Annotated in this window: 53 protein-coding genes and 1 rRNA gene (1 of these 54 cut by a window edge); 26 read left to right on the forward strand and 28 right to left on the reverse strand. The window is 64.9% G+C overall.

What is annotated here, in order from left to right:
* The first annotated feature begins 224 nt into the window (after window positions 1–224).
* Window positions 225–337, forward strand: a 5S ribosomal RNA gene (rrf, locus tag M2361_RS00005).
* A 192-nt stretch (window positions 338–529) separates the two neighbouring features.
* On the opposite strand, the gene M2361_RS00010 is transcribed toward rrf, so the two are convergent.
* Window positions 530–1,270: an aldolase gene (locus M2361_RS00010; RefSeq protein ID WP_259245641.1), complete on the reverse strand. Its 741-nt coding sequence runs from the start codon at window positions 1,268–1,270 to the stop codon at window positions 530–532.
* Window positions 1,271–1,340: 70 nt separating this feature from the next.
* Complete coding sequence (locus M2361_RS00015; protein WP_259245642.1) at window positions 1,341–2,054, reverse strand: haloacid dehalogenase type II; 714 nt, start codon at window positions 2,052–2,054, stop codon at window positions 1,341–1,343.
* Window positions 2,055–2,177: 123 nt separating this feature from the next.
* Between M2361_RS00015 and M2361_RS00020 the strand changes: the two genes are divergently transcribed.
* On the forward strand, window positions 2,178–3,050 hold the full coding sequence (locus tag M2361_RS00020) for a LysR substrate-binding domain-containing protein (protein ID WP_259245643.1): 873 nt from the start codon (window positions 2,178–2,180) through the stop codon (window positions 3,048–3,050).
* A gap of 13 nt (window positions 3,051–3,063) precedes the next feature.
* Here the strand turns inward: M2361_RS00020 and M2361_RS00025 are convergent, their stop codons facing one another.
* The 4 genes from M2361_RS00025 to M2361_RS00040 form a co-directional block, all read right to left on the reverse strand.
* Window positions 3,064–3,465, reverse strand: a complete 402-nt coding sequence (locus M2361_RS00025; RefSeq protein ID WP_259245644.1) for a YchJ family protein — start codon at window positions 3,463–3,465, stop codon at window positions 3,064–3,066.
* Between the two features lie 20 nt (window positions 3,466–3,485).
* On the reverse strand, window positions 3,486–3,758 hold the full coding sequence (locus M2361_RS00030; RefSeq protein ID WP_259245645.1) for a GNAT family N-acetyltransferase: 273 nt from the start codon (window positions 3,756–3,758) through the stop codon (window positions 3,486–3,488).
* A gap of 94 nt (window positions 3,759–3,852) precedes the next feature.
* Complete coding sequence (locus M2361_RS00035) at window positions 3,853–4,800, reverse strand: 3-hydroxyacyl-CoA dehydrogenase NAD-binding domain-containing protein (RefSeq protein WP_259245646.1); 948 nt, start codon at window positions 4,798–4,800, stop codon at window positions 3,853–3,855.
* A 67-nt stretch (window positions 4,801–4,867) separates the two neighbouring features.
* Window positions 4,868–6,295, reverse strand: coding sequence for an MFS transporter (locus M2361_RS00040; protein WP_259245647.1), 1,428 nt, complete (start codon window positions 6,293–6,295; stop codon window positions 4,868–4,870).
* A 134-nt stretch (window positions 6,296–6,429) separates the two neighbouring features.
* Between M2361_RS00040 and M2361_RS00045 the strand changes: the two genes are divergently transcribed.
* Both M2361_RS00045 and M2361_RS00050 read left to right on the forward strand, forming a co-directional pair.
* Window positions 6,430–7,299 (forward strand): LysR family transcriptional regulator, encoded by an 870-nt coding sequence (locus M2361_RS00045; RefSeq protein ID WP_259245648.1) that lies wholly within the window; start codon window positions 6,430–6,432, stop codon window positions 7,297–7,299.
* A gap of 92 nt (window positions 7,300–7,391) precedes the next feature.
* The gene (locus tag M2361_RS00050) at window positions 7,392–8,807 is read left to right on the forward strand and encodes an amidase family protein (RefSeq protein WP_259245649.1); all 1,416 of its coding nucleotides are present in this window, start codon (window positions 7,392–7,394) and stop codon (window positions 8,805–8,807) included.
* 73 nt (window positions 8,808–8,880) lie between these two features.
* Here the strand turns inward: M2361_RS00050 and M2361_RS00055 are convergent, their stop codons facing one another.
* Window positions 8,881–9,666: a 2-keto-4-pentenoate hydratase gene (locus M2361_RS00055; protein WP_259245650.1), complete on the reverse strand. Its 786-nt coding sequence runs from the start codon at window positions 9,664–9,666 to the stop codon at window positions 8,881–8,883.
* 4 nt (window positions 9,667–9,670) lie between these two features.
* On the reverse strand, window positions 9,671–10,036 hold the full coding sequence (locus M2361_RS00060) for a hypothetical protein (protein ID WP_259249198.1): 366 nt from the start codon (window positions 10,034–10,036) through the stop codon (window positions 9,671–9,673).
* On the opposite strand from M2361_RS00060, the gene M2361_RS00065 reads away from it, so the two are divergent.
* On the forward strand, window positions 9,978–10,121 hold the full coding sequence (locus tag M2361_RS00065; RefSeq protein ID WP_259249288.1) for a hypothetical protein: 144 nt from the start codon (window positions 9,978–9,980) through the stop codon (window positions 10,119–10,121). The two genes, M2361_RS00060 and M2361_RS00065, sit on opposite strands and share 59 nt — an antisense overlap.
* A 121-nt stretch (window positions 10,122–10,242) precedes the next feature.
* On the opposite strand, the gene M2361_RS00070 is transcribed toward M2361_RS00065, so the two are convergent.
* From M2361_RS00070 to M2361_RS00100, 7 genes are all read right to left on the reverse strand, one after another.
* Window positions 10,243–11,523 carry a glutamate-5-semialdehyde dehydrogenase gene (locus M2361_RS00070; protein WP_404976219.1) on the reverse strand — a complete coding sequence of 427 codons (1,281 nt, stop codon included), beginning with the start codon at window positions 11,521–11,523 and terminating at the stop codon, window positions 10,243–10,245.
* 186 nt (window positions 11,524–11,709) lie between these two features.
* The gene (holA, locus tag M2361_RS00075; RefSeq protein ID WP_259245652.1) at window positions 11,710–12,765 is read right to left on the reverse strand and encodes a DNA polymerase III subunit delta; all 1,056 of its coding nucleotides are present in this window, start codon (window positions 12,763–12,765) and stop codon (window positions 11,710–11,712) included.
* A 3-nt stretch (window positions 12,766–12,768) separates the two neighbouring features.
* A complete protein-coding gene (gene lptE, locus M2361_RS00080; RefSeq protein WP_259245653.1) occupies window positions 12,769–13,431 on the reverse strand; it encodes an LPS assembly lipoprotein LptE in 663 nt (220 codons plus the stop codon).
* 11 nt (window positions 13,432–13,442) lie between these two features.
* On the reverse strand, window positions 13,443–16,100 hold the full coding sequence (leuS, locus tag M2361_RS00085; protein WP_259245654.1) for a leucine--tRNA ligase: 2,658 nt from the start codon (window positions 16,098–16,100) through the stop codon (window positions 13,443–13,445).
* A 100-nt stretch (window positions 16,101–16,200) separates the two neighbouring features.
* The gene (locus M2361_RS00090) at window positions 16,201–17,442 is read right to left on the reverse strand and encodes an MFS transporter (protein WP_259245655.1); all 1,242 of its coding nucleotides are present in this window, start codon (window positions 17,440–17,442) and stop codon (window positions 16,201–16,203) included.
* A 3-nt stretch (window positions 17,443–17,445) separates the two neighbouring features.
* Window positions 17,446–17,964, reverse strand: a complete 519-nt coding sequence (locus tag M2361_RS00095; RefSeq protein ID WP_100856971.1) for a MarR family winged helix-turn-helix transcriptional regulator — start codon at window positions 17,962–17,964, stop codon at window positions 17,446–17,448.
* Between the two features lie 145 nt (window positions 17,965–18,109).
* On the reverse strand, window positions 18,110–18,568 hold the full coding sequence (locus tag M2361_RS00100; RefSeq protein WP_100856970.1) for an HU family DNA-binding protein: 459 nt from the start codon (window positions 18,566–18,568) through the stop codon (window positions 18,110–18,112).
* Between the two features lie 287 nt (window positions 18,569–18,855).
* Here M2361_RS00100 and M2361_RS00105 point away from each other — a divergent pair, with 287 nt between their 5' ends.
* The 3 genes from M2361_RS00105 (at window position 18,856) to M2361_RS00115 (ending at window position 22,622) form a co-directional block, all read left to right on the forward strand.
* On the forward strand, window positions 18,856–19,983 hold the full coding sequence (locus tag M2361_RS00105; protein ID WP_259245656.1) for a D-alanyl-D-alanine carboxypeptidase family protein: 1,128 nt from the start codon (window positions 18,856–18,858) through the stop codon (window positions 19,981–19,983).
* Window positions 19,984–20,130: 147 nt separating this feature from the next.
* Entirely contained in the window at window positions 20,131–20,679 is a 549-nt protein-coding gene (locus tag M2361_RS00110; protein WP_259245657.1) for a hemerythrin domain-containing protein, read from the forward strand.
* Between the two features lie 119 nt (window positions 20,680–20,798).
* Complete coding sequence (locus tag M2361_RS00115; protein WP_259245658.1) at window positions 20,799–22,622, forward strand: SulP family inorganic anion transporter; 1,824 nt, start codon at window positions 20,799–20,801, stop codon at window positions 22,620–22,622.
* Window positions 22,623–22,643: 21 nt separating this feature from the next.
* Here the strand turns inward: M2361_RS00115 and M2361_RS00120 are convergent, their stop codons facing one another.
* From M2361_RS00120 to M2361_RS00145, 6 genes are all read right to left on the reverse strand, one after another.
* Window positions 22,644–23,402 carry an ABC transporter ATP-binding protein gene (locus tag M2361_RS00120; protein ID WP_259245659.1) on the reverse strand — a complete coding sequence of 253 codons (759 nt, stop codon included), beginning with the start codon at window positions 23,400–23,402 and terminating at the stop codon, window positions 22,644–22,646.
* Window positions 23,399–25,276 carry an ABC transporter permease gene (locus tag M2361_RS00125; protein ID WP_259245660.1) on the reverse strand — a complete coding sequence of 626 codons (1,878 nt, stop codon included), beginning with the start codon at window positions 25,274–25,276 and terminating at the stop codon, window positions 23,399–23,401. Before M2361_RS00125 ends, M2361_RS00120 begins: the two co-directional genes overlap by 4 nt.
* Complete coding sequence (locus tag M2361_RS00130; RefSeq protein ID WP_100856964.1) at window positions 25,276–26,505, reverse strand: ABC transporter substrate-binding protein; 1,230 nt, start codon at window positions 26,503–26,505, stop codon at window positions 25,276–25,278. Before M2361_RS00130 ends, M2361_RS00125 begins: the two co-directional genes overlap by 1 nt.
* A gap of 152 nt (window positions 26,506–26,657) precedes the next feature.
* On the reverse strand, window positions 26,658–26,825 hold the full coding sequence (gene rpmG, locus M2361_RS00135; protein WP_003810296.1) for a 50S ribosomal protein L33: 168 nt from the start codon (window positions 26,823–26,825) through the stop codon (window positions 26,658–26,660).
* A 37-nt stretch (window positions 26,826–26,862) separates the two neighbouring features.
* The gene (rpmB, locus tag M2361_RS00140; protein ID WP_050447723.1) at window positions 26,863–27,099 is read right to left on the reverse strand and encodes a 50S ribosomal protein L28; all 237 of its coding nucleotides are present in this window, start codon (window positions 27,097–27,099) and stop codon (window positions 26,863–26,865) included.
* 339 nt (window positions 27,100–27,438) lie between these two features.
* Window positions 27,439–28,593, reverse strand: a complete 1,155-nt coding sequence (locus M2361_RS00145; protein ID WP_259249199.1) for a Bcr/CflA family multidrug efflux MFS transporter — start codon at window positions 28,591–28,593, stop codon at window positions 27,439–27,441.
* Window positions 28,594–28,800: 207 nt separating this feature from the next.
* Between M2361_RS00145 and M2361_RS00150 the strand changes: the two genes are divergently transcribed.
* From M2361_RS00150 to M2361_RS00170, 5 genes are all read left to right on the forward strand, one after another.
* Entirely contained in the window at window positions 28,801–30,087 is a 1,287-nt protein-coding gene (locus M2361_RS00150) for a class I SAM-dependent methyltransferase (RefSeq protein ID WP_259245663.1), read from the forward strand.
* 506 nt (window positions 30,088–30,593) lie between these two features.
* Window positions 30,594–31,595 (forward strand): ABC transporter substrate-binding protein, encoded by a 1,002-nt coding sequence (locus M2361_RS00155; RefSeq protein WP_259245664.1) that lies wholly within the window; start codon window positions 30,594–30,596, stop codon window positions 31,593–31,595.
* A gap of 369 nt (window positions 31,596–31,964) precedes the next feature.
* Window positions 31,965–32,822, forward strand: a complete 858-nt coding sequence (locus M2361_RS00160; RefSeq protein WP_259245665.1) for a proline/glycine betaine ABC transporter permease — start codon at window positions 31,965–31,967, stop codon at window positions 32,820–32,822.
* Window positions 32,819–34,069: a glycine betaine/L-proline ABC transporter ATP-binding protein gene (locus M2361_RS00165; RefSeq protein ID WP_259245667.1), complete on the forward strand. Its 1,251-nt coding sequence runs from the start codon at window positions 32,819–32,821 to the stop codon at window positions 34,067–34,069. The genes M2361_RS00160 and M2361_RS00165 overlap by 4 nt, the downstream gene beginning before the upstream one ends.
* A 169-nt stretch (window positions 34,070–34,238) precedes the next feature.
* Window positions 34,239–34,613 (forward strand): tautomerase family protein, encoded by a 375-nt coding sequence (locus M2361_RS00170; RefSeq protein ID WP_100856958.1) that lies wholly within the window; start codon window positions 34,239–34,241, stop codon window positions 34,611–34,613.
* 70 nt (window positions 34,614–34,683) lie between these two features.
* Here the strand turns inward: M2361_RS00170 and M2361_RS00175 are convergent, their stop codons facing one another.
* On the reverse strand, window positions 34,684–35,691 hold the full coding sequence (locus M2361_RS00175) for a tripartite tricarboxylate transporter substrate binding protein (protein ID WP_259245668.1): 1,008 nt from the start codon (window positions 35,689–35,691) through the stop codon (window positions 34,684–34,686).
* A 54-nt stretch (window positions 35,692–35,745) separates the two neighbouring features.
* A complete protein-coding gene (locus M2361_RS00180; RefSeq protein ID WP_259245669.1) occupies window positions 35,746–36,915 on the reverse strand; it encodes a CaiB/BaiF CoA-transferase family protein in 1,170 nt (389 codons plus the stop codon).
* 192 nt (window positions 36,916–37,107) lie between these two features.
* On the opposite strand from M2361_RS00180, the gene M2361_RS00185 reads away from it, so the two are divergent.
* From M2361_RS00185 to M2361_RS00205, 5 genes are all read left to right on the forward strand, one after another.
* Window positions 37,108–38,160 (forward strand): AraC family transcriptional regulator, encoded by a 1,053-nt coding sequence (locus tag M2361_RS00185; protein WP_259245670.1) that lies wholly within the window; start codon window positions 37,108–37,110, stop codon window positions 38,158–38,160.
* 122 nt (window positions 38,161–38,282) lie between these two features.
* Entirely contained in the window at window positions 38,283–39,467 is a 1,185-nt protein-coding gene (locus M2361_RS00190; RefSeq protein WP_259245671.1) for a lipid-transfer protein, read from the forward strand.
* A 17-nt stretch (window positions 39,468–39,484) separates the two neighbouring features.
* Window positions 39,485–40,309, forward strand: coding sequence for an SDR family NAD(P)-dependent oxidoreductase (locus M2361_RS00195; RefSeq protein WP_259245672.1), 825 nt, complete (start codon window positions 39,485–39,487; stop codon window positions 40,307–40,309).
* 26 nt (window positions 40,310–40,335) lie between these two features.
* Complete coding sequence (locus M2361_RS00200) at window positions 40,336–41,487, forward strand: acyl-CoA dehydrogenase family protein (protein ID WP_259245673.1); 1,152 nt, start codon at window positions 40,336–40,338, stop codon at window positions 41,485–41,487.
* Between the two features lie 37 nt (window positions 41,488–41,524).
* Complete coding sequence (locus tag M2361_RS00205) at window positions 41,525–43,270, forward strand: long-chain-fatty-acid--CoA ligase (protein WP_259245674.1); 1,746 nt, start codon at window positions 41,525–41,527, stop codon at window positions 43,268–43,270.
* Here M2361_RS00205 and M2361_RS00210 read toward each other — a convergent pair.
* On the reverse strand, window positions 43,267–44,178 hold the full coding sequence (locus tag M2361_RS00210; RefSeq protein ID WP_259245675.1) for a LysR family transcriptional regulator: 912 nt from the start codon (window positions 44,176–44,178) through the stop codon (window positions 43,267–43,269). The two genes, M2361_RS00205 and M2361_RS00210, sit on opposite strands and share 4 nt — an antisense overlap.
* A gap of 198 nt (window positions 44,179–44,376) precedes the next feature.
* Here M2361_RS00210 and mdlC point away from each other — a divergent pair, with 198 nt between their 5' ends.
* The 7 genes from mdlC to pcaG are packed head-to-tail and all read left to right on the forward strand — an operon-like array spanning window position 44,377 to window position 52,530.
* The gene (gene mdlC, locus M2361_RS00215) at window positions 44,377–46,023 is read left to right on the forward strand and encodes a benzoylformate decarboxylase (protein WP_259245676.1); all 1,647 of its coding nucleotides are present in this window, start codon (window positions 44,377–44,379) and stop codon (window positions 46,021–46,023) included.
* Window positions 46,024–46,059: 36 nt separating this feature from the next.
* The gene (locus M2361_RS00220) at window positions 46,060–47,523 is read left to right on the forward strand and encodes an aldehyde dehydrogenase family protein (RefSeq protein ID WP_259245677.1); all 1,464 of its coding nucleotides are present in this window, start codon (window positions 46,060–46,062) and stop codon (window positions 47,521–47,523) included.
* Window positions 47,524–47,563: 40 nt separating this feature from the next.
* Window positions 47,564–48,754 (forward strand): 4-hydroxybenzoate 3-monooxygenase, encoded by a 1,191-nt coding sequence (locus M2361_RS00225; protein ID WP_259245678.1) that lies wholly within the window; start codon window positions 47,564–47,566, stop codon window positions 48,752–48,754.
* Between the two features lie 28 nt (window positions 48,755–48,782).
* The gene (locus tag M2361_RS00230; RefSeq protein WP_259245679.1) at window positions 48,783–50,234 is read left to right on the forward strand and encodes an MFS transporter; all 1,452 of its coding nucleotides are present in this window, start codon (window positions 48,783–48,785) and stop codon (window positions 50,232–50,234) included.
* Window positions 50,231–51,175, forward strand: a complete 945-nt coding sequence (locus tag M2361_RS00235; RefSeq protein ID WP_259245680.1) for a ketopantoate reductase family protein — start codon at window positions 50,231–50,233, stop codon at window positions 51,173–51,175. Before M2361_RS00230 ends, M2361_RS00235 begins: the two co-directional genes overlap by 4 nt.
* Window positions 51,176–51,200: 25 nt before the next feature.
* The gene (gene pcaH, locus M2361_RS00240; RefSeq protein ID WP_259249200.1) at window positions 51,201–51,911 is read left to right on the forward strand and encodes a protocatechuate 3,4-dioxygenase subunit beta; all 711 of its coding nucleotides are present in this window, start codon (window positions 51,201–51,203) and stop codon (window positions 51,909–51,911) included.
* Between the two features lie 13 nt (window positions 51,912–51,924).
* Window positions 51,925–52,530 carry a protocatechuate 3,4-dioxygenase subunit alpha gene (gene pcaG, locus M2361_RS00245; RefSeq protein ID WP_259245681.1) on the forward strand — a complete coding sequence of 202 codons (606 nt, stop codon included), beginning with the start codon at window positions 51,925–51,927 and terminating at the stop codon, window positions 52,528–52,530.
* 117 nt (window positions 52,531–52,647) lie between these two features.
* On the opposite strand, the gene M2361_RS00250 is transcribed toward pcaG, so the two are convergent.
* The 3 genes from M2361_RS00250 to M2361_RS00260 all read right to left on the reverse strand — a co-directional run bounded on the left by M2361_RS00250 (window position 52,648) and on the right by M2361_RS00260 (window position 55,046).
* Window positions 52,648–53,070, reverse strand: a complete 423-nt coding sequence (locus M2361_RS00250) for a GreA/GreB family elongation factor (RefSeq protein WP_259245682.1) — start codon at window positions 53,068–53,070, stop codon at window positions 52,648–52,650.
* Window positions 53,071–53,465: 395 nt separating this feature from the next.
* Window positions 53,466–54,302, reverse strand: a complete 837-nt coding sequence (locus M2361_RS00255; protein WP_259245683.1) for an alpha/beta fold hydrolase — start codon at window positions 54,300–54,302, stop codon at window positions 53,466–53,468.
* Window positions 54,303–54,536: 234 nt separating this feature from the next.
* Complete coding sequence (locus tag M2361_RS00260; protein WP_259245684.1) at window positions 54,537–55,046, reverse strand: CinA family protein; 510 nt, start codon at window positions 55,044–55,046, stop codon at window positions 54,537–54,539.
* Window positions 55,047–55,180: 134 nt separating this feature from the next.
* Between M2361_RS00260 and M2361_RS00265 the strand changes: the two genes are divergently transcribed.
* Window positions 55,181–55,450, forward strand: a complete 270-nt coding sequence (locus M2361_RS00265; protein ID WP_259245685.1) for a hypothetical protein — start codon at window positions 55,181–55,183, stop codon at window positions 55,448–55,450.
* 62 nt (window positions 55,451–55,512) lie between these two features.
* Here the strand turns inward: M2361_RS00265 and M2361_RS00270 are convergent, their stop codons facing one another.
* Window positions 55,513–55,609, reverse strand: partial view of a response regulator gene (locus M2361_RS00270; RefSeq protein ID WP_259245686.1) — the 3' end only. Its footprint extends 281 nt past the window's final position; 97 of the gene's 378 nt are visible here — the last part of the coding sequence; its start codon lies beyond the right edge, outside the window; the stop codon is at window positions 55,513–55,515.

Below are 55,609 nucleotides of genomic sequence, written 5' to 3' on the forward strand. Positions count from 1 at the left end.
TTGCTCGTGAGGCTTGATCCTATAACACTGATGGTTATTGACCTGGTGATATAGCGTTCCAAGTGTCGTTCAATACAAAATCTGGCTGCACCGTCAGCAGCCAGCCAACACCAATTACATCCCCCTTGTGCGTGATCATCGAGCTTGCCTCTGGTCACCCACACGTTGTGTTTCTTCCAAGATTGGAGCCGTTGCGCTAACCCGCAGCCGCTCAACCCGTTACGCCTGACGACCATAGCAAGGTGGTACCACTCCTTCCCATCCCGAACAGGACAGTGAAACGCCTTCGCGCCGATGATAGTGGACGGACGTCTGTGAAAGTAGGTCATCGTCAGGCTTTTATTGCGCAAAACCCCACAGGTGATCCTGTGGGGTTTTGTTTTTGGGTTTTGTTTTTGGGTTTTGATATTAGGTTTGAGATTTTAGATTTGAGACCCAAGATTTGATCTTCGCGATACTGATTAATTGAAAACGCCTCGCGGCTCATGCCGCGAGGCGTTTTATTTTGCCAGGACCAGAATGTGCTGGGCTAGGGTAATTGGCGACGTAGCGCCTGGAAGAACAATTCGGACTGCAAGCGCTCGCTTTGAATCTGCGCTGCGACCTTGGCTGCAAGATCGGTATTGACCGGCTTGAGCGGGCGGCCAGTCGACTGTGCCAGCACCTGTGCAGCACAGGCGCGTTCTAGGAAAAAAAGATCGTCGTAGGCGTAGTCCAGCCGTTCCCCGCACACCACGACGCCGTGATTGCCAAGAAAAACGATGTCGGCGCCTTGCATGGCATGCGCGATGCGTTCCCCTTCGCTGACGTCCAGCGCGAGGCCGTTGTAGTTTTCGTCGATGGCCAGGCGACCATGGAAGCGCATGGCGTTCTGCGACAGGGTGGTGTCCAGACCGCGATCGCTAGTGAGCGTGAGTGCCGTGGCGTAGGGCATGTGCGTGTGCAGGACACAGGCTTTGCCCGCAACACGGTGAATGGCGGCGTGGATGAACATAGCCGTGGGCTCAACCGCGTGCCGGCCGGCAAGCTTGTTGCCATGGGCGTCGATCAATACGATGTCATCAGCCTGGACCTCGTTCCACATCAGGCCACGCGGATTCAGCAGGAAGTGGTCCGGGTCGCCTGGTAGCGCTACGCTGAAATGGTTGCAGACCCCTTCTCCCAAACCATGGGCAGCCGCTGCGCGCAGTGCTAGCGCCAAATCAGCGCGCAGCGCCGCCACGGGTTCCGCGTGAAAGAGAGCGTCGGCGAATTGGGGGTCTGGATTCATGTCTACCTTCGGGTTTATGGGTAAGAGGAAGCGGCTATCTGCATTGACCGGCCCTTGCCATGAAGCGCAGTCACAGCCAGCCAGCGGTCCGGAAAAGATCGGGTACGCGATCCAATGTCGGTACGGTAGCGTCAGGACGATAGTCCGGCAAGCATTGGCGACCTGTGCCGCGGTCAATCCAGATGCACCGAAACCCGATGTCGCGCGCGGCGGCATGATCCAGATGGGGACTGGCGCAAATATGCACGACTTCGCCAGGGGATACGCCCAGGCTGTTGTAGGCGTGGGCGAAGATCTTGCGGGAGGGCTTATAGGCACCCGCTTGTTCAGCCGTGATGACGCGGTCGATATGCCCGCCCAGTTGCGCGATGTTGCCCGCGATGATCTGGTCGTCGGTATTCGAGATGATGCACAGGCGGAAGCCCGCCTGTTTCAACACGGACAACGTGCCCACGACTTCGGGGAAAGGGGGCATGGCCGAGATGCTGTTGATCAGCATCTCGGCGTCTTTCGGGCGGTACGCAAGGCCCAGGTCCTGCATGCTCAAGCGCAGCGCTTCTCGAGAGATTTCGGCAAAGTTGCGGTGGGGCGGTGTGCGTTCCAGGCCATGTTCATGCTCGTCGTAAACATGCAGGAACTCTGAAGGGGTGGGCAATGCCCGCTCTTGCGGATTGTCGGCCAAGATGCGGGCCACCGCGGCCTGTAATCCTTCGTCCCATTGGATAAGGGTGCCGTAGCAGTCAAAGGTAAGCCATTGCGGGCGAGGGAGTTCGTTCAGCGGCATTGCGATGTCCTTGTCGATAGTGGGCAGGGGACTTGAACGGTCAGCTTAGAACCGAGCACACAAAGTTGTAAAATTAATAATTGAACTCTTCTTAGTTGATAGCTAACTATCACACCCCATCCCATGCTTGATCTGGAACTCTTGAAAACGCTGGTGTGCGTTGCCGACGAAGGCAGTTTTACGCGAGCTGCCAGCCGCGTGCATCGCACGCAATCCACGGTAAGCCAGCAAGTACGCAAACTTGAGCAGACCGTGGGCAAGACATTGCTGTTACGGGATCGCGCGGGCAGCAATGTGGTGGCGACTGAGGACGGCGAGCTGATGTTGGCGTACGCGCGCCGCTTGTTGGCGATGGCCGATGAGGCAGAACTGGCATTGACGGCGCCGCGCGCGACGCGCGTATTGCGCTTGGGCGTTCCGGAAGACTTCGATGTTGTCCGGCTGACGGTGCTGCTGGCGGGATTCGCCGCCAGCCATCCCGAGGTGCGCCTGGAAACGGCCAGTGGCATGAGCGCCGAATTGCGCGAGCGCTTGGCGTCAGGCGATCTGGATGTGGCGTTGATCAAGCGCGAGCCGGGGGATGGCCCTTGTCTGGCGGCGTGGCCGGAACGCTTGGTGTGGGTGGGTAGCAAAGATCGTTTGAAGGGGCTTGCAGCGGTGCCGCTGGTGATGTTTCCGCATGGATGCATCTATCGCAAGCGCATGATCTATGCCTTGGAAAGCGCGGGCCGATCCTGGCACGCGGCGTATCACAGCCATAGTTTGGCCGGCGTGCAAGCGGCCGTGGCCGCCGGTCTGGGTGTGAGCCTGCTGCCGGCGTTTGCCAAGTTGACGTCACACGAGGTGCTGGGTGCCGAGGATGGGTACGCGGCGGTGCCCCCGACCGAGCTGGCGATCGTCAGCAATCAGCGCGCGCCTGGTGATCTTGAGCGGCAATTGGTGGCGGCGGTGACCCAGGCCGTGGAAGCCGACACGCAGAGCCCGATAGCCGCATGAACGCGACTGGCGGTCAGCTCAGGTCGCCATCCACGTAATACCACTGCCCACCCTCGCGAACGAAACGGCTGACTTCGTGCAGGCGATGCGCACGCCCGGCTTGGCGGCTGCGCGCGACAAACTCCACGGTGGCGTGGTCAGCGTCCTTATCGCGCGCTTCTTTGATGGAGAGCCCAAGCCATTTCATGTCAGGCGGATTGGGTTCCAGCGTTGCTGGCCGGGTAGTGGGATGCCAACTGGCCAAAAGATAGGGCAGCTTGTCGAGCACGAAAGCGCTGTAGCGAGACCGCATGAGCGCTTCGGCAGTGGGAGCCTGCATGGCGAGCGGGCCATCATGCCAGCGGCCGCAGCAACTGGCATAGGCCGCGCCGCCACAGGGGCAGGGCGCGATTGAGGGTGCGGATTTCTTGGTCACGGCGTGCAAGGTGGCGGGGATCAGGCCCGAAGGTCGTTGTATTCGGGATGGCGGCGCATGTAGACCTCGGCATACGAGCACACCGGGCGCACTTTCCAACCCTGGGAGCGAGCGCTCTCAAGCGCGAATTTGGTCAATTCAGCGGCGATGCCGCGCCCGCCGACCGGGCTTGGGACGCCGGTGTGAACGATAACCATGGTGTTGCCTTGCAACTGGTAGTCCAGTACGCACAGCACGCCATCGACGGTGGCGGTGAAACGGGATTGTCCGGGGGCGTGGGTGACGGCGGTCATGCGAAGGCTCCTTGGATGTGCCGGGACGTGGCCCCGGCGTTCAAGTGAATAGATTAATCCCTGGGATGTCTAACGGTCGGCGTCTGGTCGGCGTCTATCGGCGCAAGGCCTTGATCAGCGCGGTGAGCTGGGCGTCGCGCGTTTCCACCAGATCGGCAATGCTGCGTTGGCCGGCCTCGGCGTTGACGCCGTCGATCAGCTTGCGCTGCAGGGCGGGCGTGACCTCGGGTGCGCCAAGGTCATCCCACCAGGTTTGCACGGGGCCCAGAAGATGGTCCATGAAGTTCGCCAGCCCGCCCGCGCCACCGCCCAGATTGAATGTCATATGCGGACCAAACAATGCCCATCGCAAGCCAGGGCCTTGTGAGACGGCCGCGTCGATATCCGCGACGCTGGCGACATTTTCCGCGGCAAGGTGGATGGCTTCACGCCAGATTGCCGCTTGCAGCCGGTTGGCGATGTGACCGGGCACTTCCTTGTTCAGCCGGATGGGATACTTGCCCATGGCTTTGTAGAACGCGATGCTCTGGTCGATGACCGCTGCCGAAGTCTTGTCGCCACCCACCACTTCCACCAGTGGAATCAGATGCGGCGGGTTGAAAGGGTGGCCGATGACAAAGCGCTCAGGATGCCTGCAACGGGATTGCAGGCGGCTCATGATGAGGCCCGACGAACTGGACGCGACGATGACATGGGCAGGCAGCATTGCATCCATGCGGGCAAAGAGGTCGATCTTGAAGTCTTCGCGTTCGGGCGCGTTTTCCTGCACGAAGTCCACGCCGGCCAACGCCCTGGCCAAGTCCGGTTCAAATCGCAGGGTATCTGGCGAGGCGCCTTCAGTGACGTGCCCCAATTCAGTCAGCACGGGCCACGCGGCTTGGACTCGGGCCCGTGTTTGCGCTTCGGCATCGCCAGCGGGGTCGCTGACCACCACATCCATCCCGCGAGCCAAAAACAGCGCCGCCCAACTGGCTCCGATGGTGCCGGCGCCAACGATGGCGATACGGCGGATGGACGGCTGGGGCTCGGCGGTGCGGGACATGCGGCTCTCCTGGTTATCGGGTTTGGCCACATTGTGAAGCAAACGCCGGCCCCATGCCTACCGCCGATCACACATTGCGCGCGCGGCGCAGATGCCGCCAGACCAACATCACCGCGCCCACGTAGCTGGCCGCGATCACGCCATAGGCCACGGGCAGGCTGGCGTTCCAGTCAGGCAGCGCATGCAGGATGGTGCCCATCAAGGCCACGCCCACCAACGCGCCGGACTGACGGTTAGCGTTCAACGCCGCCGCCGCGCTGTTGGCGTGGTGCTTGCCTGAAACCTGCATGACGACGCTGGTCATCGCGGGCACGGCGATACCCACGCCCAGATTGCCCAGCGCCACCATGATTGCGAAAGGCCAATAGGCCATGCCGGGCGAGAACGCAATGATGCCGGCAGCGCTCATGGCCGCAGCCAGCGACAAGCCACCCAACAGCGAGGCCGACACGTTCCAGCGGGCGGAAACACGCCCCGAAATCATATTGCCGATCGAGAACACCGCCAGCATCGGCACCAGTTGAATGCCGGTCTGAAGCGCGTCGGTTCCCCTTGCGTGCTGCAGGAACAGGCTAAGCAGAAAGAGTTGGCCGTAAGAGGCCAGATTGATCAGGAACCCCACGCCATTGGCGGCGGCGAAGTGGGCGGTGGTGAACAGGACGCGTGGCAGGATCGGTTCGGCGTGGCGGCGTTCGCGGAGCACCAGCAGCACGGCAGCCACGGCGCACAGCGCGGTGACGCCGGCAATGCGGCTGGACGTCCAGCCGTAAGCGTTGCCTTGGATCAGCACAAAGCACAGCGACGACAGTGCAATCACGCCTAGCAGGTGGCTCAAGGGGTTAAGCGAGCGAGGCCGGCGCGGCGCGCTCTGGATACGCCGACGGGCAAGCCACAGGCCGGCCAGGCCAAGCGGGATGTTGATGAGGAATATGCCGCGCCAGCCGAATTGATGGATGAGCACGCCGCCCATCAAGGGACCGGCCGCGCCCGCCACGGCCACGATGGCCGACCAGGCGGCCAGCATCCGGGTGCGGACCTGTTCGTCGTCATAGGCGTGCGTGAGCAAGCTCAAGGAACTGGGCATGAACAGGGCCGCGCCCAGGCCTTGAAGCATGCGGGCGGCGATCAGCGTGTTGGCGTCGGGCGCCAGGCCGCATAGCAATGAGGCCAGGGTGAATACGGCCAGCCCCGCCAGATAGATGGTCTTGGCGCCGTACCGGTCAGCCAGCGCGCCGGCCACCAACAACAAGGCGGCGAAGGTCAGCGTATAGCCGTCCACAATCCAGACCAGGTCAGTCAGCGGGACGACGAATTGCACGGCGATGCTGGGCAGCGCGACGTTGACGACCGTGACGTCCAGCATCGCCATGACAAAGCCGATGGCCAGAGTGACAAGCGGCAACCAGCCTGTAAGGGGCTTGTCGTCAGCGGCGGGGAGCTGGGTTGGTGGGGTGGGGATTTGCGGACTGGGGGCTTGCGGGCAGGCGGTGGTCATGGCGCGTAAGGAAGGCGGCTTTTCGAGGGATGAAGCTTAGGCGCTTTTCTTGCTGCAAAAAATCCGAGAAATTGCTTTGTCGTGATGCACAAATGCATCACTATTCATGGCTGTCGCTGAAATGGAAGGGCGCTATGGATTGGGACAACGCCAGAATATTCCTGGCTATTTATCGGGTTGGCACGCTACGCGGAGCTGCGGCGCTGTTGCAGATCGACCAGGCAACGGCGGGCCGGCGCCTGGCCGCGCTGGAGGCGTCGCTGGACGCGCGGCTGTTCCTGCGCACGCCGGGCGGATACGTCCCCACCGCAGCGGGGGAACTGGCTTTTGCCGCGGCGCAACGCATGGAGCAGGCTGCCGACCAACTGCAGCGGCAGATGCAGGGGATGGATCACCGCTTGTCCGGCGTGGTGCGCGTGGCGGCATCTGAAACCGTGGCTCGCTACTTCATCATGGAGGCCGTGCGGCGGGTGCAGGCCCAGCATCCGGACATCCGTGTGGTGCTGTCGGCATCGATCCAGATCAGCAACCTGACGCGGCGCGAGGCGGACCTGGCGATCCGCAACATCAAACCCGACAACCCCGAACTGATCCAGCGTCACCTGGCCCGCAAGGAAGTTGGCCTGTATGCGTCGCGCGCTTACCTTGCCGCGCATGGCGAGCCGCGGCCGGGCACCGCGTTCGCTGGTCATACGCTTGTGACGTATCAGCAGTCGGTGCTACCGGGATGGTCCGACACCTTCTGCGGCGAGCCCACGGGCAACGGCCGTATCGCCATCGAGCTGAATTCCGGGCTGATGATCCTCGAGGCCGTGGTGGCGGGGCTGGGAATCGGCGAATTGCCCACGCACATGGCGCCGGATTATCCAGACCTGGTGCGCATCTGGCCCAGCCGCAGCGAGCCTTACGATTTGTGGCTGGTCATGCATGGCGACCTGAACCGCACCGCGCGCGTGCGTGCGGTGGCGGATGCGATCGTCGAGGTGTTCGAAGCGGACAAATAGCGCACTCCTGCGGTGAACCGTGGCTTGTGGGCGGGCGCGACAGGCGCTAAGGTTTGCTTGGCCCGAAAAAACCACGACCTCAGGAGTGACGCGTGTCTGATCTATGGCGTTTGTCCGCAGTTGAACTTGCCTCCCGTATCCGTAACCGTGAAGTGTCCGCCGTCGAGGCCGCGCAAAGCGCGCTGGAGCGGCTCAACGCCGTGAATCCCGCGCTGAATGCGGTCGTGGACCATCGTCCTGACGAGGTCATGGCTCGGGCTGCCGTCGTGGACGCGCAGCTTGCGCGCGGCGAAGATCCCGGCGTCTTGGCCGGCGTACCCGTCACGGTCAAGGTCAACGTCGATCAGGCGGGCTACGCCACCACCAACGGGGTCAGGCTGCAAAAAGACCTGATCGCGGCAGCGAACAGCCCTGTGGTCGACAACCTCTTGCGGGCCGGTGCCGTTATTCTGGGCCGCACCAACACCCCGGCGTTTTCCTTGCGCTGGTTTACCGGCAATGCGCTGCATGGTGATACCCGCAATCCGCGCAATGCGGCACTGACCCCGGGTGGGTCGTCGGGCGGCGCGGCGTCAGCAGTGGCGGCGGGCATCGGCCACTTGGCGCATGGCACCGACATCGCCGGGTCTATCCGCTACCCCGCCTACGCCTGCGGCGTACACGGCTTGCGCCCATCGCTGGGCCGCGTGGCGGCTTATAACGCGGCCTTGCCCGAACGCTCTATTGGCGGACAACTCACGGCGGTGTCCGGGCCCTTGGGTCGCACCATTGCAGACGTACGCCTGGGGCTTGCCGTCTTGGCCGCCCCAGACCCGCGCGACCCCTGGTGGGTGCCCGCCCCGCTGGTGGGGCCGGATGTGCCGCGCCGTGCCGCGCTTTGCGTAAACCCCGATGGCATGGATACCGAGCCCGCGGTCGTCAAGGCATTGCAGGAAGCCGCGCGCCGCCTGACCGAAGCCGGATGGACGGTGGATACGCTGGATGCCGTGCCGCCCATGCAAGAGGCGGCCGATCTTCAGGTGCGGATGTGGATGGCCGACGGCTATGACGCCATGCTGGCGGCGGCGGAAAAAGAGGGCGATCAAGGCGCGCTGGTGGCGTTGCGCGGCCAGCGTGACAAGGCGGCCGAAGCCAACCTGAACAATTTTTCCGCCGTGCTGACGCGTCGGGCAACGTTGACCCGCATGTGGGAAATGTTCTTGGCCGATTACCCGATCCTGTTGCTGCCGGTATCGGCTGAACTGCCGTTCCCCGACAAGCTCGACCTGCAAGGTGATGCCGCTTATGCCCGTGTGTGGCGTGCGCAAATGACCCAGATCGGCGTGCCCTTCATGGGCTTGCCCGGCTTGTCGGTGGCGATGGGCCAGGCCATGAGCAGCGTGGGGCAAAGCCCGGTCGGCGTGCAGATCGTGGCGGGCCGTTATCGCGAGGACTTATGCCTGGCCGCTGGCGAAATCATTGAAGCTGGCGGCGACGCCGTCACCATCGCTGAACCCCAATCGCGTTGAGTCACCAAGAGCCTTGCCGCCCGCGTGGGCGCGGCAAGGTTCAATGGCAACGACGCGCTACGGCGCCAGTCAGCTAGTTTCCAAAGCGCACGCGCAGCACGCCGAGATCGCCATAGGCCAGCTCGATGTCCTGATGCGCGGGCACGTCCAGGAACCCGGCGTACGAACCGGTGATGACGTGCTGGCCGGCATGCAGGCCCAGCCCTTGTTCCCGCAGGAAGTTGGCCAACCAGTACAAACCGGCCTTGGGGTGTTCGTTGGGATGGAAGCCGGGATGTTGCTCCACCTCGTTTCCGCTCACCGACAAGGTCAGCGTCATGCTGGCCGGGGCGGCGTCGGGCGACGCAATGCGCGGGCCCAGGACCAGACCGTTGTTGAACATGTGGTCGGCAAGCAGCTCGGGCAGGCTGGCGTGTTCCGGCGCCGCGTAGCGGCAGCCCAGCACTTCAAGCGCCAAGCGGGCGCTGCCCACGGCCGCGTCTACCTCGGCTTCGGTGTAGGGCGTGTCGCGGGCGGGCAGGTCGTGGGCAAGCTCGAACGCAATTTCAGGTTCGATGCGCACGACGTCGGTGCGCGTCGCGACAGGCCCCGCGTCGGCGTAGGCGGTGCCTGATGCATAAATGGGCGCCACCACGGTCTTCTCGGGGGACGGCAACGCGCTCTTCCAGGCCGCGATGCGGTCCTGCCGCGTGTCTTGCAGTAATTGCGCGGTGCGCTGCTGAACGGCAAAGGCCTGTCCCAGCGATTGCGGACGGCAGTCAGCGGGCAAGCGTGGGCCCGCCACACCAGCGTCGCGCGCGGCGATCAGGATGCGGGCGGCGTCCTCGCTACCGGGATAGTCTTCGATGCGGATCTGCATGGGATCAGCGGCCCAGGAACAGCATGACCCACAGGACGATCATCGCGATCAGCCCCAACCAGCACGAACCCCAGAAGCCCACAATGGGCCACTTCAGCGACAGCGGCGTCTTTTTTGGGTCGACGTGGCCCAGCAGGTCGTTGGCGTTGCCAATCAGCCAGAATCGCGTGCCGGGAAACATCAGGCGGAAAAAATAGTCCAGCATGATGGCGGCCTGGATCGACAGCGGGTACTGGGTCCAAGGGCGATGCTGCAAATACGGATGCTTCATTCGGGCGTTGATCTCCTTGCACTTGAAGAAGAACAAAACGATGCCGCTGATCGTACAAGTGATGAAGCAAAGCACGAATAGGCTGAAGGCCATGGCCATGACAGGTGAATGCATGGGGGATCTCAAGATTGCGCGGCGCGCCGCGTTGGATGAAAAGAAAGCAGAACTAAGAAAGCAGAACTAAGAAAGCAGAACCAGTGAGCTGGCCCGGAATTTTCTGGCCGTATTGTAGAAGGCTTGGCGATGCTACGTGTTCAGGGCTGCGTCAGCCGTGGCGCGCGGCGCTGGCCGCGCGCCACGCGGGTTCAGCCGCGCACCTGGCCTTCGCCGCTCAATACCCACTTCAGGGTGGTCAAGCCTTCCAGGCCGACCGGGCCGCGCGCGTGCAAGCGGTTCGTGGAGATACCGATTTCGGCACCCAGCCCATATTCGAAGCCGTCCGCGAAGCAGGTTGGCAGGTTGACGTAGACCGAACTGGAATCGACTTCGCGCTGGAAGCGCTGCGCCGCCGACAGATCTTCGGTGACGATGGAATCCGTGTGGCCGGAGCCCCAGCGTGCAATGTGTTCGATGGCGTCATCCAGGGTGTCAACGATGCGCACCGCCAGGATGGGACCCAGGTATTCCGTGCCCCAATCTGCTTCGGTGGCCGGCGTAATGTGAGGCAGCAACGCCAGCGTGCGCGGGCAGCCGCGCAGCTCGACGCCGTGTTCGATAAAGGCCGCCGCCAGCGTGGGCAAAATGGAAACGGCCGCGACCGCGTCGACCAGCAACGTTTCCATGGCGCCGCAAATGCCATAGCGGTAGGTCTTGGCGTTGAACGCAATGGAATGCGCTTTGTCCGGGTCGGCCGCTGCGTCGATGTAGACGTGGCAATTGCCATCCAGATGCTTGATCAGGGGCACGCGCGCTTCCTGCGACAGGCGCGCGATCAGGCCCTTGCCGCCCCGGGGCACGATGACGTCGATATGCTCGGTCATGGTGATGAGCTTGCCCACGGCGGCGCGGTCGGCAGTGGCCACGACCTGCACGGCTTCCTGCGGCAAGCCGGCAGCAGCCAGGCCGGTCTGGACCACGCGGCCCAAGGCGATGTTCGAGTGGAGCGCTTCGCTGCCGCCGCGCAAGATGGCGGCATTGCCCGACTTCAGGCACAGCGCGGCTGCGTCGATCGTGACGTTGGGGCGCGATTCGTAAATGATGCCGATGACGCCCAGGGGCACGCGCATCTGGGCCACTCGCATGCCGTTGGGGCGCACGGTGGTGGCGGTGATGCTGCCGATAGGGTCGGGCAGGGCGGCGATCTGGCGCAAGCCTTCGGCCATGTGCGCCAGCGTTTTGTCGGACAGCGTCAGGCGGTCAAGCAGCGCCGGTTCCAGACCGTTGGCCCGGGCGGCGGAGACGTCTTTCTCGTTGGCGGCCTTCAGCTCGTCGTGGCTGGCGGCCAAGGCGTCGGCCATTGCCAGCAGCGCCTTGTTTTTCGCGGCACTATTGGCGCGCATCATGGCGCGCGAGGCGCGCCGGGCGTTTTCGCCCAAGGTCAGCATGGCGTGTTCGATGGAGGACGAGGACATGGCGGCGTCAATCATGGAGGTTTTGGGGGCGGCTTCAGGCGGCGGTTTATCGGCCGCCTGAAGGTCTGGGGCCTGGGCGCTAGAGTCTAGGGTCTAGGTCTATTGCCTGGGGCCAGTGGATTCAGTGTATCTCCGGCGGCAAGGCCGGAGGCGTCGGGAAGACAAGGGGACAGCAAGGCGAAGGCGGCGGCAGTGCCGCCTTCACGGTCGTCCGCCGGCGGCGGCAACACGCAGGGCCAGGCGGGTCATTTCTTCCCAGGGGTCCGACAGCCGGCCGGCGACGGACAAGCCCTTGATCAGGCGGTCGACGTCATGGGCGTGCTGCACCGCAGCCGGCCAGACGCCGGGCTGCACCCGGTTCAACGCCTGTAGCGCCAGGCGCTCATGTGCGCCGAAAATGCGCAGCCGGCGCATCAGGCCGTTGACGTCCTGGCCCAGCGCGCGCGCTTCGGCCACGCGGGCAAGCAGGCGGATTTCTTCGCCAACGGCCCACAACACCAGCGGCAGGGCTTCGCCTTCGGCGCGCAGGCCATCGATCATGCGGATGGTGCGCGCGATGTCGCCGGCAAGCATGGCGTCACGCAGGCCGAAGACGTCGTAGCGCGCCACGTTCAGCACCGCGCGTTCCACGTCTTCCGCCGCCAATTGGCCTTCCGGATACAGCAGGCCCAGCTTCTGGATTTCCTGGTGCGCGGCCAGCAGGTTGCCTTCGACCTTGTCGGCCATCCATTGCAGGGTCGCGCCGTCGGCACGCTGGTTTTGGCGCGCCAGCCGCATGCCGACCCAGGCGGGCAGCCGGCCGCGTTCGATATTGGCGATGTCGACCATCATGCCGGCGCGGGCAAGCGCCTGGACCCAGCGGCTTTCGCGGGTGGCTTTGTCCAACCTCGGCAGGGCGATCAGGATCAGCGTGTCGGCATCGGCCTGTTTTTCGGCTTGCTCGGCCAGCTTGCTCAGTGTGTCTGCGCCTGACTTGCCGGGTTTGCCAGTGGGAATCTTGATTTCAAGGATGCGGCGGTCGCCGAACAGCGACACGCTTTGGGTGGCGGCAAGGACGCTGCTCCAATCGCTGCGCGCGTCCATCACCATGGAAAGCCGCTCGGTATAGCCCGCGTTGCGCGCCGAGGCGCGCAACGTGTCGACGGCTTCCGTCACCAGCAAAGGTTCGTCGCCCGACACCGTGTACAGCGGGGCAAGCCGGTTGTCGGGCCGCTGCAGGTGCTCGGCAAGCCGGTCCGCGTCCAAAGACTGTGCCATGGCCTAGCGCAGGATCGCCGGGTCCGTGGTGGACGGCGTTTGCCAAGGCGTGGGCGTTCTCCTTTGCTGAGGTGCGTTCGGGTCGAACAGCGGGATCTCGCCGTTTTCGCCACGTTCGGCGGCCTCTTCATAGGCGCGACGCACGTCAGGCGCGGTCAGGCGGCGCAGCACGCGCGACACCAGGTCGCGCTGCATGGATTTGTACAAGGTGTCGATCTGGCCTTGCTTGGCCTGCACGACCTGGTCGTCATACGGCATTTCGCGGTAGATGGACAAGGTGGTGTCCGGGATCAGCGCGCGGCCCTTGTTGTCGATCAGGCGGAACGTGTAGTTGATGCCCAGTTCGTATTCCTCGACCCGGCCTTGTGCGTTCAAGGACACTTCACGCAGCGTGCGGGTGTCGCCCACTTGCTGCAGGATGGCCTGTGCTTCCTTGGGCGAGTCCACCAGCTTGGTATTGGGCGAGGCCGCGCGCAGCGCGCGGCGCACGTCGGCGCCGAATTGCGTGTTGTCCGGCATGCCGATGTACATCGTGTCGAACGGCATCGGGGTGACGCCGCGCAGCGCGAAGCCGCAGGCGGAGAGCAGCATGAACAGCGCCACGCAGGCGCCGCGCAGCAGCCAGGATTGGCGGGGGGAGTGCGGGAGTTGCCCGGCGATGTACATGCTTGACCTCATCAGCCTACGACGTTGACCAGTTTGCCCGGCACCACGATGACGCGCTTGGGCGGGCGGCCTTCCAGGAAGCGGGCGACCTCTTCCTGGCTGGCGGCGAGCTTTTCGATGTCTTCCTTGGCAGCGCCGGCGGCCACGCGGATCGAACCGCGCAGCTTGCCGTTGACCTGGAGCATCAGCTCGATTTCGTCCGCGATCAGCGCGGCTTCGTCCACATGCGGCCACGGCGCGTCCAGCAGGTCGCCCAGTTCTTTGGCGTAGCCCAGGTCTTGCCACAGGTGCCAGGTGATGTGCGGCACCACCGGGTACAGCACGCGCAGCAGCACGCCCAGCGTTTCGGCATAGGCGGCGTCGGCGGCGGCGTCTTCAGGCAGCTTGGCGTCGTCGATCGCGTTCAGCATTTTCATGCAGGCGGACACGACGGTGTTGTACTGGATGCGCTGGTAGTCGTAGTCGGCTTGCTTGAGCAGCGTGTAGACCTCGCGGCGCAGGTCCTTGACGGCGGCGGTGGCTTGCGACCAGTCGGCGCCATTGGCCAGGCCACGTGCGACGGCGTCGCGGCGCGCGTAGCTGATGGACCACAGGCGGCGCAGGAAGCGGTTGGAGCCTTCGACGCCGGAGTCGGACCATTCCAGGGTCTGCTCGGGCGGGCTGGCGAACATGACGAACAGGCGTGCCGTGTCGGCGCCCAGCGTGTCGATCAGCGATTGCGGATCGACGCCGTTGTTCTTGGACTTGGACATCGTGCCCACGCCGCCATAGTTGATGGCCGAGCCGTCCGACTTCAGCTTGGCGCCGGTGATGGCGCCGCGGTCGTCGTAGACGTTTTCGACGTCTTCGGGCCAGAAGTATTCGATGCCGCCCTGGGGCGTCTTGCGCGAATAGATGTGGTTCAGCACCATGCCCTGGCAAAGCAGCTTGGTGAAGGGCTCGTCAAAATTGAGCAGGCCCATGTCGCGCATGACCTTGGTCCAGAAGCGCGCGTAGAGCAAGTGCAACACGGCGTGTTCGATGCCACCGATGTACTGGTCCATCGGCATCCAGTAATCATTGCGCGAGTCGACCATGGCGTTGTCGTTGCCCGGCGAGGTGTAGCGCATGAAGTACCAGGACGAGTCCACGAACGTGTCCATCGTGTCCGTTTCGCGGCGCGCGGGCTTGCCGCAGCTGGGGCAGGCGCAGGACAGGAAGGCTTCGTTCTTGGCCAGCGGGTTGCCGCTGCCATCGGGGATCAGGTCGTCGGGCAGGACGACGGGCAAGTCTTTTTCGGGAACCGGCACCGGGCCGCAGTCGGCGCAGTGGATGATCGGGATCGGCGTGCCCCAGTAGCGCTGGCGCGAGATGCCCCAGTCGCGCAGGCGCCAGGTGGTCTGCTTTTCGCCCAGGCCTTGCGCGCCCAGGTCAACCGCGATGGCGTCCACGGCTTCTTTGTGCGACAGGCCGTCGTATTTGCCCGAATTGATGGTGCGGCCCGACTGCTTGTCGCCATACCATTCCTGCCAGGCGGCGGTGGAGTATTCCTTGCCGGCCACGTCCACGACCTGCACGATGGGCAGGTCGTATTTCTTGGCGAAGGCGAAATCGCGTTCGTCGTGCGCGGGCACGCCCATGACGGCGCCGTCGCCGTAGGTCATCAGCACGTAGTTGCCGACCCAGACCTCGACGTCAGCGCCCGTGATCGGGTGCGTGACGGTAAGACCCGTGCGCATGCCTTCCTTTTCGCGCGTGGCCATTTCGGCCTCGGTCGTGCCGCCCAGCTTGCACTGTTCAATGAAGGCGGACAATTGCGGGTTGTTGCGCGCGGCGTGCGTGGCCAGCGGGTGTTCAGGCGCCACGGCGCAGAACGTCACGCCCATGATCGTGTCGGCGCGGGTGGTGAAGACGTACAGCTTGCCGTCCTGGATCAACTGGCCGTCCTGGCCGGCGATCTTGTGCGGGAACGCGAAACGCAGGCCTTCGGACTTGCCGATCCAGTTTTCCTGCATCAGGCGCACGCGCTCGGGCCAGCCGGGCAGGTCGTTCTGGACGGCGCCCAGCAGTTCGTCGGCGTAGTCGGTGATGCGCAGGTAGTAGCCGGGGATTTCGCGCTTTTCAACCAGCGCGCCCGACCGCCAACCGCGGCCGTCGATGACTTGTTCGTTGGCCAGCACGGTCTGGTCGACCGGATCCCAATTGACGACCTGGGTCTTGCGATAGGCCACGCCCTTTTCCAGCATCTTCAGGAACAGCCACTGGTTCCACTTGTAGTACTGGGGGTCGCAGGCGCACATTTCGCGCGTCCAGTCGATTGCCAGACCCATCGCCTTCATCTGCTTCTTCATGTAGGCGATGTTGTCGTAGGTCCATTTGGCCGGCGGCACCTTGGACTTGATGGCGGCGTTTTCCGCCGGCATGCCGAAGGCGTCCCAGCCCATGGGCATCAGGACGTTATAGCCACGCATGCGCAACTGGCGCGCCATCATGTCGTTGATGGTGTAGTTGCGCACGTGGCCCATGTGCAGCTTGCCGCTGGGGTAGGGCAGCATCGAGCAGGCGTAGAACTTCGGCTTTTCGGAGCCGTCGGCGTTCTTCGCGTGTTCATGGACCAGATAGGCGTCGCGGGCCTGCCAGTCTTGGTGGGCGGCCGCTTCGACGGTAGTGGGGAGGTAACGTTCCTGCATGGGCTCGGGCACGGTGGCAAAAAAGGGTGAGCCGCCCCGCCGCGTGGACGCGGGGGCGGCCTGACGCGGTGGCGGTCAAAACCCCTGATTATAGGAGGTGCTAGACGCGGCGAGGGGGCGGGGCTGTTTCGGGGATGCGCGCACTTGGCGCCAATGTGCCATAGGCCAATGTAACCACGCCCAGAACAGCGCCCGCGATGACCACGCCGGGCCAGCCGAAATGGGCGTAAAGCCAGGACGATACCAGTGAACCGGAGGCGCCGCCGAGGAAGTAGCTGGTCATGTAGCCGGCGGTCAGGCGGCTGCGCGCTTCGGGGCGCAGCCGATAGAGCGAACTGGTATTGGTGACATGCACGCCCTGGATGGCCAGGTCCTGCACCAGAATGCCCGCCAGCAGGGCAATCACCGAGGCCTGGCCGAAGGCCATCAGCCCCCACGACCCCAGCAACAGCAGCAGGCCCACACGGGTGGCCAGGTTGCCCAGGCCCCGGTCGGCCAGGCGGCCGAAGCGGTTGGCGGCGTAGGCGCCCGCCGCCCCGGCCAGGCCGAACAGCCCGATAGTGGTGTTGCTGTATTCATAGGGCGGGCTGGCCAACAGGAAGGTCAACGGCGTCCACAGCATGCTGAAGGCGGCGAACAGCAGAAAGCCCAGCAGCGACCGCGCGCGAAATAGCGGCTCTTCCATAAACATGCGCAAGATGGAGCCCAGCAGACGCGGGTAGCTCATCGTGGTGGGGCTTTGATAGCGGGGCAGCACGCGCCACAAGGCGGCGGACATGCCCAGCATCAGCAGGGCGGCCACCCAGTACACCGTGCGCCAACTGCCCACGTCCGCCAGCGCGCCGGCCACGGTGCGGGCCAGCAGGATGCCCAGCAACAGCCCGCTCATGACCGTGCCGACCGCCTTGCCGCGTTCATGTGGCGCGGCAAGGGTGGCGGCGAACGGCACCAGGATCTGGGCCACCACCGACAGCATCCCCGTGAGCGCGGTGCCCAGCAGCAGCAGGACGATGTTGTGGGCGAACGAGGAAATCAACAGTCCGCCGGCCGACAGCAGCGTCATCAGCACGATCAGGCGGCGGCGTTCGAACAGGTCGCCCAGCGGAACCAGCAGCATCAGCCCTAGCGCGTAGCTCAGTTGCGCGGTGGTGACGATGGCGCCCGCCATGGCGTTGGACAGCGCGAACTGCTGGCCGATGGTGTGCAGCAGGGGCTGCGCGTAGTAATTGCTGGCAACGGCCAAGCCGGTGGCCACGGACATCAGCAAAACGATCGGCGCGGTCAGCGTGGGCGTTGGTGTTGGCGTGGAAGAGGGGGAGGTCGAAGAAGAAGATGCATTCATAAGTCAGACCCCGATGCCGCCGGGGGTTTCCTGGTCGTGTTTGAGCAAGAGCTTTTTCAGCAGGCCAGCCAATTGCTTGCGCTCGGCCACCGATAGCGGGTCCAGCAGTTCACCCAGGTCCTTCAAATAGTCCTTCAGCACCAGCTTGATCACGCGCAGGCCTTCGGCGGTGAGCGACACGATGATGCCGCGGCGGTCGTCCGGGTTGGGGTTGCGCACCAGCAGGCCGGCTTGCTCCAGGCGGTCCAGCCGGTTGGTCATGGCGCCCGAGGTCAGCAGCAGCGCGTCGACCAGCTTTTGCGGATTCATGGCGTGCGGCGCACCCGTGCGGTAGAGCGTGGCGAGCACATCGAATTCACCTTGGTGCAGGTTGTGGCGGCGAAAGCTGCGATTCACGTTGCGGGTGGCGAAGGCGTTCAAGCGGAACACCCGGGTGATGACAGCCATGGCGGCAAAGTCCTGCGTGGGACATTCCGTGCTCCATTGCGAGATCACCAGATCGACCAGATCAGAGGTAGGCATGGCAGTAATACTTTGATATGAAGTTTCTTAACATTAAGATAAATTCTAACCGCCGATCGGGCGCCACGCAAAATGGCCGGCAAAAAAAGAAAGGCCCGCCTCTTTCGAGGCGGGCCTTTCCGGCTTGACCGGATGGTCGCGCGAATTACTGCGCGGCGTCCTTCAGCTTCTTGAGCGGGCGAACCTTCACCTTGACCGAAGCCGGCTTGGCGGGGAACCAACGCTCTTCACCCGTGAACGGGTCCTTGCCGAAGCGCTTGGCCTTGGCGGGAACCTTCTGCACGGCAACCTTGAACAGGCCGGGCAGCGTGAATTCGCCAGCGCCCTTCTTGTCCACGGAACCCAGCACCGAGGTTTCCAGGCTAGCCAGAACGGCCTTGACGGCCTTGGCTTCAACGCCCGATTGCTCAACGATGTAAGCGACCAGTTGGGTCTTGTTCAGGGCAGCCTTGATGGCCTTGGGTGCAGCAGCGACCTTCTTGGCGGCGACGACCTTCTTTGCTGCGGGCTTCACAGCGGCCTTGGTGGCGGTTGCCTTCTTTGCGGGCGCCTTGACGGCGGGCTTGGTGACTTTCTTGGCAGGAGCTTTTGCTTTCGTGGCCATGGTCAAAATCCGTAGTTGAGGACATGGGGCAGCGCGCGCCGGGTATCGGCAATTAACGCTACGCGCCCGATGATAGCGGAAGACTCGCGGTTCTAGCGGCTTTCCTCCGGCATTTAAGCCACTGTTTGTTGTTTTCGACGCAGAAAAGTGCTTGCTGCAAGGGTTCCGTCTGAAATGACGCCGCGCAAAGCCCTGTTTTTGCGGCGTGGCGCGGCACTGAACCAAGCAAGCCCGCCGTGTTCCAATTGCGTGCGAAAAACCAAAATGCATGGATTCAACGTACTTATATGCTGATGAAGAAACTGGCGGCGAGCTTGCTCGTCGCGACCGCATGCCTGTCCAGCGCAATGGCGCAGCCGATGCCCGAACCGGTGTTGTCGGCCAAGGCCTGGCTGTTGCTGGATGAGACCAGCGGCCAAGTGATCGCGTCGCACGCGGCCACCACCCGGATCGAACCGGCATCGCTTACCAAGATCATGACGGCCTACGTCGTGTTCGAGGCCTTGAACAATAAGGAAGTGACGCCGGGGCAAATGGTGGTCATCTCGACGCGGGCCTGGAAAGTGCCCGCGGGCAGCTCGAAGATGTTCCTGGAGCCCGGCTCGAAAGTGACCGTGGATGACCTGCTGCGCGGCTTGATGATCCAGTCCGGCAACGATGCGGCCATTGCACTGGCTGAAGCCGTGTCCGGCAGCGTGGAGGCCTTCGTGGCGCGCATGAACGACACGGCGGCAAGGCTGGGCCTGCACGCCACGCACTTTGCCAGCCCGCACGGCCTGCCTGATCCGGGGACGTATTCCACGGCCAGTGACCTGTCCATCCTGGCGACGCGCTTCATCCGCGATTTCCCGCAGTTGTACAAGACCTACGATTCGGCCAAGCAGTTCACGTTCAACAAGATTACACAGCCCAACCGCAACCGCCTGCTGTGGCTGGACCCCAGCGTGGACGGGCTGAAAACGGGGCACACCGATTCCGCCGGCTATTGCATCATCGCCAGCGCGCGCCGTCCCAATGGCGCCGACCAGCGGCGCTTGATCACGGTGGTGGTGGGCACGGCGTCCGACAAGCTGCGCACGCAGGAAAGCCGGCAGTTGCTGGAGTGGGGTTTCCAGGGGTTCAATACCATCAAGCTGTACGCGCGCGGCCAGGCGGTGGCGTCGCCCGAAGTCTGGAAAGGCGAAAGCGACAGCCTGAAGGCGGGCTTCGCGCGGGATGCCTATGTGACCGTGCCGGCCGGCGCCAAAGTCGAGCCGGTGTGGACGCCGCAGCAGCCGCTGGTCGCGCCCATCGTGGCGCAGCAAACGGTGGGGGCCTTGCGCGTGATGGTGGACGGCAAGCCGGCGATGCAGTTTCCGGTAGTGGCGCTGGAGCCCGTGGCTGAAGCGGGATTCGCGGGACGCGCCTGGGACTAGGTCCGATTGTGGTGGCGTGGCCATTCTGGTTAGGGGGCGCGCCTGCTAAATGGGCGTTTGTTAAGGGGCGCTTGTTCAGGGGCGCGAGTACAGGGGCGCGAGTACAGGCGCGCTCGTCACGACGGCGCGCTTGCCCGGAGGTGTGCGATGGTGGTGAGCTTTCCTGGAGGTCCGGCGCCTGCGCCGGGGGCGGATGACCCGTTGGCGCTGCTGTCGGCGTGCCACGGGCGCATCGCGCGCCAATGCGCAACGCTGACGCGTCTGGCCGCGCATCTTTCCCTGCACGGCAGCGACGATGCCGCGCAAACGGCCGCCGCCAGCGTGTCGCGTTATTTCGATACCGCGGCCACGCACCATCACGAGGACGAAGAACAAGATCTGTTTCCCGCCTTGATTGAATCCATGGCGGGCTCGGATGCGGGTTGCCTGCACGCGCTGGTGCAGGGGCTGATGGACGAACATCGCCGCTTGGAAAACTTATGGGCGCCGTTGCGCGCGGCGCTTGCCAAGGTGGCGGCGGGCAGGCCGGCGGTTTTGCCCGCCGACCAGGTCCAGGAATTCACGCAGGCCTATGCCGCCCACATCCAGCGCGAAGAAGACGAACTCTTGCCGATGGCGGCGCGGCTGGTGTCCGACGACGCGCTGACGGCCATGGGGCACGCCATGCGGGCGCGGCGCGGCGGCGGGGCGGCCTGAGCCGTCCTACCCCGCTTGCGTTGCGCGTGTCACCGCGAGGGATTACGCTAGACGGCTTTCCACACATCAAGCCGCCGACGACGATACGGCGCGGGCAACAAGATGGAGCAGGCGACAAGATGACGCAAGGGGCAAGCAAACTGGCGACCCGCCTATTCGGTTCATGGGTGGAAGACGTCAGCCGCGTGACCTTGCGTGCGGATTTGTCCGCGGGCCTGCTAGGGGCCTTGCTGGTGCTGCCGCAGGGCGTGGCCTTTGCCACGCTGGCCGGGCTGCCCGCCGAATACGGCCTGTATTCCGCGATCATTCCCTGTATTGTCGCGGCGCTGTTCGGGTCCAGCCGCCATGTCATGTCGGGCCCGACGAATGCCAATTCGCTGGCCTTGTTCGCGGTGCTGACACCGCTGGCCGTTGCCGGCAGCCCTGGCTACATCGAACTGGCGCTGGCGGTTACCGTGCTGGTCGGACTCATGCAGTGGCTCGTGGGCGCGCTGCGCCTGGGGTCGCTGGCGCACTTCATTTCACCGTCGGCCCTGTTTGGCTTTACCAGCGGCGCGGCCATCCTGATCGCGGTGCATGCCTTGAAGGACGGGCTGGGCGTGCCGTCGCCGGACTCTCATGGTGCGGGCGCGTTGCTGGTCAGCGTGGGCACGCATCTGGACCAGATCCACCCGGGCGCGGTGATGGTGACGCTTGTGACCTTGGGCGTGGCCTTGCTGGCGCGCCGGCTTGATAAGCGCAAGCCCTACATGCTGTTTGGTCTGGTGGCCGGTGCGCTGGCGGCCGCCGCATTCAACGCCTGGGTCGCCACGCAGGGCGGGAGTCCTGTGTCGGTGGTGGGAGCCATCGCGCAACCTTGGCCGCCGTTTCATGTGCCGAGCGTGGATTGGCGCGCCTTGCCCGACCTGCTCAGCTTGGCGTTCGCGCTGACCATCGTGGCCTTGGCGCAATCTATTTCCATCGCCAAGGCGGTGGCCACCCGGTCTGGCCAGCGCATTGACGCCAATCGGGAATTCGTGGGGCAGGGGCTATCGAACATCGTCGGCGGCTTCTTTTCCTGCTATTTGTCTTGCGGGTCGTTGAACCGGTCTATTCCCAATTTTGAAGCGGGCGCCAGGACGCCGCTGGCGGCGGTTTTCTCCGCCGTGCTGCTGGTGGTGCTGGTGGCTTTGTCCGCCCCGTTGCTGGCCATGATTCCGAACGCCGCCATTTCCGGGTTGCTGTTGCTGGTGGCATGGACGCTGCTGGATATTCCGCGCTGGCGGCAACTGATCCGCATGCAGCCCGGCGAGTGCGCGATTGCTGCCGCCACGCTGGCCGCCACCGTCACCATCCGCATGGAAGTGGCAATTCTGCTGGGCACAGTGCTGTCGTTGATGGCGTATCTGCATCGCACTTCACGCCCGGCGATGCGCACGATGGGGTTTGATTCGCGCGCACCGGATCGGCGTTTCGTGGTGCTTGAGCACCAGCCCGACGCGTTGCCCGAATGCCCGCAACTGAAGCTCTTGCGCATGGAAGGGTCTATCTACTTCGGCGCGGCGGCCCACGTGGCACAGCGCTTGCACGAGCTGCGCGCCGTGCCCAATGCGCCGCGCCACCTGCTGGTCATGGCCAAGAGCATGAACTTCATTGACCTGGCCGGGGCACAGGTCTGGGAAGACGAACTTGCCGCGCGCCGCGCGATGGGAGGCGACCTGTATTTCCATCGCCCCCGGCCTGAAGTGATGGACATGTGGCGGCGCACGGGCTTTCTGGATCGGCTGGGCGCCGACCATATCTACCCCGATAAGGCAACGGCGCTGCGTTCGATCTACGCCCGGCTGGACCCCGATATCTGCGCCGGCTGCCAAGCCAGGATCTTCTGGGAATGCCCGCCGCCCAATCCTCAGAGCAAGGTTGATCCGCACGGGTCAGGTCGCACGGGTCAAAGCGCGGCTTGACGCCGCATTGCCGCACGGGATTCAGGGCGCTTCGGTGCCCAGATAGGCCGCGCGTACCCGTTCGTCCGCCGCGATGACGGCGGGGGCGCCTTCGGCCAGCAGCGCGCCGCGCACCAGCACCGCGATGTGGTCGGCGTGCTTGAACACCACGTCCAGGCTGTGTTCCGTGAACAGCACGGCGATGCGCTGGGTGTCGGCCAACTGGCGCGTCAGCCGCATCAGTGCGTGCCGTTCGTTGGTGGCCATGCCGGCCGTGGGCTCGTCCATCAATAGCAGACGCGGCTGGTGGGCCAGCGCCATGGCAAGCTCCACCCGCTTGACGTCGCCATAGGCCAGGGTGCCGCAGGGCGACTCGGCCTTGTCCGCCATTTGCACTTGCGACAACAAGGCCATGGCTTCGTCGGCCGCATGCCGGTCGGCGCGGCGCCAGGGGCGAAACAGCAGGCGGTCGCGCGCCAGCAGTGCCGTCTGCACGTTTTCGCGCACTGTCATTGACCGGAACGTGGCGGCGGTCTGAAAGGTGCGGCCCACGCCTAGCCGGCAGATCTTGCCGGCCGACAGGCCCACCAGTTCTCGGCCGTCCAGCCGCACGGATCCGGCGTCCGGCCGTAGCTGGCCGCCCAGCACGTTGAAGCAGGTGGACTTGCCCGCGCCGTTTGGGCCGATCAAGGCCAGCATCCGGCCCGCTTCAAGCGTGAAGGACACGCCCGCCAGTGCGTCGATTCCGCCGAAGGATTTGCGCAAGCCTTCCACTTGCAGCAGGGCGCCGGTCTTCGTCATGCGCGCCTCCCGCGTAGCCGCGCCGCGGCGCCCGCCAAGCCGTCCGGAAAGACCATCACCAGCGCCAGGATGGCCAGGCCCAGCACGGCGTGCCAGTACTCGGTGCTGCGCGCGGCGGTGTCTTGCAGCCAGGTGTAGGCAGCCGCGCCCACCAGCGGCCCCGCCAGTGTCTGCAAACCACCCAGCAAGACCATCACCAGCCCGTCCACCGAGCGGCTCACCGCCATCACGTCGGGGGCGATGCTGCCTTTGGAAAACGCATAGAGCGACCCCGCCATGCCGGCGGCGAAGGACGCCGCGACGAATCCTGCCCACTGCACGCGCCGGGCCTCCATGCCCAGCGCCTCGGCGCGCAAGGGCGAATCGCGCACGCCGCGCAGGGCATAACCCAGTGGTGAAAAAGCCAGGCGGCGCAGCCACGCGATGCCCGCCGCGCACACGGCCAGCGTCAGGTAATAGAACCAAGGTCCTTGCGTCAGCCACGGCGAGGGCCACAGCCCGATCAGGCCATTGCTGCCGCCCGTGACGTCATCCCATTGATAGGCAAGCGCCCAGAGTATTTGCGCGACGGCCAGCGTCAGCATGGCCAGGTACACGCCCGACAGGCGCACGCAGAACCAGCCGAACAGCAGCGCGCCGAACGCAGCCGCAAAGGGGCCCAGCAGCAGGGCGGCTTCCATTGGCACGGCCGCCAGTTTGAGCAGCAGCGCGGCGCCGTATGCGCCCAGGCCAAACCACGCGGCGTGGCCGAAAGACGTCATGCCCGCGAGGCCAGTCAGAAAGTGCAGGCTGGCCGCGAACAGCGCGGCGATCAGGATCTCGGTCATCAAAATGCCCAGATAGGGCCACTGCAAGGTTGCGACGGGCACCAGCGCCAGCAGAAGCAGCAGCAGGCCATAGGCCAGCCGCAGGCGGCGGCCGGCGGGCGCAATGGGGCGTTCGGGCGCGCTGGCATGCGAGCTTGGGGCAGGCGGTTTGCCCAGCAAGCCCCAGGGGCGCACCACCAGCACCACCGCCATCACGGCAAACTCGGCCAACAGGGTCAGTTTCGACAGGTTGAACACCCAGGGGCCGATGTGCACTTGCCCCAGGAAAACGAACACGGCCTTGACGGAACAGATCAGCAGCGCCGCCAGGAAGGCGCCGGGTATCGACCCCAGGCCGCCCACCACCACCACCACGAACGCGCTGGCGATGATCTCCAGGTCCAGCCCCAAGGTGGCGGGGACACGGGGGGCGGCAAGCGCGCCGCCCAGTCCGGCCAGGAAGGCGCCCAAGGTAAAGGCGGAGGTGAAAAGCCAGGCCTGGTTCACGCCCAGCGCGGCCAGCATGCTGCGGTTTTCCGCCGCGGCGCGCAGCAGGCGGCCCCAGCGCGTGCGCATCAAGAGCAGCCACAGCAGGCCCAGCACGATGGGCCCGGCGGCGATCAACAGCAGGTCGTATTGCGGAAAGCGGCGGCCCAGGATCTGGACCGCGCCGGACAGGCCGGGGGCGCGCGCGGCGAATAAATCCTCGGGTCCCCAGATGGCCAACGCCGCATCGCCGATGATGAGCACGAGCGCAAAGGTGGCCAGCAACTGGAACAGTTCGGGCGCCCGGTACAGGCGCTTGAGCACCAGCCATTCGGCCGCGGCGCCGATCAGGCCGGTGGCCAGCGCGGCCAGCAACAGGCCCGCCCAATACGCGGGGCCGTCGCCGAACCAGGTGGTGAAGGTCCAGGCCAGGTAGACGCCCAGCATGTAGAACGAGCCGTGGGCGAAATTCACCACGCGGGTCACGCCGAAAATCAGCGACAGGCCCGCGGACACCAGGAACAAGGCGCTGGCGTCCGCCAGGCCGTTAAGCAGCTGCGACAGCAGCCCCGACAGGCTCATCAGTGCGCGGGACGCATCTTGCGCACTTGCTCATCCGGCGGTTGCAGGCGGGCGCCGTCGATATAAGCGAAGTCTTTCATGATGCCCTTGCCGTCTTCCACGGCCGTCACGCCCACGTAGACGCCCATCGTCGATTGATGGTCGATCTTGCGGTATTGGATCTGGCCGTAGGGCGTGTCCACCTTCAGGCCGGCAAAGGCGTCCACCAGTTTCTCGGTGTCCACGGCGCCGGCGGCTTTCAAGCCCTGGGCGATGGACATCAGTGACGCATAGCCCACCACGGACCCCACTTTGGGCGTTTCGTTGTAGCGCTTCTTGTAGGCCTCGACGAAGGCGGTGTTGGCGGGTGTGTCGATGGCATACCAGGGGTAGCCGGTCACGATCCAGCCGGTGGGGGTGTCGGCGCCCAGCGGTTCCAGGTATTCCGGTTCGCCCGACAGCACGGACACGACGGGCATGTTTTCGAACAGGCCACGGGTATTGCCTTCACGGACAAATCGGGTCAGGTCGGCGGCGAACAGCACGTTGAAAATGGCGTCGGGCTTGGCGTCGGCCAAGGCCTGCACCACCGCGCCGGCGTCCACCTTGCCCAGCGGCACGGCCTGCTCGGCCACGAATTCCACATCGGACTGGAACGACTTCATCATGGCCTTGAAGGTGGCCACGGCGGATTGCCCGTATTCGTAGTTGGGGTAGACGATCGCCCAGCGCTTCTTGCGTAACGCCAGCGCCTTGGGCGCAAGCGCCGCCACGTGCATCCAGGTGGAAGGGCGCAGGCGGTAGGTGTACCGGTTGCCCTCTTGCCAGGTGATCTTGTCGGTAAGCGGCTCGGCGGCCAGGAAGAACACCTTTTGCTGTTTGGCGAAGTCGGTCAGCGCCAGGCCGGTGTTGGAGAGGAACCCGCCAAACAGCAGTTCCACTTTCTCGCGGGCAATCAGCTCTTGCGCGGCGCGTACCGAATCGCCCGGGTTGCCGTTGTCGTCGCGCGAGATGACTTCCAGCTTCCTGCCCAGCACGCCGCCTTCGGCGTTGACCTGTTCCACCGCCAACTGCCAACCCTTCTTGTAGGGGCCCAGAAAGGCGGGAATGGCCTTGTAGCTGTTGATTTCGCCGATGCGTATCGGCGGTTCCTTGTCCTTGGCGACGGCAACGCCGACGGGCGTCAGCGCCAGGGCCAGGAGTGCGGGCGCAAGCGCGCGGCGCAGCAAAGTAAGGCAGGAGGGGAGCATGGCGGTATCGCAGGCGAGAGGTTTCAAGCGGGGCCAGGCGCGCGGCGCGCAGCCGGTAGCGGCCAATTGAAACATGCTCTTTTATGATCCTGCAATGAAAAAGGCCCTGCGTTGCGGCAGGGCCTTTTTCGACTCACCAGAAACCGGCTGAATTACTTCAGCTTGGTTTCCTTGTAGTCAACGTGCTTGCGAGCGACCGGATCAAATTTCTTGATCAGCATCTTCTCGGGCATGTTGCGCTTGTTCTTGGTGGTCGTGTAGAAATGACCCGTGCCGGCAGTCGACTCGAGCTTGATCTTTTCGCGGATACCTTTGGCCATGTCGTGCTCCTAGTATGTAGATTGGCGGGGAGGCCGATTAGGCCATTTCGCCGCGGGCACGCATTTCGGCCAGCACGGCTTCGATGCCGTTCTTGTCGATCGTGCGGATGGCCTTAGCCGAAACACGCAGGCGAACCCAGCGGTTTTCGCTTTCAACCCAGAACCGGCGCGATTGCAGGTTCGGCAGGAAGCGACGCTTGGTCTTGTTGTTCGCGTGCGAAACATTGTTGCCCACCATCGGGCCTTTGCCGGTCACTTGGCATACGCGTGCCATGGATGCACCTCTTTATGTCGTTCTTGTCGCGCATCGCTTGGGGGAGGTAGACAGGGTTTTAGCCGCCGGGCTGTGTAGTTCGCATTGGTGCGCGTTGTATTGCGCTGCGTTGCCGGCCACCCAGTCTTAGTGGATGAGGGGCAAGTGAAACCTGCCCCGTGCTTATACCCGCTGCCTGCCATCCGCCGTGTATTGAGGTATGTACCTGAGGTATCTACCAAAGTACCGAAATGCGCGGTTGGGGTCAGAGTGCTGAACTACAAAGCATAGTAGTCCCGCACGGGAAACTTCATGTGAAGACCAAGATTCTAATACGAATATTGCTTGCAGATCAAGCGGTCAAGCTTGCGCGGTGTGCGTTTGCGCGACACGCCCCGAAATCCACGACAGGCAGGCGCAGGTCGCCAGGGTGGTGGTCAGGGGCAGGGCGCTATCCGTTTGCCAGGCGCTGACGGCGAATCCGGCCAGCGCGCCGCAGGACAATTGCAGCGTCCCCAATAAGGCGGACGCCGCGCCCAGGCGCTTGCCTTGCTCCGACAGCGCCAGCGCCGCCGAGTTCGGGTTCACGAAGCCCTGGCTACCCATGTAGCCGATCAGGCACACCATCAAGAGAGGCAGCGTCATCCAACCGGCCAATGTCAGGGCCACCGCCACCAGGCTGGCCGAAGCCAGCGAGATCAGCGCCTTGCGCTGCAACTGGCGAGGCGTGTAGGTGCGCAGCAGGCGGGCGCTGATTTGCGAGCAAATGATGAGCGACAGCGCGTTGGTGCCGAACAGCAGGCCGTAATACTGGGGCGCCACACCATACAGTTCGATAAACACGCGCGGCGAACCAATGATGTAGGCGAACATACCGGCCTGGCCAAATCCGCCCGCCAGGCTGTGCGCCATGAAGCCGCGATGCGCGAACAGATCACGGTAGTTGCGCAGGATGGTGCTCCAGCGCAGCGGCACGACGCGCTCGGGCGCCAGCGATTCCTTCATGATCTTGGCGACGGCGAACATCAGCATGGCGCCGCCGGCAAGCATGATCCAGAACAGGCTGCGCCAGGACGTAATGGCCAGCAATTGCCCGCCCAGCAACGGCGCCAGGATGGGAGCCAGGCCCATGATCAGCATCAGCAGCGACATGGCGCGCGCCGCTTCGTGGGTTTCATAGTGGTCGCGGATGACCGCCCGTGGGATCACGATGCCCGCCGCACCGCCCATGGCTTGCACCACGCGCCAGCCGGTCAACGCTTCAACGGAGCTGGACAGCGCACACCCCAACGAGGCCACCATGAAAAGCGCCAGGCCGACCATCAGCGGCGGCTTGCGGCCAAAGCGGTCGGCCATCGGCCCGTAGAACACCTGCGCCAGCGCCAGGCCGATCAGGTAGGCGGCCAGCGTGCGTTCGACATCGCCTCGGGACACGCCCAGATTCGCCGCAATGGTCGGGAATGCGGGCAGATACATGTCGATGGCGAACGGGCCGATCGCAGTCAGCGCGCCCATGAGGATGAGCCAGCCGGGCAGGCCGCTACGGGAAACAGATGATGGGGACATGGTGATCGCGGTAAAACGCAGGGGACAGGGCGCGCCGACAGTTACCCGCCAGCCGTGCGCCAAGCGAGCGACTGTATCACGGGCCGCCTTACAGCAAAATGTCGGGAACTATCCGATAAAGTCGCCGACGACCCGCTCATGTTCAGAGGAGAAACCGTGAATCCTTTGCTGTCTGTCGTGCAACGCAAACTTGAAGCCCTGCCTGTGCCCGTCCAACTGGTGCTGCCTGATGGCGCGGTGCTGGGGCCGCCTGACCCGCGCGTGCGCTTCGTAACGCATGACAAGGCGGCGCTTGTCCATTTGGCCGAAGGCGGCGTGGGCGTGCTGGGGCAGGACTACGTGGAAGGGCGCATCGATATCGAAGGCAATATGCGCGACGTGATGGCGGCGGCGGCGGCGTTGTTGCCCGGCTCGCCGGTGGAGGCGGCGCGTAGCGGATGGCTGACCGAACTGGTGCGCCGCGTGATGTCGGTGTGGCGCCACTCCATTGAGCGGGATGCCAAGCAGATCGAGTTCCATTACGACCTGTCCGACGATTTCTACGCCCTGTGGCTGGATCCGCGCCGCGTCTATTCCTGCGCGTACTTCCGCACGCCGGACATGACGTTGGCCCAAGCCCAGGAAGCCAAGCTTGACCTCATTTGCCGCAAGCTGCGCCTGCGCGCAGGCGAGCGCTTTCTGGATGTGGGCGCGGGCTGGGGCGGCCTGCTGCTGTGGGCCGCCGAGCACTATGGCGTGGACGCCACCGGCATCACGCTGTCGCGCAACCAGCATGCGCATGTGACGAAGCTGATCCAGGAAAAGGGCCTGGCCGGCCGGGTTCGCATGGAACTGCTGGATTACCGCAAGCTCGACGAGTCCACGCCCTACGACAAGATTGCCTCGGTGGGCATGTTCGAGCACGTGGGCCGGGCACAGTTGGAAGGCTACTTCGCCAAGCTGCGCCGCCTGCTCAAACCGGGCGGGCTGATCATGAACCATGGCATTACGGCGGCGGGCGTCTACAACCCCGAGCTGGGCAACGGCATGGGCGAATTCATTGAAAAATACATCTTCCCCGGCGGCGAATTGACGCATATCAGCGTGGTCATGCAGGCCATGACCAACGGCGGGCTGGAAGAGGTGGACGTTGAAAACCTGCGGCCGCATTACGCGCGCACGCTGTGGGCCTGGAGCGATGCGCTGGAAGCTCGCCTGCCCGAAGCGGCGCAAGTGTTGAGCGGCGAACAGGGCGCGCGGTCCTTGCGCGCCTATCGCTTGTATCTGGCTGGCTGCGCCATGGCGTTCGAGCACGGTTGGATTGCCCTGCATCAGATTCTGGGCCAGACGCCTGCCGTGGGCAGGCCGGACGAACTGGATAACCCGCCGGACTTGTCTTACCCGTGGCGGCGCGACTACATGTATGCGGACGGCGGGGCGCCGGGGGTGCCAAAAGCTGAATAACCCCTGAATATAAACTGAATTTCTGCTGAATATTTGATGTGATTTGACGGGCGGCGTGCGTTCAAAGCGGCCCGCCTTCAATTTTTGGCGGGTCTGAAACGCCTGGAATGTACTAATACGAGAAAAATATTTACTGAATGCATCAGTCATTTGAAACCAATATTCCCCAGGGAAATTCGGGGTTTCATCTCGGTTGCTTCAGGGTAATCCCCCATCTTTTTCGCCTGAAATGTATCGGTTCACTTCAGCCTTGGGGTTGGGTGCCGCAGCAATTTCGTTTAAGATGCTGCCTTCTTCGTTCAGTTTTGTTCAATTTCTGTGGGTTTTCAAAAATCGTGTTTTTGAAACTCCTGTCTTGCAAGAATCCGCGCCTTTGCGGTTCCTCTTGTCGCTAGTGTCGGTTTGTATTGGCGGTTCTGCCCGTCTTCCGCACAACCCCCTTAGCTCCACGGCACTTCCAGGCCAGGCCTGGCGTGTGTCCTTGAACCTATGGAGGCAAAAAGCCAATGCGTTTTACCCCTGTCAAGACCCTGGCCGCCGCGGCCGTCATGTTTGCCTTTGCTGGCGTGGCCCAAGCCGCTGACGCCCCCGAATGCGAGATCAAGCGCCCGGTCAATTTCGGCGCCATGAACTGGGAATCCAACCTGGTTCTGGTTGATGTCGAACGTTTCATCATGGAAAAGGGCTACGGTTGCAAGACCGAAACCCTGCCGACGGAAACCTTGCCCGCCCTGGCCGCGCTTGAGCGCGGCGACCTGGATATCAATACCGAGATCTGGCTGAACAGCGTGGCCGATCCCTGGGATCGCGCTCAAAAGACCGGCAAGGTCAAGCGCATTGGCGACATCTACATGGGCGCCGAAGGCTGGTACATCCCGCGCTACACCGCAGAGCGCCTGCCCGAGCTGAAGTCGGCTGCCGACCTGCCGAAGTTCAAGGACGAATTCAAGGACCCGGAAGAGCCCGGCAAGGGCCGTTTCTACGGCTGCCCGGCGGGCTGGGGTTGCGAAGTCACCAGCAACAACCTGTTCCACGCCTTGAAGCTGGGCGACACCTACACGCTGTACTCGCCCGGCACGGGCGCCGCGCAGAAAGCCGCGCTGATGTCGGCCTACAAGCGTAAGCAGAACGTGGTTTTCTACTACTGGTCGCCCACGCCGCTGGTTGGCGCGATGGACCTGGTCAAGTTGGATATGCCGCCCTATGACGCCGAAAAGCACAAGTGCCTGACGTCGACCAAGTGCGCCAAACCCGAACCCAGCGCCTACCCCGACAACCCCGTCTTCACCGCCGTGAACACCAAGTTCTCGGAAGAAGCGCCCAAGCTGACCGAGTTCCTGTCCAAGGTATCGGTGCCGCTGCCGGTCATCAATGAAACCCTGGCCCACATGGAAGAGTCCGGCGATGAGTCCAACGCCGTGGCCAAGTGGTTCCTGAAGAACAAGCCCGACGTCTGGACCAAGTGGGTTCCTGCTGACGTCGCCGGGCGCGTCCAAAGCGCGCTGTAACGGTATCCGGTGTTGGCCGCGCGCCGTCATGGCGCGGGCCGGCCCGGTTTGCCGCGAGTGTCGGCAGGCCGGGACACCGCCAGGTGAAAAGCCCTCAAGGAAAAAGCCTTTAAGGAAATAGCCCTTAAGGGAAAAGTCGATAAGGGAAAAGCCCTTAAGGGAAAAAGCCTCACGGCGGATTTCACGCCCAGGGTTTTTTCCCCTGAGATGGCCGCTGGCAGGGCGCTTGCGCCCGGCCGCCAGCAATAGGCGTTGCACCGCATGCAGCCTGCTTTCGTCAAGAAAGCCCTCTGGCCGCATGCCCATCCGGAATCCGGAATGCGTGGCGGCCCCTGCCGCCTGAAAGCGCCCAAGAATGGAGTCGAAACTATGTTTCCTGAAATTATTCCCGCCCGCCAGGTCAGGGCGGCGATCGACGGGTTCGTCGATCACCTGGTCACCAACTACGCCGACACGCTAGAGACTCTGTCTCAGCCGGTGCTGCACGCCCTGGTGTGGTTGGAGCAATTGTTGCGCAGCTCGCCCTGGTGGGCCGTGGTTGGCGTCACCGTGGCGATCGCCTGGGGCGTCAGCCGCCGCATCGGCCTGAGCCTGGCCATGGGCGCGCTGCTGTGCATGATCGGCGTGCTGGGCCTGTGGGACGCCGGCATGCAGACCTTGGCGCTGATGATCATGGCCGCCGGCCTGTCGGTGCTGATCGGTATTCCGCTGGGTGTGCTGATGGCTCGCGTGAACTGGCTGCGTTCCGTCATGCTGCCGGTGCTGGACGTGATGCAGACCATGCCCAGCTTCGTGTACCTGATTCCGGTCGTGATGCTGTTTGGCCTGGGCAAGATTCCCGCCATCATCGCCACCGTGATCTACGCCGTGCCGCCGCTGATCCGCCTGACCGACCTGGGCATCCGCCTGGTTGACCGCGAAGTGCTGGAAGCGTCGCGCGCCTTTGGCGCCAACCCGCGTCAACAGCTCTTCGGCGTGCAGTTGCCGCTGGCGCTGCCCAACATCATGGCGGGCATCAACCAGACGACGATGATGGCGCTGTCCATGGTGGTGATCGCCTCGATGATCGGCGCGCGCGGCCTGGGCTATGAAGTGTTGCTGGGCATCAACCGCCTGGAAGTGGGGCGTGGCCTGTTGGCGGGCCTGGGTATCGTGGTGCTGGCCGTGCTGTTCGACCGGATCACGCAATCGTATGGACAGCGCATGCGCATGGGAGGCCAGCGATGAGCAAGATCGAAGTCAAGAACATCTACAAGGTCTTTGGATCGCATCCGAAGAAGTGGCTGGAAGCCGCCCAGGGCGGCATGAGCAAGGAACAGCTGCTGGCCGAAAGCGGCCACACGCTGGGCCTGCGCGACATCAGCCTGTCCATTGAAGAAGGCAGCATCTACGTCATCATGGGGCTGTCGGGCTCCGGCAAGTCGACCTTGATCCGCCACTTCAACCGCCTGATCGAGCCCAGCGCCGGCCACATCCTGGTCGATGGCGTGGACGTCGTCAGCCTGAACAAGCGCGACCTTGAAGTCTTCCGTCAAAAGAAGATGAGCATGGTGTTCCAGCGCTTTGGCCTGTTTCCGCACCGCACCGTGCTGGACAACGCCGCCTACGGCCTGACCGTGCAGGGCGTGGGCCGCGCCGAACGTGAAAAGCGGGCGCTGGACTGGCTGGAACAAGTGGGCCTGGCCGGTTTCGAAAACCAGTATCCGCATCAACTGTCGGGCGGCATGCAACAGCGCGTGGGCCTGGCGCGCGCGCTGGCCACCGATGCCGAAATCCTGCTGATGGACGAAGCGTTCTCCGCGCTGGACCCGCTTATCCGCCGCGAAATGCAAGACCAGTTGCTGCAATTGCAGGCCAAGCTGAACAAGACCATCGTGTTCATCACGCATGATCTGGACGAAGCGCTGCGCCTGGGCAACCGCATCGCCATCCTGAAGGACGGCGAGCTGGTGCAGGAAGGCACGCCGGAAGACATTCTGTTGAACCCGGCCAACGACTACGTGCAGTCGTTCCTGCAAGACGTGAACCGCACCAAGGTGCTCAACGCCACGCACGCCGTGAACCCGGCGCGCCTGACCCTCACTATGCGTTCGCGTCCGGCGCACGCGCTGGACCGCATGCGCGCCATGGACTACGAATACGCGCCGGTGTTGGACGGCAAGCGCCTGGCCGGCGTGTTGACCGCGAAGGCGGCCGAGCAGGCCATCCAGGAAGGCGTGCGCGACGTGTCGCGCTTTGTTGAAGACCTGGCCTCGGTGCCCGCCACGGCGGGCCTGGGTGAAGTGCTGGCGCAGTTGGTGCATAGCGATCAGCCGGTGGCCGTCACGGGCGAGGACGACGAATTCCTGGGCATGCTGTCGCGCAAGAAGGTCGTGGAGCTGGTGACCCCGGCGCTTGCGGAAACCACGCCGGAACCGGCCACCGCCGAACTTGAAGGCCAACCCGCTCCCGAGCATCGGGGCGAAGCGGCCTGATCACCGGCGCGCCGTTCCTGGCGTGCTACCCATGGCGCTGCCTGTTTCCCGCGGCGTCCAGCGTTTGAATTTTGCCCGCGTGCAATCAGTTGCACGCGGGCAAAGTCGTTTTATGATGGCTGGCCGGTCACTAGCCCGGCCATCCCCATTCGCATAATCGGAAAGCGCCATGCCCATTTTGAATGTCCAGATCCTGCAAGGCCATTCGGCCGCCCAGAAGGCCGCCTTGCTCACGGCCGCGTCCAACGCGGTGGTTGAAAGCATTGCCGCGCCGCTGCCCAGCGTGCGTATCGTGTTGCAGGAAGTGCCCGCCGAAAACGTGATCGTGGCGGGTGAGATCGGCAAGCGCATGGTGCGGGTGGACGTGGCGCTGATTGAAGGGCGAGACGAAGCCAAGAAGGCCGCGCTCATCGCCGCGCTGAACCAGGCCGTGTGCACCAGTATCGACATCTCGGGCGACGACGTGCGGGTGCTGATCCGCGACGTGCCCAAGGTGGACATGGGCGTGGCCAACGGCATCAGCGCCAAGGCAGCCGGCCGCTAAGGCAGCCGCGCAGCCGCGCAGCAGCGCGGTCACGCAGTAGCGCTGTCGCGCGGCAGCTACGCCCCGCGCGCTACTGCGTCTTCAGCCCCAGTTCGGCCACGAAGCGCTTTTCCTCCGCCACTTGCTTGACGGCGAATTCCGTATAGGCCGCGCTGTCCATCAGCATGTGGGGCTGGTCCGCCGTTTCCAGGGCGCGGTTGTACTCGGGGTCGCGTGCCGCGCGGTGAAAGGCTTTTTGCAACACGGCCACCGTCTTCGGATCCATGCCCTTGGGGCCGGCGATGCCCACGGGGTTGGTCGCCACAATGGGGTAACCCAGTTCGGTCATGGTGGGCACCTCGGGCACGCGCTTGGCGCGCGCATCGCCGATGATGGCCAACAGGCGCGCGCGTCCCGTGTCGATCATCGGGCCCCAGCCCGCGTCCGCCACCATCTGGATGTGGCCGCCCAATAGCGCCGTGGTTTCTTCCGCCGCGCCCTTGTACGGAATGAAATTGAACGTCGTGCCGGTCAGCCTGGACAGACGTTCGATGGCGATGCGACCCGAACCGCCCGCGCCCGTGGCGCCGTAGCTGATCTTCTCGGGGTGGGCGCGCGCATCGGCTATCAGTTCGTCCAGCGTCTTCCAGGGCGCATCCTGGCGCACCACGATGCCGTAGGAATAAGCCGTCATGCAGGCGATGTAAGTGAAGTCCTGCACGGGGTCGTAGTTCACCTGTTGCAGGAACGGGTAGCGAAACAGCGTGCCCACCACCACCGACACCGTGTAGCCGTCCGGCGCGGCGCTGTGCGCCATGGCGGCCGGCCCCAGCGTGCCGCCCGCGCCTGGCCGGTTGGCAATGACCACGCTCTGGCCCAGTTCGCGCGAGGCCGCCACCGCCAGCGCGCGCATTTGCGTATCGGTGGCGCCGCCGGCGGGAAAGGGCACGATCAGCGTAATGGGCCGCGTGGGAAAGGTGGCCGCGCGCGCGGCCGGGCTGAGCGCCAGCGCGGTGGGCAGGGCAAGCCCCAACCCAAGCCCCAACTTGAGCAGGCTGCGGCGTCTGGGCAAGGCGATGCTGCAAGGATGATCCGTCATGGTTGTCTCCGTCCTGATTGTTATGGGCACAGCAAGAGGGGGCGGGCCTAGGCCTTACAGCGCGATGCCACGCTCGGCCAGGCTGGCGATGGCGGCGTCGTCATAGCCGACTTCACGCAGGACCTGGGCAGTGTGTTCGCCCGGCAGTGGGGCCTGGCGGTGGATGGCGAACTGAAAGCCGGACATCTTCACGGGGCTGGCGATCTGCGCGGCCGGCCCGTAGGCCGGATGCCGGGACGCCTGCACCATGCCGCGCGCGGTGAACTGCGGATGCGCCAGGCTTTCAGACAGTTTCAGCACGGGCGACACGCAGCAGTCCGCGCCCTCCAGCAGATCCAGCCAATGCGCCAGCGGCCGCGAGGCAAACAAGGCTTGCAGTTCAGACCGCAGCCACGCCTGTCGCGCGGGGTCGTCATCGCGGTGCAGCGGCAGCAGGTCGGGCCGTTCAATCCGCTTGCACAGCGTGTCCCAGAATTTTGGTTCCAGCGCCGCCACGGCCAGGTAGCGCCCGTCTTGCGCGCGGTACTGCCCGTAGCAGGCCAGCGCGCCCGACAGCGTGTCGCCGCCCGCCGGGCGGGTGTCGCCATGCGCGTTCAGCGTGGCCAGCGGCACCACCGCGCCCGCCAGCAGGCCGTCGGCAATGGCGATGTCCACATAGCGCCCTTGCCCCGTGCGTTGCGCGTCCACCAACGCCGCCAGAATACCCATCACCGCCGTCAGCGAGCCGCCCAGAATGTCCGCCATCGGCACGTTGGACAGCGCGGGTTGATGCGGCCCGCATCCCATCTGATCGGCCACGCCCGCGTAGGCCGAATAATTCAGGTCATGGCCGGCGGCATCGCTCAGCGGGCCGTTCTGGCCGTAGCCGGTGATGCTGCAAACCACCAAGCGCGGGTTGTGCCGCGACAAGGTCGGGTAGTCGGCCTTCAGGCGCGCGGCCACGCCGGGGCGAAAGCTCTCGATCAGCACGTCGGCCTGCCGAGCCAGCGCCGCCAGCACGGCCTGCCCGTCGGGGTGTTTCAGGTCCAGCCGCAAGCCCCGCTTGTTGCGGTTGCACACGGCGCGTAGTGCTGGGGGCGCGTAGTCCCCCGCCTGCGTGTCTTCGATCTTGATGACGTCGGCGCCCAGGTCGGCCAGGTACTGCGCCCCCAGCGGGCCGGGCAGCAAGCGCGACAGATCCAGGACTTTGATACCCGCAAGCGGAGCGGTGTTCGGCGTATCCAAAGAGGGACTCCGGTAAATACGAAGAGGCGGCCGGACTAAGGCAAAAGCCAGTCTAGGCGGGGCTTTGCGGCGAACCAATGGCGAAATCGCTGATTCGGCTTGGCGGGAATGCTCACGCCGGGCGTTCCGCGCCCGCATGCCTTTCGCTACCATCGACGCAGACGGTTCACGCCCCAGCCGTAGGAATCCGCCATGACGCATCACACCATTGCCGTGGGGCACATCGCCCAGATCCTGCAAGGCGCCCGCACGCGCGGCGTGGACGTTGAGCGCGTGCTGCGGCGCGCGGACGTGCCGCCTGCCTTGTTGCAGGCGCCGATGGCGCGCGTGTCGCAGGCGCAGTTCGCGCAAATTTTGCGGATGCTGCGGCGCGCCACGCGCGACGATTTCCTGGGCATGGGGCAGCGCCCGGTGCCGCTGGGCGCCTTCGCCCAGGCCTGCCGCCTGGCGGTGCAGGAAAGCACGGTGGGCCACGCGCTGCGCGTGGCGTTTCGCTACTACCACGGCGTGCTGCGCGACTTCACCGCGCGGCTTTGCGTGGCGGGCGACACCGCGCGCATCGTGCTGGACGCCCGAAGCGAACCCGGCTGCACGCAGTGGTATGGCGAACGTACCTTCCTGTTCTTCACCTTGGGCGTGGCCAACTGGCTGGCGGGCCGCCGCATCCCCATCCTGGGCGTGGACTACCACGCGGGCACGCGCAGCGCCGACGCGCAACGGGTCTTTCACGCGCCGGTGCGCTACGGGCAGCCGGTCACCGGCCTGTGGCTGGAATCGCGTTGGCTGGCTTTGCCCGTGGTGCAGGACGCCCAGGCGCTGCATGCCTTTCTGGCCAACGCCCCGTTTGATCTGCTGGTGAAGTATCAAGACCGCGCCACGCTGACCGACCGCATCCGCCGCCTGCTGCGCAACGACCTGTCTGCCGAGTTGCCGTCCTTGGCGCAGGTCAGCGCGCAGTTGTCGATGACGCCGCAAACGCTCAGGCGCCATCTGCGCGAAGAAGGGCAGGGCTTTCAGGTGCTGAAGGATGACTTGCGGCGCGACGCCGCCGTTGAATACCTGGGGCGGCATGACTTGTCCCTGATGGAGATTGCCGAGCGCTTGGGCTTTTCCGAACCCAGCACGTTTCATCGCGCCTTCAAGAAATGGACGGGCGTGTCGCCGGGCGAGTATCGCCGTAATCAACTGGCGTGCGGCCCCACCCCGGCCCCGACTTCGGCCCCGACCTCGGCCCCGCCCGCGTGATGCCGGGCGCTGACACTTTCCGCCAATCCATTTGATGCCTGCGGCCATTGCCGCGTTGCGCGCCCGGCGGGAAGCTATGGGCCAGGCAACGGGGTGTGCAAAGCACTCCAGGAGAAACAGGCATGAACAGAAAAGTTTGGGTGGCCGGCGTGGGCATGATCCCCTTCAGCAAGCCCGGTGCAAGTGAACCTTATTCCGTGATGGGCATGCGCGCCGCGCGGGAAGCCCTGCAAGACGCGGGCGTGCCGTACGACGCCGTGCAGCAAGCCTACGCGGGCTACGTCTACGGCGATTCCACGTCGGGCCAGGCGGTGGTGTATGGCGTGGGCCTGACCGGCATTCCCGTCTTCAACGTCAACAACAACTGCGCCAGCGGCTCGTCCGCCTTGTTCCTGGCCCGTCAGGCCGTGGAAAGCGGCGCGGTGGAATGTGCACTGGCCGTGGGCTTTGAACAGATGGTGCCGGGCGCGTTGAAAAGCGTTTATGAAGACCGGCCGTCGCCATTGACCGGATTCATCGAGGCGATGACCGACGCGCAAGGCTATGACACCGGCAAGCCTCGCGCCGCGCAGTTCTTCGGTGGCGCCGCGCGCCGCTACATGCAGCAGCACGATATTCGCGCCGACACCTTCGCGCGCATCTCCGTCAAGGCGCGCCAGCATGCGGCGCGCAACCCGTATGCCGTCTTTCGCCAGACCGTCACGCTGGCCGACGTGATGGACGCACCGATGATCTTCGAGCCCTTGACCCGCTTGCAATGCTGCCCGCCCACCTGCGGCGCGGCGGCCGCCATCCTGTGCTCGGACGACTTCGCGCGTCGGCATGGCTTGAAGCCCGCCGTCAGCATCGCGGCGCAGGCCATGACCACCGACACGCCCTCCACCTTCGACTCCGGCGACATGCGCTGCCTGGTCGGCTACGACATGACCCGGGCCGCCGCCGACCAAGTCTACGAGGCCGCGGGCGTGGACCCCGACGATCTCGACGTGGTGGAACTGCACGACTGCTTCACGGCCAATGAACTGATCACCTACGAAGGGCTGCGCCTGACGCCCGAGGGCAGCGCCGAAAAGTTCATCCTGGATGGCGACAACACCTACGGCGGGCGCGTCGTGACGAATCCGTCGGGGGGCCTGTTGTCCAAGGGCCATCCGCTGGGCGCAACCGGCTTGGCGCAATGCGCCGAGCTGGTCTGGCAACTGCGCGGGCAGGCCGACCTGCGGCAAGTGGAAGGCGCGCGGCTGGCCTTGCAGCACAACCTGGGGCTGGGCGGCGCTTGCGTCGTCACGCTGTACCAGGCGGCATGAAACAGGAGACAAAGACGATGGGTACGCTAGACGGCAAGGTGGCGCTGGTGTCCGGATCCGGACGCGGCATTGGACAAGAAATTGCGCTGAAGCTGGCGCATGAAGGCGCGAAAGTCGTGGTCAACGACCTGGACCCGGCGCCCGCCAACGATACGGTCGCCATGATCCGCCAGGCGGGCGGGCAGGCGCAGGCGTGCCCCGGCAGCGTGACCGCGCCCGGCTTTGCCGAGCGCTTCGTGGGCACGGCCGTCGACACCTTCGGCGGGCTGGACATCATTGTGAACAACGCCGGCTACACCTGGGACAACGTCATCCAGAAGATGACCGACGAGCAGTGGGACGAGATCCTGGCCGTACACCTGTCGGCCCCGTTCCGCATCCTGCGCGCCGCGTCCGGCTTCATCCGCGAAGCGGCCAAGGCCGAGGCCGCCGACGGACGCGAAGTGTTCCGCAAGGTGGTGAACATATCGTCCACCTCTGGCGTGATGGGCAACGCGGGGCAGGTCAACTACGCGGCGGCCAAGGCCGGCATCAATGGCCTGACGCGCGCCATGGCCAAAGAGTGGGGGCGCTACAAAGTGAATGTGAATAGCGTGGCGTTCGGCCTGATCAAGACGCGCCTGACCGAAGCCGCCGCCGATGGCGACGCCACGTTGGACATCGAGGGACGGCAGATCAAGGTGGGCGTGAATCCGCAGGTGCTGAAAAACGCCGAAAGCCTGATCCCGCTTGGCCGCGCGGGCACGCCTGCCGAAGCGGCGGGCGCCGTGTATCTGTTCTGCCTGCCCGAATCCAACTACGTCAGCGGACAGGTGCTGGTCGTGGGCGGCGGCCGTCCTTGATCGGGGATATGTCAATGGATACTCCAATGGGATCCCGCCCCGGCTGGATGGACGCCGACCTGACGCTGTTCCAGGATTCCACGCGCCGCCTGTTCGAAAAAGAGTTCGCGCCCGACGAGGAAAAATGGCGCAAGCAGCAACACGCCGATCGCGACATCTGGCACAAGGCCGGCCGCATGGGGCTGCTTTGCGTCAGCATGCCCGAGGCCTATGGCGGCGCGGGCGGCAGCTTTGCGCACGAGGCCATCGTGGCGGCGGAGCAGGCGCGCGCCATGGTCTACGGCTTCAGCAACAACGTGCACAGCGCCATCCTGGCGCACTACATCCTGAACTACGGCACCGAGCCGCAAAAGCAGCGCTGGCTGCCCCGCATGGCCACGGGTGAACTTGTCGGCGCCATCGCCATGAGCGAGCCCGGCGCCGGGTCCGACCTGAAAAGCGTGCGCACCACGGCCAGGCGCGACGGCGACGCCTATGTCATCAACGGGTCCAAGACGTTCATCACCAATGGCTTGCATGCCGACTTGATCTGCGTGGTGGCCAAGACGGACCCTGCGGCCGGATCGCGCGGGGTCTCGTTGATCATGGTGGAAACTCAGGATCTGCCCGGGTTTCGGCGCGGCAAGCTGCTTGAAAAACTGGGCCAGAAAAGCCTGGACACCACCGAACTGTTTTTCGACGACGTGCGCGTGCCGGCCGGCAACCTGCTGGGCGAAGTGGAAGGGCGCGGCTTTGTGCAACTGATGCAGCAACTGCCGCGCGAACGCCTGCTGATCGCGGTGGGGGCGGTGGCCACGATGCGGCGCGCCATCGACGACACGCTGGCCTATACCCGCACGCGCCAGGTGTTCGGGCAGCCGCTCATCGACATGCAGAACACGCGCTTCAAGTTGGCCGAATGCGAAACGGTAGCCACCATCGCCGCGCGCTTTGTCGACGACTGCATTACGCGGCAATTGCAAGGTACGTTGGACCTGTCCACCGCCGCCATGGCCAAGTGGTGGACCACGCAAATGAACTGCCAGGTCATCGATGAATGCCTGCAACTGCACGGCGGCTATGGCTACATGTTGGAAACGCCCATCGCACGCATGTATGCGGATGCGCGCGTGGGAAAGATCTACGGCGGGTCAAACGAAATCATGAAAGAAATCATCGCGCGGGGCATGACCGCCTAGCGCGGACAGCACCTTGCGCGGGAACCCGGAGACACGGATGCAGCAAGCGCATTTGCGGTATTGGCCCAAGGGGCTGCCGACGCACATCAGCCAGCCTCGGTCCAGCCTGTACTTCAACCTGGAGGCCGCGGCCACGCGCTATCCCGACAAGCCCGCCATCGTGTTCTACGACATGGTGCTGGACTACGCGCGCCTGAAGCGCGAGGTCGACGCCATGGCCGGCTATTTGCAGCACGGCGCGGGCGTCAAGGCGGGCGACCGGGTGCTGTTGCTGAGTCAGAACTGTCCGCAATTCATCATTGCCTACTACGCGGTGCTGCGCGCCGACGCGGTGGTGGTGCCGGTGAACGCGATGAGCACCGAAGACGAGCTCGCGCATTACCTGCAAGACAGCGGCGCACAGGTGGCCTTTGCCGCGCAGGAACTGGCGCCCCGGCTGGCACGCTTTGTTGAGGACGGGCGCCTGGACCGCATCATCGTCCACACCTATTCCGACTACCTGGGCGCGGGGGATGACGATGACCGGGTGGTGCCACCCGACTGGGTCGCCGCGCCGCGCCACAACGCCGAGGCATCGGGTGGCGTGCGTGGCGCCGTGCCGGGGACGGTGTCCGGGGCTGTGCCCGCGTCTGCGCCCGCGTCTGTTCCCGGGTCTGTTCCTTGGTATGGCGCGCTGGCGGTCAACGCCCCGCCCGCGCCGCATAAAAGCCGCGCGCAGGACCTGTGCCTCTTGCCCTACACGTCCGGCACCACCGGCCGCCCCAAGGGCTGCCGCCACACGCACGGCACGCTGGGCGCGGCGGTGACGGGGTCGCAGCTTTGGCGCGGCCTGACGTCGGAAGCCGTCATCATGGGCGTGGCGCCACTGTTCCATTTGCTGGGCATGCAGAACTGCATGAACCTGCCGATCCTGTTGGGCGCCACGGTCGTGCTGCTGCCACGCTGGGACCGTCAGGTGGCCGCGCAACTGATGGCGCGGCACCGCGTCAGCGTCTGGGCCGCGCCGCCCGCGATGGTTGTCGACTTTTTCGCGCAGCCGGAGATTGAATCGTTCGACCTGTCGCGCCTTGCCTTGTTGTGCGGCGGCGGCGCGCCCATGCCCGAGGCGGTGGCGGCGATGCTGGCCGACCGCTACGGCATCATCTTCAACGAAGCCTACGGCCTGACCGAGACCGCTTCGTTTCTGCACTGCAACCCCATGCACCGCAACAAGCGCCAGTGCATCGGCGTGCCAACCTTCGGCGTCGATACGCGGGTGGTCGACCCCGCCACCTTGCAGGCGTTGCCGCCCGGCGAAGTGGGTGAACTGGTGACGCGCGGCGCGCAGGTCATGCAAGGCTATTGGAATAACCCGGCCGCCGATGACGAGGCCTTCTTCATGCTGGATGGCGAACGCTACTTTCGCACTGGCGACCTGGGGCGCATGGATGAAGACGGCTATTTCTTCATCACCGATCGGCTCAAGCGCATGATCAACGCCTCGGGCTACAAGGTCTGGCCGGCGGAAGTCGAGAACGCCTTGTACGAACATCCCGCCGTGCACGAGGCGTGCGTGGTGGGCGTGCCCGACGACTGCCGAGGCGAAACGGTGAAGGCCTTGCTGGTGCTGCGTCCCGAAGCGCGCGACAGCGCCCGCGAAGACGAGGTGATTGCCTGGGCCCGCGCGCGCATGGCGGCCTACAAGGCGCCACGCATCGTTGAGTTCGTGGACGCGCTGCCCAAGTCCAGCACCGGGAAAATCCTGTGGCGCCAGTTGCAGGAGGCGCAACGCGCGACAGCCTAAGACGGCGGGTTGGTGGCCAGCCGCCGCAATTCGTTCAGGAGTTTCGCGGCAGGCAGGGGCAGCAAGCCATGGCTGCGCCGGAACGCCGTCAGCGTGCGCGTGTCGGAGGCACCGGGGATGGGCAGGCGGTCAAGCAGGCCGGCGCGCTGTTCGGCGTAATACATGGGTTCGGGCATCCACCCCAAAAAATCCGAGTGCGCGATCAGGTTCTTCAACACGGTGATGGACCGCGTTTCAACCGTGACTTCGGGCGTGGGCAGCCGATGCCGCGTGAACAGCGCTTTCATGTGTTCGAACGGGCCGGTGCCGCGCGGCATGATGGCCCACTTGTGCGTCAGCGTGTCGGCCAGGCTAAGCGCGCGGCGCTCGCGCAGCGGGTGGGCGATGGCCGCCACCACGTAGCTGGTGTCTTCCCAACAGCAATCCGGCACCGAGATGATCTCGTCGGTGTCGTGGGTGTGAGCACCCAGAGCCAGGTCGATCTCGCGCGACAGCAAGGCGCCGGCCAGTCGGTCCCAAACCCCTTCCACCACTTCCACCTGCAGCATTGGCCACCGCTGGCAGGTGCGGGTCAACGCGGTCGGCAAGATCTGACAGGCGATGCTGCCCACGGCGCCCACGCGTATCGTGCCTTTGGCCAGGCCGAGTAGCGCGCGGATTTCCTCTTTGGCGCCTTCGGCATCGCGCAGCAACGAGGTGGCATGCGGCAGCAGGGCCAGGCCAATGTCGGTCAGTTGCATGCCTTTGGAATGCCGTTCGAACAAGGGCGCGCCAACGTGAACTTCAAGCCGGCGGACGATGCGGCTTAGCGCGGACTGCGTGACGTGCATGGCGTCGGCCGCGCGGCCAAGGCTGCCAGCCGCAACGACCGCGTTGAATGCCGCCAATTGGTGAAGATCGAATGGCATGCCAAAGCGTAATGACTTTGTCTCGATATTTCAATTCTCAAGTCTGCTAGGGGGGGCGACACTCTGCCGTCCTCGTTGACGGTGCGAAAGGCCCGCCATCACGCACGCCAAAGCGCGCGCCGGCTGCTCGCGACGTCACCGAAATTTCACGGTAATTTCCCTGCAGTTTCACTGCGCTTCACCGCAAGGACCCTAGCAATGACCGGATCCGCCTTTGGTTTACTGCACCCGCTGGACGCAGCCGACGGTCTGGCCGCCGCGTCGCTGCCGGCCCCGGCGCTGACCGTCCGCGACGCCGTCTACGACCTGATGCGCCGCGTCGGCATGACGTCGGTTTTCGCCAACCCCGGATCCACCGAACTGCCCATGTTTCGCGGCTTTCCGGACGACTTCCGCTATGTGCTCGGCCTGCAGGAAGCCAGCGTGGTGGGCATGGCGGACGGCTATGCGCAAGCCACGCGCAACGCCTCGTTGGTCAACCTGCATTCGGCGGCGGGCGTCGGCAACGCCATGGGCAACCTCTTCACGGCCTTCAAGAACCGCACGCCCATGGTGGTGGTGGCCGGCCAGCAGGCGCGTGGCATTTTGCCTTTCGATCCCTTTCTGTCATCAAGCCACGCGGCCGATATGCCCAGGCCTTACGTCAAATGGAGCACCGAACCGGCACGTGCCCAAGACGTGCCCTTGGCCATCGCGCGCGCCTATTACTTGGCGATGATGCCGCCGCGCGGCCCGGTGCTGGTCTCGGTGCCGGTTGATGATTGGGATGCGCCTTCGCCGCCGCTCGCCCGGCGCTGCGTCAGCACCGCGCTACGCCCGCAACCCGAAGCCATCGGGCGCATCGGCGCCTTGCTGGACGCCTGCCGGCGGCCGGTGTTGGTGGTGGGCGCCGCGGTGGACCGCGATGGCGCCTGGAACGAAATCGTTGCGCTTGCGGAATCGCATGGCGCGCGTGTCTGGGCCGCCCCCATGTCGGGGCGCTGCAGCTTTCCGGAACGCCATCGCCTGTTCGCCGGCTTCTTGCCCGCCGCGCGCGAAGGCATCGTCAGTCGGCTGGCGGGGCATGACCTGATCCTGGTCGTGGGAGCCCCGGCGTTCACCTATCACGTTGACGGCTCCGGGCCGCACGTGCCGGACGGCGCCGAGCTCTGCCTCTTGACGGATGATCCGGACACCGCCGCCTGGGCGCCCGCGGGCCTGGCGGCGGTAGGCAGCATCAAGCTTTGCCTGCAAGACTTGCTGACGCGGCCGGCGCCCTGCATGCGCCCCTTGCCGGCGCGGCGCGAGACCTGCGCCCCGGTCCAGGCATCGTCGCCGATGTCCGTCGCGTTCGTGCTGCAAACCCTGGCCAGCCTGCGCGACCCCGCCGACATCGTGGTGGAAGAAGCCCCCAGCGCGCGGCCGGTCATGCAGGACTATCTGCCCCACGTGCGCAGCGAAACCTTCTACACCATGGACAGCGGCGGGCTGGGATATGGCATGCCGGCGGCCGTGGGCGTGGCGCTGGGCAAGCCCGGCCGGCGTGTCATCGGCCTGATTGGCGACGGTTCCAGCTTGTATTCGATCCAGGCGCTATGGAGCGCCAGCCAGCACAAGCTGCCCATCACCTTCGTCATCTTGAATAACCGCCGCTACGCCGCCCTGCAAGATTTCGCGCCGGCATTCGGCTTTGGTCCGCACGACAAGGTCATGGGTACCGATCTGCCCGGCATCGATTTCGTGGCGCTGGCGACGGGGCTCGGATGCCCCGGCGTGCGCGTATCCGACCCTACCCGCCTGGGCGCTGTGCTGACCGAGGCCTTGACCAGCGGCGGCCCCAACCTGGTTGAAGTGCGGGTGGCCTGAGCGCACGGTGCGACGCATTCCAAAGGAGGCAACATCATGCACGTATCTCCCATGCAGGTATCGCTGCTGATCAACGGAGAACCGCTGGGCGCACGCGACGGCGCCACGTTCGAACGACGCAATCCGTTGGATGGAAGCGTTGCGTCAGTGGCGCCCGCCGCCAGCGTGCAGGATGCCTTGGCCGCGGTGGATGCGGCAGCGGCGGCCTTCACTGCGTGGTCGGCGACCGGCCCCGAAGCACGCCGCGCGCTGCTGATCCAGGCGTCGCGGGCGTTGCAGGACAAAGCCCCGTTGTTTGCCGAGGCCATGGCGGCCGAGACCGGCGCGTCGGCCGGCTGGGCGAAGTTCAATGTGCGGCTGGCCTCGGGCATGCTGCTTGAGGCCGCCGCCATGGCCACACAGATCAACGGCGACGTCATTCCCTCCGACGTGCCGGGCAATACGGCGACGGCCCTGCGGCAGCCTGCCGGCGTGGTGCTGGGCATTGCACCCTGGAACGCCGCGGTTGTGCTGGCCGTGCGCGCCATCGCCACGCCGCTGGCTTGCGGCAATACCGTGGTGCTCAAGGGCAGCGGCATGTGCCCGGCCACGCATGGACTCATCATTCGCACCCTGCAAGAGGCCGGCTTACCCCCGGGGGTTGTCAACTTCATTACGAACGCACCCACCGAGGCGGCCACCGTCGTCGAAGCCATGGTGGCGCATCGGGCCGTGCGCCGGGTCAGCTTCACGGGGTCTACGCAAGTCGGCAGGCGTATTGCCGCCGCCTGCGCCAACCACTTGAAACCGGTCGTGCTTGGGTTAAGCGGCAAGACGCCGTTCGTGGTGCTGGACGACGCCGACCTGGACGCCGCCACGCGCGCGGCGGTGTTTGGCGCCTACGCCAATGCCGGGCAAAGCTGCACGGCCACCGAACGCATCATCGTGGATCAAGCCGTGGCGGACGACTTCGTATCCCTGCTGGCCGAGCGCACGGCGGCGCTGTCGGTGAACGATTCCCACCAGGAGCCGGCCGTGCTGCGGGCGGTTGCCGACATGAGCATCGTGGAACGCTGCAACGCCCTGATTGACGACGCGCTGGCGCAAGGCGGCCGTCTGGTCACGGGCGGCAAGGCCGACGGCGTGCTGATGCCCGCCACCTTGATCGACCACGTCACGCCCAGCATGCGGCTTTACCGCGAAGAGGCGTTCGGGCCGGTCATGGGCATTGTGCGCGTGAGCGGCGTGGACGAAGCCGTGGCCTGCGCCAACGACAACGACTACGGCTTGGCCGCGGCGGTGTTCGGCCGCGACGTCGGGCGGGCTATCGCCGTGGCGGGCCGCATTGAATCCGGCGTCTGCCATGTCAATGGCCCCACGGTTCACGATGAGGCACAGATGCCGTTTGGCGGCATCAAGGACAGCGGCATTGGCCGTTTCGGGGGCAAGGCCGGTGTCGACGCCTTTACCGACCTGCGCTGGATCACGGTGCAGACCACCGCGCGCGACGACCCGTTCTGACGTTATGACGCCAGACAGCTTTCAAGAGTAGAGGCGGACCATGCGCACTCAGGTAGCAATCATAGGGGCCGGCCCGGCCGGGCTGATGTTGTCGCACTTGCTGTACTTGCAGGGCATTGAATCCGTGGTGCTGGAACGCCGCAGCCGCGACGCCATCTGCGCCACCATCCGCGCGGGTGTGCTGGAGCAGGGCACGGTGGACCTGATGTCCGATGCGGGCCTGGGCGGCCGGATGCGCCGCGAAGGCTTTCGGCACGAAGGGACCGTGCTGCGCGTGGGCGGCGTGGACCGGCGCATTGATTTTGTTGAACTGACGGGCGGCCGCGCGGTGATGGTCTATGCGCAGCACGAAGTCATCAAGGACTTGGTGGACGCGCGGCTGGCCTCGGGCGGGGACCTGCGCTTTGAGGTGGCCAACGTCAGCCTGCATGACCTGGCATCGTCGCGACCCTTCGTGCGCTATGGCGGCTACAGCGGCGAGCTTCAAACCGTGCAGGCGGATTTCATCGTTGGCTGCGACGGCACGCATGGCGTCAGCCGCGCCGCCATCGCCCCGCGGGCGCTGCAAACGGTTGAACACCGCTACCCCTACGGATGGCTGGGCATGTTGTGCAAGGCCCCGCCGTCATCCGACGAACTGATCTACGCCTTGGGCGACGACGGCTTCGCGCTGGTCAGCACGCGGTCGCTCCAGGTACAGCGCATGTATCTGCAATGCGACCCCCGCGATCAACCCGAAGATTGGTCCGATGACCGCATCTGGTCCACGCTGCGTGCCCGGTTGGCCACCCGCGATGGATGGCAGCCGAAAGAGGGCGTCATCTTTGACAAGACCGTCATCGGCATGCGCAGCAGTGTTACCGAACCGATGCGGCACGGCCGGCTGTTTCTGGCGGGCGACGCGGCGCATGTGGTGCCGCCCACGGGGGCCAAGGGTCTGAATCTGGCGATGTCCGATGTGCGCTTGCTGTCGCGCGCCTTGATCCGGTTCTATCGACAACACCGCGAAGACCTGCTTGATGCTTATAGCGCCACGGCCTTGCGCCGCGTCTGGCGGGCGCAGCGGTTTTCATGGTGGATGACGTCGTTGCTGCACCGCGCGCCGGGCGCTGATGCCTTTGAACGCAAGCTGCAAGACGCCGAACTTGATTACCTGACCCGTTCGCGCGCGGCGTGCACCGCGCTGGCGGAAAACTATGTGGGGCTGCCCGTCGGGCCGCTCTGGGATTGAAGCGCGAAAGATAACGGAGCTGAATGACATGACCTGGATTTCACCGAACAACGCGGCACCGACAGCGGCACCTGCATCGGCACGCGCGGCGGTGCCCTTGCGTGGCAGTGCCGACGTGGGCGCCTTGCTGGACGATGGCCCCTTCACGAGCATGCAGAAATGGGTGGTGATGCTGGCCGCCTTGTCGATCGTGATGGACGGCTTTGATGGTCAACTGATCGGTTTCGCCATTCCGATGATGATCCAGGAATGGGGCATCACGCGCGAAGCGTTCGCGCCGGCGGTCGCATCCGGCTTGATCGGAATGGGTATCGGCAGCGCTTGCGCCGGCCTCTTCGCCGACCGCTACGGACGCCGCATGGCGGTGATTGTCAGCGTATTTGTATTCGGCACCGCCACTTGCGCGATTGGGCTGGCCCCGGACGCGCTGACCGTGGCCGTGCTGCGCTTTGTCGCCGGGCTGGGCATCGGCGGTGCGCTACCCAGTTCCACCACCATGACCGCTGAATTCACCCCAGCGCGCCGACGCACGCTGGCGGTAACGGCCACCATCGTGTGCGTGCCGCTGGGCGGCATGTTGGCGGGGTTCTTCTCGGGCCATGTATTGCCGCTGTACGGCTGGCGCGCGTCGTTCTTCATCGGCGGCGCCTTGGCCATCGTGCTGGGCTTTGCGTTGATGGCCGCACTGCCGGAATCACCGCGTTTCCTGGCGCGCCGACCCGAGCGTTGGAACGAACTGAGCAAGCTGCTGGGCCGCATGGGGCGTCCCATGCCGGAAGGCGTGCGCTACACGGACGCGGTCGAGCAGGCCATGGAAAAGCAGACGTCAAAGCAGCAGGGCGGTGTGCGGGCCTTGTTCACGAGCACTTATCGCTTTGACACCATTGCCATCTGGGTGGCGTTCTTCATGTGCCTGACGGCGGTGTACAGCGCATTCAGTTGGCTGCCTACGATGCTCAGCTCGGAAGGCTTGCCACTGTCGGTGGCGGGGTCGGGGCTGACCGCCTACAACCTGGGTGGCGTGATCGGCGCCTTGGTGTGCGCGGTCGCCATGACGCGCTGGGGCTCGCGCGTGCCGCTTGCCATCTGCTGCGTGGGCGCGCTGGGTAGCGCCTTCCTGATGTTGTTGGTGGATGTGCGGCAGAGTTCATCGCTGCTGGTGTTCGGGTTTGGCGTGCATGGGCTGTTCGTCAATGCCGTGCAGTCCACCATGTATGCGCTGTGCGCCTATGTGTATTCCACTGGCGTGCGCGCCACCGGCACGGCGGGGGCGCTGGCCTTTGGTCGCCTTGGCGCCATTCTCAGCGCGTTTGTGGGCGCCTCGGTCATCACGCTGTGGGGCGCGCAGGGCTACCTGACGATGTTGGGCACGGTCATGGTGTTTGCCTTGATTGCCTTGCTGTCGGTGCGCCGCCATTTTCCCGGCCAGCGCATGGCCGCACCGGTGGGCGGCGTTGCCGCGGCGGGAGTCTCACGATGAAGATCGCCATGCTGGGCGCGGGCGCCATGGGGTGCCTGTTTGGGGGCTTGCTAAGTGAAAGTGGCCAGGACGTCACCTTGCTGGATGTGAATGACGCGCACCTGGACGCCATACGCGCCCAGGGCCTGCGGCTGGAAACCGATCGCGGAGATCGGCGCATTCATGGCCTGACAGTGCTGCGGCCCGAGCACTACCGCGACGTGCCCGACCTGCTCATCCTGTTCACCAAAAGCCTGCACACCGATGCCGCCCTGCGCAGCGTGGCGGCGCTGTTGCACGCGGCGCCCGCTGACGCACCGCTGCGGGTGCTGACCTTGCAGAATGGGCTGGGCAACCTGGAGGCCGCGTCGCGTCACGTGGACCCGGCGCGCTTGCTGGTTGGCATGACGACGTGGCCGGCCGACCTGGCTGGCCTCGCGCATGTCAGGTCGCACGGCGCGGGCAAGATCCGCCTGTTGCCGGCAAACGGTGAAGCGGATGCGCAGGCGCGGCGCATTGCCGGCGCGTTGGACTCGGCGGGCTTGCAATGCGAAGTCGATGCCAATGTCTGGGCGGCAATCTGGGAAAAGGTGGCGTTCAACGCGGCGTTGAACGGCTTGTGCGCCGTCACCGGTTGCGCGGTGGGGCAGTTGGCCCACGCCAGTGATGGCCCGGCGCTGGCGCGGGCGGTGGTGGCGGAAGTGATCACCGTGGCGCGCGCGGCAGGCATCGACGCCGACGAGGCCGCCTGCCAGGCCAGCGTCGCGTACGCCATCGCCCATCATCGCGCGCACCAGCCGTCGATGTTGCAGGATGTCTTGGCCAAGCGTCCTACCGAGATCGAAGCGATCAATGGCGAAGTGGTGTCGCGTGCGCGGCAGGCCGGTGTGGCGGTGCCGAACACCACCATGTTGCTGGGCCTGGTCCGCTTGATTCAGGCGCGTCAATTGGATTCCCGCTGAAAAGGTCACAACCATGGAAAGTTCTCTGGATGCCGTTACGGCTTTGTCTCCACGTGATTGGCAAAGCCACCCGCCATACCGCTGCGACGGCTACCAATCGACTGCCTGGCGCGGCCCCGTGCTGCCCTTGGTGCCGCTGGCGGCGGCGCTGGGCGAAATGCGTCAGCCTGTGTACGGCCACGATTGCGTCGGCAAGCGCGACCACGACCTCACGCGCAACGCGCGCCGCAACGGGGAACCCATCGGCGAACGCATGGTGCTGGCCGGGCGCGTGCTGGACGACCAAGGCAAGCCCGTGCCGCACACGTTGATTGAAATCTGGCAGGCCAACGCGGCGGGCCGCTATGTGCACAAGACGGATCGGCACAACGCGCCGCTGGATCCCAACTTTCTGGGCGCGGGCCGCTGCCTGACGGACGCCGAGGGGCGCTACCGATTCGTGACCATCAAGCCCGGCGCCTATCCCTGGGGCAACCACCCCAATGCATGGCGGCCCCAGCACATTCATCTGTCGCTGTTCGGCCGTCACTTCGCCAGCCGTCTCGTCACCCAGATGTACTTTCCGGGCGACCCGCTGCTTGCTTATGACCCCATCTACCTGGGCACCCCCGCCGAAGCGCGTAGCCGGCTGGTGGCGGATTTCAGCCTGGACCTGACGCAAGCGGGCATTGCGCTGGGTTACCAGTTCGACATCGTGCTGCGCGGGGCAGCCCAGACGCCTCTTGAACATCGCTAAAAGGAAAGGCGACATGATGCAGGGACAGCAAGACAACTTTGGGCAGACGCCGTCGCAAACGGTGGGTCCGTATTTCGCCTATGGCCTGACGGCGGTGCAATACGGCTACGATTTTGACCAGCCGTTTGATACCGCGCTGGCCAGCGACGATGCGCGCGGTATGCGCATCCGCTTGCAAGGCCGCGTGCTGGACGGTGAGGGCGTACCGATCCCGGACGCGCTGGTCGAGATCTCGCAGGCAGATGGGCAGGGCCGGTATCCGCGCAACGTATACGAGGCATCGTCCATGGGTTTTCTAGGGTTTGGACGCTGTGGCACCGGTACGGACCCGGGCAGCCGCTATACGTTCGATACGGTCAAGCCCGGGCCGCAAGCCGAAGGCGAAGCGCCGCACATCGACATGATCCTCAGCATGCGCGGGCTATTGCTGCACGTGTTCACGCGCGTGTACTTCGACGATGAGAGCGACGCGAATGCGCAAGATGCGGTGTTGAATTCCGTGCCCGCGGCAAGGCGCCACTCGCTGGTGGCTCGTCGGGACGTGCGCGGCGGCAACGTGATCTACCGCTTTGACGTACACATGCAGGGGCCGTACGAAACCGTGTTTTTTGATCTGTAGCGGCCGTATACGTACGCCGGGCGCCGCGTGCTGGCACGGGGCGCCCGGAATTTCTGGCCGATGCTTCTGGACGATGCTTCAGGCCTGCGTTTCAGCCCAATATTTCAGCCCACTACTTCAGGCCGTGGTGTCGCCCGCCGCTTCGGGCTGGTACAGAATTTCTTCAATGCTGGCGGAGTGTTCGGTCTGGTTGGGCGCGGTCCAGGTAACGCGCTGGCCCGTGCGGGAACCAATCAGGCTCAAGCCCAGTGGCGACATCACCGACACCTGGCCCTGGGCCAGGTTGGCGTCGGCCGGATAGCACAGCGTGACTACCATTTCATCGCCCTTGTCGGTCAGCAAGCGCACGCGCGAACGCATCGTGATGATGTCCGGGGTGACTTCTTCGATGGCGATGATGGGTGCCGAATCCAGCAGCTCTTGCGCCGCGTCGACCGCATCGCGCGGCAAGGTGGCGGCGGTGGCGGGGCGCGTGATCATGCCCAGCAGGCGGGCGTGGTCCAGGGCGGTAATCAGTTTGTCTTGCGGCACGGCGTTCATGTCGGTTCTTCTTGGACGAAAGGCCTCGCTAGGCGTAGGCCTTGCGGGCTGCGCGGGACGAGGCAATGGAGGAGATGACAGCGCTTTGGGAAGAGAATATTCAAGCGGTGCCGCGACGAAGCGTACGGTGCGAATCGTGTCGGGGTGCGCCACCTTGGTGGCTGATGACCGGCTGTGAAGCCGGTTATGGACCCGAAGCGTGCCCTATGGGGCTGATTCAAGCGTCGAAGCGTGCAGGTTTTGCGCGTTTGGCGCCCAATCTGCTGTCGGCAATAGGCGAGTATATAGAACAAAGCCGGGGCGTAGTGTCGGAATATTCCGAAAAAGGGGCGAAATTGCTTCGCCCCTTGCTTTTCGCCGCTTGGTTTCGCCGCTTAGTTGTAGCAGCTTGGCAATCAGCCTTTGATGAACGCCAGCAGGTCCGGGTTGATGATGTCGCCGTGCGTCGTCAGCATGCCGTGCGGAAAGCCCTCGTACACCTTCAGGGTGCCGTTCTTCAGCAGTTTTATTGCCAGGCGCGAGGCATCGTCAATCGGCACGATCTGGTCGTCGTCACCGTGCATGAGCAGCGTGGGCACGGTGATGGCCTTCAGGTCTTCGGTCTGATCGGTTTCCGAAAAGGCCTTGATGCCTTGGTAATGCGCCAGGGCGCCGCCCGCCATGCCTTGGCGCCACCAGTTGTCGATCACGCCTTGCGACACCTTCGCGCCCGAGCGGTTGAAGCCGTAGAAGGGGCCGGCGGCCACGTCCACGTAGAACTGCGCGCGGTTGGCGGCCAGCGCCTCGCGGAAACCGTCGAACACTTCGATGGGCAGGCCACCCGGGTTGGCCTCGGTCTTGACCATCAGCGGCGGCACGGCGCTGACCAGCACGGCCTTGGCGACGCGGCCCTGCGGTTGGCCGAACTTGGCCACGTAGCGCGCCACTTCGCCGCCACCGGTGGAGTGGCCGATGTGGACGGCGTTACGCAGGTCCAGGTGTTCGGCCACGGCCGATGCGTCCGCAGCGTAGTGGTCCATGTCGTGGCCTTCGCTGACCTGGCTGGAGCGGCCGTGGCCACGGCGATCGTGCGCGATAACGCGAAAGCCCTTGTTGACGAAGTACAGCATCTGGGCGTCCCAGTCGTCGCTGGACAGGGGCCAGCCGTGGTGGAACATCAGGGGCTGGGCCGATTTAGGACCCCAGTCCTTGAAGAAAATCTGCACGCCGTCAGAGGTGGTGATGGTGCTCATGAGTGTCGACTCCGGGTAGGTGCCACAGGTGGGGCGGCGCCGGAACAGGCGCGGACTCGGGCAAGCCCCGGCGCCGCCAAACCCTGAGCGTAGCGCCGCCGGGGCACCCGCGCTTGTACGTTATCAAGCAGCTTTGAACAAAATCATCTTGGGGTCGGATAGGGCGGCGGATCAGGCCGGATCAGGCCGGAACAGGCCGGATGAGCCGGATTAGGCCGGATGGGGGCGGAGTCATCAAGACCGATCCGTCCCTTGGCGCATCGCCAGGAAGTGCTCCATCACGCCCTCAAGTGCAAATTCGGCGCTTGCCTGGCGAATGCGGTTGCGGTCTCCGGAGAATCGCCGGGTGGCGGTGTAGACCACGGGCCTGGCATCGGCCTTGCCGGTCTTGAACACCCAGGCGTAGCACTGCGTGCCGCTGGGAATGCGGTCGTCGGTGGCATCCGTGACGCCGGTGTTCGCCACGGCGACGTTGGCCGGGCTTTTGCGCGCCGCCCCCAAGGCCATGTCGCGCGCGACCGCCTCGCTGGTGAGGTTGTGCGAGGCCAGGGTCGATTGGGGCACGCCCAGGCAGCGCTGCTTGGCTTCCACCGAATACACCACGAAGGCGCAATCCAGCAATTGGCCCGCGCCCGGGATATCGGCCAGGGTGGCCGCGATCAGGCCCGCCGTGCATGACTCGGCGGTCACCAGGGTCAGATCGTTTTCGTGCATGAATGCGGCAACTCGTTCGATAGCGTTCATTGCTGGGCTCCTGCGGGCGGGTACGGGTGACGGAGCAACTCCCGTGCCTGCCGGCCGCGTGGGCACGCCAGTTGCTCCGCATGGCCTATCCCTGTTGCGTATCCCGTATTGCCTTAATGATCAGGAGCTTTGCCATGAGCACCCCCGCGAAAAAGCAGCAAGACCATACTCCCCCGGCGCCTGGCCAGGGCCTGCCCGATCAATCGCCGGCTGAAAACCCAGACCGCAGCGCGCCGGGCCGGGAACGCGATACGAACGAGCGCGATCAGGACGGACGTTGGCCCCCAGACGCCTTGCCCAACCCGATGCCCGGCGTCGATCCCCAGCAAACCCCGGGCATCGATCGCTTGGGCGATGCGAACGCGGCAGACCAGGAATGGCTGCGCAGCACGCGCGGCCTGTAGGGCTGTCATGCCGTCGGTCGGAAAATAGGGCCGAGCTAGGGCCTAGCGTCGGCGGCGTGGTGTCATGCGTCGAATTCGGACTGGAGCATGGAAATCAACCTGTCCTGGTTGAACGGCTTTTCGCAACGCGGCAGCTTGCGGTAGCCGGTTTCCAATGCC

Source organism: Achromobacter sp. JUb104, from assembly GCF_024806975.1.
Classification (GTDB): Bacteria; Pseudomonadota; Gammaproteobacteria; order Burkholderiales; family Burkholderiaceae_B; genus Achromobacter; species Achromobacter spanius.

What these genes read in the sequence shown, in the direction of transcription:
- M2361_RS00010 (WP_259245641.1), bottom strand. Translation starts at nt 1,270, where the DNA reads ATGAATCCAGACCCCCAATTCGCCGACGCTCTCTTTCACGCGGAACCC.
- M2361_RS00015 (WP_259245642.1), bottom strand. Translation starts at nt 2,054, where the DNA reads ATGCCGCTGAACGAACTCCCTCGCCCGCAATGGCTTACCTTTGACTGC.
- M2361_RS00020 (WP_259245643.1), top strand. Translation starts at nt 2,178, where the DNA reads ATGCTTGATCTGGAACTCTTGAAAACGCTGGTGTGCGTTGCCGACGAA.
- M2361_RS00030 (WP_259245645.1), bottom strand. Translation starts at nt 3,758, where the DNA reads ATGACCGCCGTCACCCACGCCCCCGGACAATCCCGTTTCACCGCCACC.
- M2361_RS00035 (WP_259245646.1), bottom strand. Translation starts at nt 4,800, where the DNA reads ATGTCCCGCACCGCCGAGCCCCAGCCGTCCATCCGCCGTATCGCCATC.
- M2361_RS00040 (WP_259245647.1), bottom strand. Translation starts at nt 6,295, where the DNA reads ATGACCACCGCCTGCCCGCAAGCCCCCAGTCCGCAAATCCCCACCCCA.
- M2361_RS00045 (WP_259245648.1), top strand. Translation starts at nt 6,430, where the DNA reads ATGGATTGGGACAACGCCAGAATATTCCTGGCTATTTATCGGGTTGGC.
- M2361_RS00055 (WP_259245650.1), bottom strand. Translation starts at nt 9,666, where the DNA reads ATGCAGATCCGCATCGAAGACTATCCCGGTAGCGAGGACGCCGCCCGC.
- M2361_RS00065 (WP_259249288.1), top strand. Translation starts at nt 9,978, where the DNA reads ATGCCGCTGATCGTACAAGTGATGAAGCAAAGCACGAATAGGCTGAAG.
- M2361_RS00060 (WP_259249198.1), bottom strand. Translation starts at nt 10,036, where the DNA reads ATGGCCATGGCCTTCAGCCTATTCGTGCTTTGCTTCATCACTTGTACG.
- M2361_RS00070 (WP_404976219.1), bottom strand. Translation starts at nt 11,523, where the DNA reads ATGATTGACGCCGCCATGTCCTCGTCCTCCATCGAACACGCCATGCTG.
- holA (WP_259245652.1), bottom strand. Translation starts at nt 12,765, where the DNA reads ATGGCACAGTCTTTGGACGCGGACCGGCTTGCCGAGCACCTGCAGCGG.
- lptE (WP_259245653.1), bottom strand. Translation starts at nt 13,431, where the DNA reads ATGTACATCGCCGGGCAACTCCCGCACTCCCCCCGCCAATCCTGGCTG.
- leuS (WP_259245654.1), bottom strand. Translation starts at nt 16,100, where the DNA reads ATGCAGGAACGTTACCTCCCCACTACCGTCGAAGCGGCCGCCCACCAA.
- M2361_RS00090 (WP_259245655.1), bottom strand. Translation starts at nt 17,442, where the DNA reads ATGAATGCATCTTCTTCTTCGACCTCCCCCTCTTCCACGCCAACACCA.
- M2361_RS00095 (WP_100856971.1), bottom strand. Translation starts at nt 17,964, where the DNA reads ATGCCTACCTCTGATCTGGTCGATCTGGTGATCTCGCAATGGAGCACG.
- M2361_RS00100 (WP_100856970.1), bottom strand. Translation starts at nt 18,568, where the DNA reads ATGGCCACGAAAGCAAAAGCTCCTGCCAAGAAAGTCACCAAGCCCGCC.
- M2361_RS00105 (WP_259245656.1), top strand. Translation starts at nt 18,856, where the DNA reads ATGCTGATGAAGAAACTGGCGGCGAGCTTGCTCGTCGCGACCGCATGC.
- M2361_RS00110 (WP_259245657.1), top strand. Translation starts at nt 20,131, where the DNA reads ATGGTGGTGAGCTTTCCTGGAGGTCCGGCGCCTGCGCCGGGGGCGGAT.
- M2361_RS00115 (WP_259245658.1), top strand. Translation starts at nt 20,799, where the DNA reads ATGACGCAAGGGGCAAGCAAACTGGCGACCCGCCTATTCGGTTCATGG.
- M2361_RS00120 (WP_259245659.1), bottom strand. Translation starts at nt 23,402, where the DNA reads ATGACGAAGACCGGCGCCCTGCTGCAAGTGGAAGGCTTGCGCAAATCC.
- M2361_RS00125 (WP_259245660.1), bottom strand. Translation starts at nt 25,276, where the DNA reads ATGAGCCTGTCGGGGCTGCTGTCGCAGCTGCTTAACGGCCTGGCGGAC.
- M2361_RS00130 (WP_100856964.1), bottom strand. Translation starts at nt 26,505, where the DNA reads ATGCTCCCCTCCTGCCTTACTTTGCTGCGCCGCGCGCTTGCGCCCGCA.
- rpmG (WP_003810296.1), bottom strand. Translation starts at nt 26,825, where the DNA reads ATGGCCAAAGGTATCCGCGAAAAGATCAAGCTCGAGTCGACTGCCGGC.
- rpmB (WP_050447723.1), bottom strand. Translation starts at nt 27,099, where the DNA reads ATGGCACGCGTATGCCAAGTGACCGGCAAAGGCCCGATGGTGGGCAAC.
- M2361_RS00145 (WP_259249199.1), bottom strand. Translation starts at nt 28,593, where the DNA reads ATGGGCGCGCTGACTGCGATCGGCCCGTTCGCCATCGACATGTATCTG.
- M2361_RS00155 (WP_259245664.1), top strand. Translation starts at nt 30,594, where the DNA reads ATGCGTTTTACCCCTGTCAAGACCCTGGCCGCCGCGGCCGTCATGTTT.
- M2361_RS00160 (WP_259245665.1), top strand. Translation starts at nt 31,965, where the DNA reads ATGTTTCCTGAAATTATTCCCGCCCGCCAGGTCAGGGCGGCGATCGAC.
- M2361_RS00165 (WP_259245667.1), top strand. Translation starts at nt 32,819, where the DNA reads ATGAGCAAGATCGAAGTCAAGAACATCTACAAGGTCTTTGGATCGCAT.
- M2361_RS00170 (WP_100856958.1), top strand. Translation starts at nt 34,239, where the DNA reads ATGCCCATTTTGAATGTCCAGATCCTGCAAGGCCATTCGGCCGCCCAG.
- M2361_RS00175 (WP_259245668.1), bottom strand. Translation starts at nt 35,691, where the DNA reads ATGACGGATCATCCTTGCAGCATCGCCTTGCCCAGACGCCGCAGCCTG.
- M2361_RS00185 (WP_259245670.1), top strand. Translation starts at nt 37,108, where the DNA reads ATGACGCATCACACCATTGCCGTGGGGCACATCGCCCAGATCCTGCAA.
- M2361_RS00190 (WP_259245671.1), top strand. Translation starts at nt 38,283, where the DNA reads ATGAACAGAAAAGTTTGGGTGGCCGGCGTGGGCATGATCCCCTTCAGC.
- M2361_RS00195 (WP_259245672.1), top strand. Translation starts at nt 39,485, where the DNA reads ATGGGTACGCTAGACGGCAAGGTGGCGCTGGTGTCCGGATCCGGACGC.
- M2361_RS00200 (WP_259245673.1), top strand. Translation starts at nt 40,336, where the DNA reads ATGGGATCCCGCCCCGGCTGGATGGACGCCGACCTGACGCTGTTCCAG.
- M2361_RS00205 (WP_259245674.1), top strand. Translation starts at nt 41,525, where the DNA reads ATGCAGCAAGCGCATTTGCGGTATTGGCCCAAGGGGCTGCCGACGCAC.
- M2361_RS00210 (WP_259245675.1), bottom strand. Translation starts at nt 44,178, where the DNA reads ATGCCATTCGATCTTCACCAATTGGCGGCATTCAACGCGGTCGTTGCG.
- mdlC (WP_259245676.1), top strand. Translation starts at nt 44,377, where the DNA reads ATGACCGGATCCGCCTTTGGTTTACTGCACCCGCTGGACGCAGCCGAC.
- M2361_RS00220 (WP_259245677.1), top strand. Translation starts at nt 46,060, where the DNA reads ATGCACGTATCTCCCATGCAGGTATCGCTGCTGATCAACGGAGAACCG.
- M2361_RS00225 (WP_259245678.1), top strand. Translation starts at nt 47,564, where the DNA reads ATGCGCACTCAGGTAGCAATCATAGGGGCCGGCCCGGCCGGGCTGATG.
- M2361_RS00230 (WP_259245679.1), top strand. Translation starts at nt 48,783, where the DNA reads ATGACCTGGATTTCACCGAACAACGCGGCACCGACAGCGGCACCTGCA.
- M2361_RS00235 (WP_259245680.1), top strand. Translation starts at nt 50,231, where the DNA reads ATGAAGATCGCCATGCTGGGCGCGGGCGCCATGGGGTGCCTGTTTGGG.
- pcaG (WP_259245681.1), top strand. Translation starts at nt 51,925, where the DNA reads ATGATGCAGGGACAGCAAGACAACTTTGGGCAGACGCCGTCGCAAACG.
- M2361_RS00250 (WP_259245682.1), bottom strand. Translation starts at nt 53,070, where the DNA reads ATGAACGCCGTGCCGCAAGACAAACTGATTACCGCCCTGGACCACGCC.
- M2361_RS00255 (WP_259245683.1), bottom strand. Translation starts at nt 54,302, where the DNA reads ATGAGCACCATCACCACCTCTGACGGCGTGCAGATTTTCTTCAAGGAC.
- M2361_RS00260 (WP_259245684.1), bottom strand. Translation starts at nt 55,046, where the DNA reads ATGAACGCTATCGAACGAGTTGCCGCATTCATGCACGAAAACGATCTG.
- M2361_RS00265 (WP_259245685.1), top strand. Translation starts at nt 55,181, where the DNA reads ATGAGCACCCCCGCGAAAAAGCAGCAAGACCATACTCCCCCGGCGCCT.